Source organism: Fusobacterium perfoetens ATCC 29250 (genome assembly GCF_000622245.1).
Classification (GTDB): Bacteria; Fusobacteriota; Fusobacteriia; order Fusobacteriales; family Fusobacteriaceae; genus Fusobacterium_B; species Fusobacterium_B perfoetens.
Window position 1 is genome coordinate 1 of sequence record NZ_JHXW01000012.1, and the last position, 57,671, is coordinate 57,671.

General features: G+C 25.3%; 58 protein-coding genes, 1 tRNA gene and 1 pseudogene (1 of these 60 running past the window's edge). 37 read left to right on the top strand and 23 right to left on the bottom strand.

Annotated features, from left to right (window positions below; all coding sequences use genetic code 11):
- The 7 genes and pseudogenes from T364_RS11125 to T364_RS0105260 all read left to right on the top strand — a co-directional run.
- Positions 1 to 255, top strand: a pseudogene (locus T364_RS11125) (autotransporter outer membrane beta-barrel domain-containing protein); the annotation flags it as partial.
- Positions 256 to 732: 477 nt separating this feature from the next.
- Complete coding sequence (locus tag T364_RS0105235; protein ID WP_027128637.1) at positions 733 to 1,524, top strand: TIGR00282 family metallophosphoesterase; 792 nt, start codon at positions 733 to 735, stop codon at positions 1,522 to 1,524.
- Positions 1,525 to 1,534: 10 nt separating this feature from the next.
- Positions 1,535 to 2,467 carry a 50S ribosomal protein L11 methyltransferase gene (gene prmA / locus T364_RS0105240; protein ID WP_027128638.1) on the top strand — a complete coding sequence of 311 codons (933 nt, stop codon included), beginning with the start codon at positions 1,535 to 1,537 and terminating at the stop codon, positions 2,465 to 2,467.
- A 15-nt stretch (positions 2,468 to 2,482) separates the two neighbouring features.
- On the top strand, positions 2,483 to 3,178 hold the full coding sequence (gene cmk, locus T364_RS0105245) for a (d)CMP kinase (protein ID WP_027128639.1): 696 nt from the start codon (positions 2,483 to 2,485) through the stop codon (positions 3,176 to 3,178).
- Complete coding sequence (locus tag T364_RS0105250) at positions 3,168 to 4,397, top strand: 3-deoxy-D-manno-octulosonic acid transferase (protein ID WP_027128640.1); 1,230 nt, start codon at positions 3,168 to 3,170, stop codon at positions 4,395 to 4,397. The genes cmk and T364_RS0105250 overlap by 11 nt, the downstream gene beginning before the upstream one ends.
- A gap of 12 nt (positions 4,398 to 4,409) precedes the next feature.
- On the top strand, positions 4,410 to 5,108 hold the full coding sequence (trmB, locus tag T364_RS0105255) for a tRNA (guanosine(46)-N7)-methyltransferase TrmB (RefSeq protein WP_027128641.1): 699 nt from the start codon (positions 4,410 to 4,412) through the stop codon (positions 5,106 to 5,108).
- A 101-nt stretch (positions 5,109 to 5,209) separates the two neighbouring features.
- Positions 5,210 to 5,824 (top strand): superoxide dismutase, encoded by a 615-nt coding sequence (locus T364_RS0105260; protein WP_027128642.1) that lies wholly within the window; start codon positions 5,210 to 5,212, stop codon positions 5,822 to 5,824.
- 34 nt (positions 5,825 to 5,858) lie between these two features.
- Here T364_RS0105260 and ruvC read toward each other — a convergent pair whose 3' ends face one another.
- A complete protein-coding gene (ruvC, locus tag T364_RS0105265; protein ID WP_027128643.1) occupies positions 5,859 to 6,434 on the bottom strand; it encodes a crossover junction endodeoxyribonuclease RuvC in 576 nt (191 codons plus the stop codon).
- A gap of 108 nt (positions 6,435 to 6,542) precedes the next feature.
- On the opposite strand from ruvC, the gene uvrA reads away from it, so the two are divergent.
- Positions 6,543 to 9,371, top strand: a complete 2,829-nt coding sequence (uvrA, locus tag T364_RS0105270) for an excinuclease ABC subunit UvrA (RefSeq protein WP_027128644.1) — start codon at positions 6,543 to 6,545, stop codon at positions 9,369 to 9,371.
- Positions 9,372 to 9,475: 104 nt separating this feature from the next.
- Here uvrA and T364_RS0105275 read toward each other — a convergent pair whose 3' ends face one another.
- Both T364_RS0105275 and T364_RS0105280 read right to left on the bottom strand, forming a co-directional pair.
- Positions 9,476 to 10,240, bottom strand: a complete 765-nt coding sequence (locus T364_RS0105275) for a basic amino acid ABC transporter substrate-binding protein (protein WP_027128645.1) — start codon at positions 10,238 to 10,240, stop codon at positions 9,476 to 9,478.
- 253 nt (positions 10,241 to 10,493) lie between these two features.
- Positions 10,494 to 11,597, bottom strand: coding sequence for a helix-turn-helix domain-containing protein (locus T364_RS0105280; RefSeq protein ID WP_027128646.1), 1,104 nt, complete (start codon positions 11,595 to 11,597; stop codon positions 10,494 to 10,496).
- Positions 11,598 to 11,863: 266 nt separating this feature from the next.
- On the opposite strand from T364_RS0105280, the gene ptsG reads away from it, so the two are divergent.
- The 4 genes from ptsG to T364_RS0105300 all read left to right on the top strand — a co-directional run bounded on the left by ptsG (position 11,864) and on the right by T364_RS0105300 (position 16,240).
- Positions 11,864 to 13,348 (top strand): glucose-specific PTS transporter subunit IIBC, encoded by a 1,485-nt coding sequence (gene ptsG / locus T364_RS0105285; RefSeq protein WP_027128647.1) that lies wholly within the window; start codon positions 11,864 to 11,866, stop codon positions 13,346 to 13,348.
- A 17-nt stretch (positions 13,349 to 13,365) separates the two neighbouring features.
- On the top strand, positions 13,366 to 13,860 hold the full coding sequence (locus T364_RS0105290; protein ID WP_027128648.1) for a PTS sugar transporter subunit IIA: 495 nt from the start codon (positions 13,366 to 13,368) through the stop codon (positions 13,858 to 13,860).
- Positions 13,861 to 14,000: 140 nt separating this feature from the next.
- Positions 14,001 to 14,483, top strand: a complete 483-nt coding sequence (locus T364_RS0105295) for a hypothetical protein (RefSeq protein ID WP_027128649.1) — start codon at positions 14,001 to 14,003, stop codon at positions 14,481 to 14,483.
- 140 nt (positions 14,484 to 14,623) lie between these two features.
- Positions 14,624 to 16,240 carry a CTP synthase gene (locus T364_RS0105300; RefSeq protein ID WP_035945418.1) on the top strand — a complete coding sequence of 539 codons (1,617 nt, stop codon included), beginning with the start codon at positions 14,624 to 14,626 and terminating at the stop codon, positions 16,238 to 16,240.
- Between the two features lie 54 nt (positions 16,241 to 16,294).
- On the opposite strand, the gene T364_RS0105305 is transcribed toward T364_RS0105300, so the two are convergent.
- Entirely contained in the window at positions 16,295 to 17,509 is a 1,215-nt protein-coding gene (locus T364_RS0105305) for a sodium/glutamate symporter (protein WP_027128651.1), read from the bottom strand.
- 211 nt (positions 17,510 to 17,720) lie between these two features.
- Here T364_RS0105305 and T364_RS0105310 point away from each other — a divergent pair, with 211 nt between their 5' ends.
- On the top strand, positions 17,721 to 18,200 hold the full coding sequence (locus T364_RS0105310; RefSeq protein WP_027128652.1) for a D-Ala-D-Ala carboxypeptidase family metallohydrolase: 480 nt from the start codon (positions 17,721 to 17,723) through the stop codon (positions 18,198 to 18,200).
- Between the two features lie 118 nt (positions 18,201 to 18,318).
- On the opposite strand, the gene T364_RS0105315 is transcribed toward T364_RS0105310, so the two are convergent.
- From T364_RS0105315 to T364_RS0105345, 7 genes are all read right to left on the bottom strand, one after another.
- Positions 18,319 to 20,025 (bottom strand): ABC transporter ATP-binding protein, encoded by a 1,707-nt coding sequence (locus T364_RS0105315; RefSeq protein ID WP_027128653.1) that lies wholly within the window; start codon positions 20,023 to 20,025, stop codon positions 18,319 to 18,321.
- Positions 20,012 to 20,899 carry an ABC transporter substrate-binding protein gene (locus tag T364_RS0105320; RefSeq protein WP_027128654.1) on the bottom strand — a complete coding sequence of 296 codons (888 nt, stop codon included), beginning with the start codon at positions 20,897 to 20,899 and terminating at the stop codon, positions 20,012 to 20,014. Before T364_RS0105320 ends, T364_RS0105315 begins: the two co-directional genes overlap by 14 nt.
- Positions 20,900 to 20,907: 8 nt before the next feature.
- Positions 20,908 to 21,693 (bottom strand): ABC transporter ATP-binding protein, encoded by a 786-nt coding sequence (locus T364_RS0105325; protein WP_027128655.1) that lies wholly within the window; start codon positions 21,691 to 21,693, stop codon positions 20,908 to 20,910.
- The gene (locus T364_RS0105330; RefSeq protein ID WP_051532661.1) at positions 21,693 to 22,685 is read right to left on the bottom strand and encodes a FecCD family ABC transporter permease; all 993 of its coding nucleotides are present in this window, start codon (positions 22,683 to 22,685) and stop codon (positions 21,693 to 21,695) included. The genes T364_RS0105325 and T364_RS0105330 overlap by 1 nt, the downstream gene beginning before the upstream one ends.
- A 71-nt stretch (positions 22,686 to 22,756) precedes the next feature.
- A complete protein-coding gene (locus T364_RS0105335) occupies positions 22,757 to 24,910 on the bottom strand; it encodes a TonB-dependent receptor (RefSeq protein ID WP_027128657.1) in 2,154 nt (717 codons plus the stop codon).
- A 35-nt stretch (positions 24,911 to 24,945) separates the two neighbouring features.
- The gene (hutX, locus tag T364_RS0105340; protein ID WP_027128658.1) at positions 24,946 to 25,422 is read right to left on the bottom strand and encodes a heme utilization cystosolic carrier protein HutX; all 477 of its coding nucleotides are present in this window, start codon (positions 25,420 to 25,422) and stop codon (positions 24,946 to 24,948) included.
- 4 nt (positions 25,423 to 25,426) lie between these two features.
- Positions 25,427 to 25,858 carry a Dps family protein gene (locus T364_RS0105345; protein ID WP_027128659.1) on the bottom strand — a complete coding sequence of 144 codons (432 nt, stop codon included), beginning with the start codon at positions 25,856 to 25,858 and terminating at the stop codon, positions 25,427 to 25,429.
- A 131-nt stretch (positions 25,859 to 25,989) separates the two neighbouring features.
- On the opposite strand from T364_RS0105345, the gene T364_RS0105350 reads away from it, so the two are divergent.
- Positions 25,990 to 26,784 (top strand): ZIP family metal transporter, encoded by a 795-nt coding sequence (locus tag T364_RS0105350; protein WP_027128660.1) that lies wholly within the window; start codon positions 25,990 to 25,992, stop codon positions 26,782 to 26,784.
- 52 nt (positions 26,785 to 26,836) lie between these two features.
- Here the strand turns inward: T364_RS0105350 and T364_RS0105355 are convergent, their stop codons facing one another.
- A complete protein-coding gene (locus T364_RS0105355) occupies positions 26,837 to 28,096 on the bottom strand; it encodes a radical SAM protein (protein ID WP_035945420.1) in 1,260 nt (419 codons plus the stop codon).
- A gap of 130 nt (positions 28,097 to 28,226) precedes the next feature.
- Between T364_RS0105355 and T364_RS0105360 the strand changes: the two genes are divergently transcribed.
- Complete coding sequence (locus T364_RS0105360; protein WP_027128662.1) at positions 28,227 to 28,730, top strand: flavodoxin family protein; 504 nt, start codon at positions 28,227 to 28,229, stop codon at positions 28,728 to 28,730.
- Positions 28,731 to 28,934: 204 nt separating this feature from the next.
- On the opposite strand, the gene T364_RS0105365 is transcribed toward T364_RS0105360, so the two are convergent.
- Positions 28,935 to 31,073: a TonB-dependent receptor gene (locus T364_RS0105365; RefSeq protein WP_027128663.1), complete on the bottom strand. Its 2,139-nt coding sequence runs from the start codon at positions 31,071 to 31,073 to the stop codon at positions 28,935 to 28,937.
- Between the two features lie 163 nt (positions 31,074 to 31,236).
- Here T364_RS0105365 and T364_RS0105370 point away from each other — a divergent pair, with 163 nt between their 5' ends.
- From T364_RS0105370 to T364_RS0105390, 5 genes are read left to right on the top strand one after another with little or no spacing between them, the layout of a single operon-like run.
- Entirely contained in the window at positions 31,237 to 31,623 is a 387-nt protein-coding gene (locus tag T364_RS0105370) for a YbaN family protein (RefSeq protein WP_035945422.1), read from the top strand.
- A gap of 8 nt (positions 31,624 to 31,631) precedes the next feature.
- Entirely contained in the window at positions 31,632 to 32,870 is a 1,239-nt protein-coding gene (locus tag T364_RS0105375) for a coproporphyrinogen-III oxidase family protein (RefSeq protein ID WP_027128665.1), read from the top strand.
- A 31-nt stretch (positions 32,871 to 32,901) separates the two neighbouring features.
- Complete coding sequence (locus tag T364_RS0105380) at positions 32,902 to 33,513, top strand: MotA/TolQ/ExbB proton channel family protein (RefSeq protein ID WP_027128666.1); 612 nt, start codon at positions 32,902 to 32,904, stop codon at positions 33,511 to 33,513.
- Between the two features lie 9 nt (positions 33,514 to 33,522).
- The gene (locus T364_RS0105385) at positions 33,523 to 33,912 is read left to right on the top strand and encodes an ExbD/TolR family protein (RefSeq protein ID WP_027128667.1); all 390 of its coding nucleotides are present in this window, start codon (positions 33,523 to 33,525) and stop codon (positions 33,910 to 33,912) included.
- Positions 33,913 to 33,926: 14 nt separating this feature from the next.
- Positions 33,927 to 34,676, top strand: coding sequence for an energy transducer TonB (locus T364_RS0105390; RefSeq protein WP_027128668.1), 750 nt, complete (start codon positions 33,927 to 33,929; stop codon positions 34,674 to 34,676).
- Between the two features lie 50 nt (positions 34,677 to 34,726).
- On the opposite strand, the gene T364_RS0105395 is transcribed toward T364_RS0105390, so the two are convergent.
- From T364_RS0105395 to T364_RS0105415, 5 genes are all read right to left on the bottom strand, one after another.
- Positions 34,727 to 35,497: a sulfite exporter TauE/SafE family protein gene (locus tag T364_RS0105395; protein WP_027128669.1), complete on the bottom strand. Its 771-nt coding sequence runs from the start codon at positions 35,495 to 35,497 to the stop codon at positions 34,727 to 34,729.
- Between the two features lie 13 nt (positions 35,498 to 35,510).
- Positions 35,511 to 36,146, bottom strand: a complete 636-nt coding sequence (locus tag T364_RS10560) for a GntR family transcriptional regulator (RefSeq protein WP_051532662.1) — start codon at positions 36,144 to 36,146, stop codon at positions 35,511 to 35,513.
- 117 nt (positions 36,147 to 36,263) lie between these two features.
- Positions 36,264 to 36,338, bottom strand: a tRNA-Gln gene (locus tag T364_RS0105405).
- Between the two features lie 49 nt (positions 36,339 to 36,387).
- Positions 36,388 to 37,197, bottom strand: coding sequence for an Mrp/NBP35 family ATP-binding protein (locus T364_RS0105410; protein ID WP_027128670.1), 810 nt, complete (start codon positions 37,195 to 37,197; stop codon positions 36,388 to 36,390).
- Positions 37,198 to 37,283: 86 nt separating this feature from the next.
- Positions 37,284 to 38,633: a Na+/H+ antiporter NhaC family protein gene (locus tag T364_RS0105415; RefSeq protein ID WP_027128671.1), complete on the bottom strand. Its 1,350-nt coding sequence runs from the start codon at positions 38,631 to 38,633 to the stop codon at positions 37,284 to 37,286.
- Positions 38,634 to 38,810: 177 nt separating this feature from the next.
- Here T364_RS0105415 and prfA point away from each other — a divergent pair, with 177 nt between their 5' ends.
- Genes prfA through T364_RS0105440 form a run of 5 tightly spaced genes read left to right on the top strand, consistent with a single transcriptional unit; the run spans position 38,811 to position 43,082 of the window.
- On the top strand, positions 38,811 to 39,887 hold the full coding sequence (prfA, locus tag T364_RS0105420) for a peptide chain release factor 1 (RefSeq protein ID WP_027128672.1): 1,077 nt from the start codon (positions 38,811 to 38,813) through the stop codon (positions 39,885 to 39,887).
- 2 nt (positions 39,888 to 39,889) lie between these two features.
- Positions 39,890 to 41,014 (top strand): peptide chain release factor N(5)-glutamine methyltransferase, encoded by a 1,125-nt coding sequence (prmC, locus tag T364_RS0105425; RefSeq protein ID WP_027128673.1) that lies wholly within the window; start codon positions 39,890 to 39,892, stop codon positions 41,012 to 41,014.
- 1 nt (position 41,015) lies between these two features.
- Positions 41,016 to 42,047, top strand: coding sequence for a tRNA preQ1(34) S-adenosylmethionine ribosyltransferase-isomerase QueA (gene queA / locus T364_RS0105430; protein ID WP_027128674.1), 1,032 nt, complete (start codon positions 41,016 to 41,018; stop codon positions 42,045 to 42,047).
- 17 nt (positions 42,048 to 42,064) lie between these two features.
- Positions 42,065 to 42,616, top strand: a complete 552-nt coding sequence (gene rsmD, locus T364_RS0105435) for a 16S rRNA (guanine(966)-N(2))-methyltransferase RsmD (RefSeq protein ID WP_027128675.1) — start codon at positions 42,065 to 42,067, stop codon at positions 42,614 to 42,616.
- A 19-nt stretch (positions 42,617 to 42,635) separates the two neighbouring features.
- On the top strand, positions 42,636 to 43,082 hold the full coding sequence (locus T364_RS0105440; protein WP_147386028.1) for a hypothetical protein: 447 nt from the start codon (positions 42,636 to 42,638) through the stop codon (positions 43,080 to 43,082).
- Between the two features lie 60 nt (positions 43,083 to 43,142).
- On the opposite strand, the gene T364_RS0105445 is transcribed toward T364_RS0105440, so the two are convergent.
- Positions 43,143 to 44,246, bottom strand: coding sequence for a linear amide C-N hydrolase (locus T364_RS0105445; protein WP_035945424.1), 1,104 nt, complete (start codon positions 44,244 to 44,246; stop codon positions 43,143 to 43,145).
- A 158-nt stretch (positions 44,247 to 44,404) separates the two neighbouring features.
- On the opposite strand from T364_RS0105445, the gene T364_RS0105450 reads away from it, so the two are divergent.
- The 12 genes from T364_RS0105450 (at position 44,405) to T364_RS0105505 (ending at position 54,779) form a co-directional block, all read left to right on the top strand.
- Entirely contained in the window at positions 44,405 to 45,010 is a 606-nt protein-coding gene (locus T364_RS0105450; RefSeq protein WP_027128678.1) for a hypothetical protein, read from the top strand.
- Between the two features lie 35 nt (positions 45,011 to 45,045).
- Positions 45,046 to 45,867, top strand: a complete 822-nt coding sequence (locus tag T364_RS0105455) for a transketolase (protein ID WP_027128679.1) — start codon at positions 45,046 to 45,048, stop codon at positions 45,865 to 45,867.
- Positions 45,868 to 45,906: 39 nt separating this feature from the next.
- Positions 45,907 to 46,833, top strand: a complete 927-nt coding sequence (locus T364_RS0105460) for a transketolase family protein (RefSeq protein ID WP_027128680.1) — start codon at positions 45,907 to 45,909, stop codon at positions 46,831 to 46,833.
- Between the two features lie 77 nt (positions 46,834 to 46,910).
- On the top strand, positions 46,911 to 47,729 hold the full coding sequence (locus T364_RS0105465; RefSeq protein WP_027128681.1) for a permease-like cell division protein FtsX: 819 nt from the start codon (positions 46,911 to 46,913) through the stop codon (positions 47,727 to 47,729).
- 3 nt (positions 47,730 to 47,732) lie between these two features.
- Complete coding sequence (locus tag T364_RS0105470) at positions 47,733 to 48,830, top strand: murein hydrolase activator EnvC family protein (protein ID WP_027128682.1); 1,098 nt, start codon at positions 47,733 to 47,735, stop codon at positions 48,828 to 48,830.
- Positions 48,831 to 48,845: 15 nt separating this feature from the next.
- Positions 48,846 to 49,652: an NAD(+)/NADH kinase gene (locus T364_RS0105475; protein ID WP_027128683.1), complete on the top strand. Its 807-nt coding sequence runs from the start codon at positions 48,846 to 48,848 to the stop codon at positions 49,650 to 49,652.
- Positions 49,653 to 50,438 carry a carbon-nitrogen hydrolase family protein gene (locus tag T364_RS0105480; RefSeq protein WP_027128684.1) on the top strand — a complete coding sequence of 262 codons (786 nt, stop codon included), beginning with the start codon at positions 49,653 to 49,655 and terminating at the stop codon, positions 50,436 to 50,438.
- Positions 50,439 to 50,459: 21 nt separating this feature from the next.
- The gene (recN, locus tag T364_RS0105485) at positions 50,460 to 52,121 is read left to right on the top strand and encodes a DNA repair protein RecN (protein ID WP_027128685.1); all 1,662 of its coding nucleotides are present in this window, start codon (positions 50,460 to 50,462) and stop codon (positions 52,119 to 52,121) included.
- A gap of 1 nt (position 52,122) precedes the next feature.
- Positions 52,123 to 52,917, top strand: a complete 795-nt coding sequence (locus T364_RS0105490) for a tyrosine-type recombinase/integrase (protein WP_027128686.1) — start codon at positions 52,123 to 52,125, stop codon at positions 52,915 to 52,917.
- A gap of 5 nt (positions 52,918 to 52,922) precedes the next feature.
- Positions 52,923 to 53,816 carry a GTPase Era gene (gene era, locus T364_RS0105495; protein WP_027128687.1) on the top strand — a complete coding sequence of 298 codons (894 nt, stop codon included), beginning with the start codon at positions 52,923 to 52,925 and terminating at the stop codon, positions 53,814 to 53,816.
- Between the two features lie 40 nt (positions 53,817 to 53,856).
- Positions 53,857 to 54,480 carry a flavodoxin family protein gene (locus tag T364_RS0105500; RefSeq protein ID WP_027128688.1) on the top strand — a complete coding sequence of 208 codons (624 nt, stop codon included), beginning with the start codon at positions 53,857 to 53,859 and terminating at the stop codon, positions 54,478 to 54,480.
- Positions 54,481 to 54,491: 11 nt separating this feature from the next.
- The gene (locus tag T364_RS0105505) at positions 54,492 to 54,779 is read left to right on the top strand and encodes a putative quinol monooxygenase (RefSeq protein ID WP_027128689.1); all 288 of its coding nucleotides are present in this window, start codon (positions 54,492 to 54,494) and stop codon (positions 54,777 to 54,779) included.
- Between the two features lie 39 nt (positions 54,780 to 54,818).
- Here T364_RS0105505 and T364_RS0105510 read toward each other — a convergent pair whose 3' ends face one another.
- The 4 genes from T364_RS0105510 to T364_RS0105525 form a co-directional block, all read right to left on the bottom strand.
- Positions 54,819 to 55,757: an NAD(P)H-dependent flavin oxidoreductase gene (locus tag T364_RS0105510; protein WP_027128690.1), complete on the bottom strand. Its 939-nt coding sequence runs from the start codon at positions 55,755 to 55,757 to the stop codon at positions 54,819 to 54,821.
- Between the two features lie 253 nt (positions 55,758 to 56,010).
- Positions 56,011 to 56,979, bottom strand: a complete 969-nt coding sequence (locus T364_RS0105515; RefSeq protein WP_027128691.1) for a type I phosphomannose isomerase catalytic subunit — start codon at positions 56,977 to 56,979, stop codon at positions 56,011 to 56,013.
- A gap of 114 nt (positions 56,980 to 57,093) precedes the next feature.
- Complete coding sequence (locus T364_RS0105520) at positions 57,094 to 57,582, bottom strand: GNAT family N-acetyltransferase (protein WP_027128692.1); 489 nt, start codon at positions 57,580 to 57,582, stop codon at positions 57,094 to 57,096.
- Between the two features lie 11 nt (positions 57,583 to 57,593).
- On the bottom strand, positions 57,594 to 57,671 hold the end of the coding sequence (locus T364_RS0105525) for a LexA family transcriptional regulator (RefSeq protein WP_027128693.1). The gene runs 615 nt beyond the window's last position; 78 of the gene's 693 nt are visible here — the last part of the coding sequence; its start codon lies off the right edge, out of view — the gene reads right to left on this strand; its stop codon occupies positions 57,594 to 57,596.

The window sequence follows — 57,671 nt, forward strand, 5'->3', positions numbered from 1 at the left end:
GAATTAACATTAGGAGTAAGTTATAATACTTTCTTTAGTGGAGATAAAGAAGAATACTTAACAGGAAGATTTGTAGGTGGAAGTAACTTTGATATGTTAGTAGGAGAAAAAGCAGATACATTCTCATTAAATGGAAAATATGAAGTATCAACAGAAAAAGGACTATCATTTGATGTAAGAGGAAACTATGCGTTTGAACATGAAAACTCAAAAGATGAATGGACAGTAGGAATGGGAATAGGTTATAAATTCTAGTTTTAAATAATACAAGGACTCGAGAGAAATCTCGAGTTTTTGTTATATAAAAACTATCTAATTATATACCAAAAATAGATATTTATAATAACTTAATATCAATAAAAATAAAGAATTATAAAGTAAAATATAAAAAATCACTCGTAAATCAGGGGTTATAATTACACCTTAGATTAAAAAGAGTGATTTTTATTTATAGATTAATAGGTTGTATACTTAATAATTATTTTCAGAAGTTAAAACTTCCATTTTTTTGGCGAAAAAATATTTTTCCCCAGTGGAAAATTTTTTCAATAAAAAAATATCTTCCTAATAAAATTATATCATTTTATTTTTATTTTGTAAAATAAAAATAAATTTTTATTATAGTACTTGTTTATTGATAAAAATAAATTTCCAATATTTAATTTTCATAAAAAAAATGATATAATAAAATACTGAATTATAAAATAAAAAAATAAAAAGAAAGTAGGAAAAATGAGAGTATTAGTAATTGGAGATGTTGTAGGAAGTCCTGGAAGAAAAACATTAGAGGAATATTTAAAAAAAGTTGGAGAAAGATATGATTTTATAGTTGTAAATGGAGAAAATTCAGCTGCTGGTTTTGGAATTACAGCAAAAATAGCAGAGGAATTTTTTGAGAAAAAAGTAGATGTTATAACAAGTGGAAATCATATTTGGGATAAAAAGGAGATTTATACTTATTTAGAAAATTCAGATAGACTATTAAGACCTGTAAACTATCCAGAGGGAGTACCAGGAAAAGGATATACTGTTGTAAAAAGTAGAAAAGGAGTAAATGTAGGTGTTGTATCTATTCAAGGAAGAGTATTTATGCCACCAATAGATTGTCCTTTCCAAGTTTTAGGAAAAGTAGTAGAAGAAATGAAAAAAACTTGTAAAATTATAATAGTAGATTTCCATGCTGAAGCAACTTCTGAAAAAATTGCTTTAGGAAAGCATTTTGATGGAAAAATCTCTCTTTTATATGGAACACATACTCATGTACAAACAGCTGATGAGAAAATATTATTAGAGGGAACAGGATATATTTCTGATGTTGGAATGACAGGTTCTGATAATGGTATAATTGGAATGGATAATGAAAGTGTTATTCCAAAATTTATAAATTGTCTACCACAAAGATTTGAAATAGCAAAAGGTTTAGAGAGATTAAACGGAATAGATGTTGAAATAGATGAAGAAACTGGAGAATGTACAAGAATAGACAGAATAAATCTTTCTTTAAGTCAAATAGAAATAATGTAGGAGAAATTTAATGAAAGTATTAGAGATAAAAGTTGTATTTGAAAGTGATGATTTAGAAAAAGCAAAAAAAGAAATAGGAGATGTATTTTATGACTTTGGTGCTACAGGTTTAAAAATAGAAGAACCATTGACACATAAAAATTCTTTAGATTATTACAAAGATGAAAAACAATTTTTAATGGTTGAAAATGCTGTATCAGCTTATTTTCCAATAAATCCTTATTCAGAAAGAAGAAAAATAGCTATCACAGAAGCTTTTGATAATAAGTTTCAAGATAGAGATGATATTATATATAGTATAGAATTTTTTGAATATGATGAAGAAGATTATCAAAACAGTTGGAAAAAATATTTCTATACTCAAAAAATAAGTGAAAGATTTGTTGTAAAACCTACTTGGAGAGAATATGAACCTCAAGAAAATGAGCTTGTGATTGAGTTAGACCCAGGAAGAGCATTTGGTACAGGAACTCACCCAACAACTTCATTATGTATAAAACTTATGGAAGAAAATATATCTTCTGATGATACTGTAATAGATGTTGGAACAGGTTCAGGAATTTTAATGATAGCTGCTGAAAAATTAGGAGCAAAAGAGATTGTAGGAACTGATATAGATTCAATGGCTGTAGAAGTAGCCAGAGAAAACCTAGCTTTAAATAAAGTTGATGAAGAAAAGGCAAAAGCCTATGTAGGAGATTTAATATCAGTAGTAAAAGATAAGAAATTTGATGTAGTTGTTGCTAACATTTTAGCTGATGTATTATTAATACTTCTTAAAGATATATCAAGAGTGGTAAAAGAAGATGGAATTATAATATTCTCTGGAATAATAGAGGATAAATTAGACGAAATGAAAAAAGCTATAAATGAAATAGGTTTAGAAATTTTAGAAATAAAAGCTGATAAAGAGTGGAGAGCTATTTTAATGAAAAATAGATAATTTTGGAGGGAAATTATGAGAAATTTTATAGTAGCAATAGATGGACCAGCAGGAAGTGGAAAAAGTACAGTAGCTAAAATTTTGGCTAAAAAATATTCAATGACTTATTTAGATACAGGGGCTATGTATAGAATGTGTGCCTTATATTTTTTAGAAAATAATATAAGTCTAAATAAACAAGAAAATATTGATAAACACCTACCTTTAATAAATATTGATATAGATAAAGATAGTTTTTATCTAAATGGAAAAGATGTATCTAAAGAGATAAGAACTCCAGAAGTTACAGCTTTAGTTTCATATGTAGCTAAAATAAAAGAAGTAAGAGAAAAAATGGTAGAGTTACAAAGAAAAATAAGCTTTGGAAAAGATGTTATATTAGATGGTAGAGATATAGGGACAGTAGTATTCCCTAATGCTGATTTAAAAATTTTCTTAGTAGCTTCTCCAGAAGAAAGAGCTAGAAGAAGAATGAAAGACTATGAAGAAAAGGGAATAAAAGAGGAATATAATAAAGTTCTAGCTGGAATACTAGAAAGAGATTTTATAGATTCTACTCGTAAAGAAGGACCATTAAAAAAAGCAGAAGATGCTGTTGAAATAAATACTGATGGAGATACTATAGAAGAAACAGTAGCAAAATTAGGAGTATTTATAGGAGTAGCCAGACAACAAAAAGCTAAAAGAGATGGGGAGAAATATGATATATAATTTTTTAAGAGTGATTATATATATAATATTATTCTTTGTATGTATATTTGATAAGAAAAAAAGAGAATTTATAAGAAAGAGATTTTCTCAAAACTTTGAATTTTTAAAAAGTGAGAATAAATATTATTGGATTCATTGTTCATCTGTTGGAGAGGTAAATTTAACAGATTCTTTAGTAAAAAAAATTCTTGAAAAAAAAGATGAAGATATATTAATAAGTACTTTTACAGATACAGGCTATGAAACAGCTGTAAAAAAATATTCAGCAAACAATAGAGTGAAAGTGATATATTTTCCTTTAGATGATTATTTTTTAATAAGAAAAATCTTAAAAATTATTAATCTTAAGGGATTGATTCTTATTGAAACTGAAATTTGGCCTAATTTAATAAATTTATCCTATAAAAAAGGAAAAGTGTTTTCAGTTAATGGAAGAATCTCTGATAAAAGTTATAAGAAATATTTAAAAATAAAAGGTGTTTTAAAGAGTTTATTAACTAATAAAATAGAAAAATACTATGTTCAAACAGAGATAGATAAAGAGAGATTTGAAAGTTTGGGAGCAACTCCTGAAAAAGTCATAGTTACAGGAAATTTAAAATTTGATATAGAATTACAAAATTATTCTTTTGATGAAAAAGAACAATTAAAAAAAGAAATTCTAGCAAAAGATAAAAAAATATTTGTAGCTGGAAGTACAAGAACAGGGGAAGATGAAATAATAATAGAAGCTCTACAAAAATTAGAAAATTATCTAGTAGTATTAGTTCCTAGACATTTAGATAGAATTCCTAAGTTAGAAAGTACAATAAAAAATATGGGAATTATTTATAAAAAGTTTAGTGAATTAGAGGAAAAAACTAATATAGAAGAACAGGATTATAAAATATTGATTGTTGATAAAATGGGGGTTTTAAGAAAGTTTTACTCTATAGCAGATATATCTTTTGTAGGAGGAACTTTAGTAAATATTGGAGGACATAGTTTGTTAGAGCCATTATTTTATAGAAAAACTCCAATTTTTGGAGAATATTTACAAAATGTTAAGGATATAGCAAAAGAAGTCCTTAGAAGAGAGATAGGTTATAAAGTAAAAAATTCTGATGAAATATATGAAATAATTTTAAAAATAGAAAAAGAAAATTCAAAAGAAAAAGAGATAGAGGAATTTTTCAATGCTAATAAAAATGTGGCAGAGAAAATAGTAAGTGACTTATAATTTGGAGGGAGAATGAAAGAAATAAAAGAAAAAGAATATTGGGAACATTTTTTTGAAAAGCCTAAAAAACATTATAATCCATATATGGAGAGACTAAAAGAGTTTCCAGAATATATAATGTATGATAGTGATTTAATGGACTCATATAAAAATAGATGGAATGAATTTTTTGGAAATGATAATCCAATATATATAGAAATAGGTTCAGGGAGTGGAAACTTTGCTATAGGAATGTGTCAAAAATACCCTGAGAGAAACCATATGGCTATGGAATTAAGATTTAAAAGATTACATTCATCAGCTAGAAAATCTAAAAACTTTAATTTAAAAAATGTAGTTTTCTTAAGAAGATTTGGAGAACAAATTCTTGATTTTATAGGAGAGGGAGAGATACAGGGAATGTATATAAATTTCCCTGACCCATGGGAAGGAAATGAAAAGAATAGAATAATTCAAAAACCTTTATTTGAAACTTTAGATAAAGTTATGAAAGTTGGAGGAAAATTATTCTTTAAAACAGACCATGACCAATATTATTTAGATGTATTAGAATTATCAAAAGAATTAGAAAACTACAAAGTAGTTTACCACACTAATGATTTACATAAAAGTGAGAAAGCTGTTGATAATGTTTTAACAGAGTTTGAACAATTATTCTTAAATAAATTTAATAAAAATATAAATTATATAGAAATTGAAAAAATAAAATAGAAATCTAGGTAAAAACTTGTAAAAAATAAAAAAATATGGTAAAATGTATTATAAGTTGTAATCATTATAAAAATGAAAAGAAAAATTTAGGGAGGTTACAAATGAAATATCCATTTAGTTTAATAGAATTACCATATAGTTATACAGATTTAGAACCTGCAATTAGTCAAAGAACTTTAGAATTTCACAGAGATAAACATCTTAATGCTTATACAAATAACTTAAATGCTGCTTTAGCAAAGTATGAAAGTTTACAAAATCTAGAATTAGAAGAAATATTATCAAATTTAGATAGAGTACCAACTGATGTATTAACAGCAGTAACAAATAATGGTGGAGGAGTTTACAATCATAATTTCTATTTCCAAGCTTTAACAAAACCAAACTCTACAGAGTTAAAAGGTGAATTAAAAACTAAAATAGAAGAAGATTTTGGAAGTGTAGAAAAATTTGTAGAAGAATTTAAAACAGCAGCAGCAACTTTATTTGGTTCTGGTTGGGCTTGGTTAGTTTTAAAAGATGGAAAATTACAAATAATAAAAACTGCAAACCAAGATACTCCATTAAAAGATGGTTACAAACCATTACTTACAATAGATGTATGGGAACATGCTTATTATATAGACTATCAAAATTTAAGACCAACTTATATAGAAAAATATATGACAATAGTAAATTGGGATTTAATTGAAAAGCGTTATATGGAAGCTAAATAAGAAAAAATAAAAAGAACAGGTCTCCTGTTCTTTTTTATTTAGAATTTAATAATAATTCTCTAAACTCTTTAGCTGACATTTTTGTTTTGGAAAGATTTTTTGTAGAAAGAGCTTGGGAAGAAATATTTGAGTATTGTAAATTTTTTAAAGAATTAATATGAGTTATAGCTATAGCTATAGCATCAGCTGCATCATCTGGTTTGGGAATTTCTTTTAATTTTAAAATAGTTTTAACCATAAGTTGAACTTGTTTTTTGTCGGCTTTTCCATAACCAGTAATTCCTATTTTTACTTGTAATGGTGTATATTCATAGATAGAAAGATTATTTTTTATCCCAGCTAATAAGATAACTCCACGGGCTTCCCCTACAGAGATAACAGTTTTATTATTTTTAAAGTAAAATAATTCCTCAATAGCCATATGGTCTGGAGAATATTTGTTGATAATTTTTTCAAGTTCATTGAAAATTATTAGTAATCTATCGTTCATAGAAAGATTTTTATCTGTATAGATACAACCATAGTCTAAAAGTTTTAAAGATGAATTTTCCAATTCTATTATTGAAAATCCCACTATTGCTGTACCAGGGTCTATACCAAGTATTTTCATAATTGTACTCCTAAAATAAAATATGATTAGATTATAACATAAAAGTTAATATATTTATATATAAATTTATAATTTTATATACATATAGATATAAAATTGAGGTGAGAGATGTTAGATAAATTAGTGATAAAAGGTGCTAGAGAACATAATTTAAAAAATATAGATGTAGAAATTCCTAAAAATAAATTTGTAGTAGTAACAGGAGTAAGTGGAAGTGGAAAATCTTCTCTTGCCTTTGATACAATTTATTCAGAGGGGCAAAGAAGATATGTAGAAAGTCTTTCAGCTTATGCAAGACAATTTATAGGTCAAATGAAAAAACCAGAGGTGGATTCTATTGAAGGATTATCTCCAGCAATTTCTATTGAGCAAAAAACTACAAATAAAAATCCAAGGTCTACAGTTGGAACAGTTACAGAGATATATGATTATATGAGACTTTTATTTGCTCATATTGGAAAAGCACATTGTCCAATATGTGGAACAGAAGTTAGTAGAAAAAGCATAGAAGAAATTGTAGAAAATATTTTAGAAAAATTTTCAGAAAAATCTAAAATGATAATATTAGCACCTGTTGTAAAAGATAAAAAAGGAACACATAAAAATTTATTTTTAAATCTAGTGAAAAAAGGCTTTGTAAGAGCTAGAGTAAATGGAGAGATTCTTTATTTAGAAGATGAAATAAATCTTGATAAAAATGAAAGACATAATATAGAAGTTGTAATAGATAGACTTGTATTGAAAAAAGATGATAAAGAATTTGAAACAAGATTAACTCAATCTATTGAAGCTGGAGTTCAATTATCAGAAGGAAAAATAATTATAAATGTAGATGGAGTAGACAATCTATATAGTGAAAATTATGCTTGTCCTTATCATGATGATATAAGTATTCCAGAACTTACTCCAAGATTATTTTCTTTTAATGCTCCTTATGGAGCTTGTCCTCATTGTAATGGGATAGGACAAAATTTAGAAATAGATGAAAATAAACTTTTTATAGATAAAAAATTGTCTATTTTAGAGGGAGGAATATATATTCCAGGTGCTTCTACAAGAAAAGGTTGGACATGGGAGATGTTTTTGGCAATGTGTAAAACTTTTAATATAGATTGCACAATTCCTGTTAAAGATTTACCAAAAGATAAAATAGATATTATTTTTCATGGAACAAATAAAAAATACAGATTTGATTACGAGGGAGGAGATTTTTCTTTCCATGGTTTAAGAGAGTTTCATGGAATTGTAAAAGGTTTAGAAAGAAGATATAAAGAAAGTTTTTCTGAAGCTCAAAAAGAAGAGTTAGAAAATAAATTTATGATAGAAAAAGAGTGTAAATATTGTCATGGAAAAAGATTGAAAGATGAAGTTTTAGCAGTAACTATAAATGATAAAAATATAATAGATATTTGTCAATTAAGTATAAAAGAAGCTTTGGACTTTTTTAATGACTTAACTCTTACAGAAAAACAAGAAAAAATTGCCAAAGAGATTTTAAAAGAGATTAGAGAAAGATTAAAATTTATGATAAATGTTGGTTTAGATTATTTATCACTTTTTAGAGGAACAAAAACTTTATCAGGTGGAGAAAGTCAAAGAATAAGACTTGCTACTCAAATTGGTTCAGGATTAACAGGAGTTTTATATGTATTAGATGAACCAAGTATAGGTTTACATCAAAGAGATAACGACAAGCTTTTAGAATCTTTAAATAGACTTAGAGATATTGGAAATACTTTAGTTGTAGTAGAACATGATGAAGATACTATGAATCAAGCTGATTGGATACTTGACTTAGGTAGAGGGGCTGGAGAATTTGGAGGAGAATTAGTTGCTTTTGGAACTCCAGAAGATATAAAGAAAAGTAAAAAATCTCTTACTGGGGAATACCTAAGAGGTGAGAAAAAGATAGAAGTTCCTAAAACAAGAAGAGAATTTTCTAAAACTATAAAACTTTATGGAGCTAAAGGAAATAATTTAAAAAATATAGATGTTGAAATTCCATTAGGAGTAATGACTGTTGTAACAGGGGTAAGTGGAAGTGGAAAATCAACTCTTATAAATCAAACATTGTTTCCAATACTTTTTAATGAATTAAATAATGGAAAACTTTATCCTTTACCTTATGATAAAGTAGAAGGGTTAGAAAATCTTGATAAAGTTATTGATATAGACCAAAGTCCTATTGGAAGAACACCTCGTTCAAATCCTGCTACTTATACAAAAGTTTTTGATGAGATAAGAGACATATTTGCTCAAACAAAAGATGCTAAAATGAAAGGATATGAAAAAGGTAGATTTTCTTTTAATGTAAAAGGTGGAAGATGTGAAGCTTGTCAAGGAGCTGGAATTCTAAAAATAGAGATGAATTTTTTACCAGATGTATATGTAGAATGTGATGTGTGTCATGGAAAAAGATATAATAAAGAAACTTTAGAAGTTTATTATAAAGGAAAAACAATATCAGACGTTCTGAATATGAGTATTAATGAAGCTTATGAATTTTTCCAAAATATACCATCTCTACAAAGAAAATTAAAAGTTTTAGTTGATGTGGGATTAGGTTATATAAAATTAGGACAACCAGCTACAACTTTATCAGGTGGAGAGGCTCAAAGAATAAAACTAGCTTCTGAATTATCTAAAACTTCATCAGGAAAAACAATATATATTTTAGATGAACCAACTACAGGATTACATTTTGATGATGTAAAAAAATTGTTAGAAGTTTTAAATAGACTTGTAGAAAAAGGAAATACTGTTGTAATAATAGAGCATAACTTAGATGTTATAAAGACAGCAGATTATATAATAGATATTGGACCAGAAGGTGGAAGTGGAGGAGGAACTATTGTAAAAGTTGGAACTCCAGAAGAAGTGGCAAAATCAAGAAAAAGTTATACAGGTAAATATTTGAAAAAATATTTAAAAAAATAATAAATTTTATATAAAAGGGACTACTAGAAACTTTTTGTTATTATTAACAATTTTAGTGAATGTAATAGTCCCTTTTATATTATAGAAAATAAAATTATTTAGGATTATTTTTGATTTGGATAAAGTTGTAAGAATTTATCTACTTTTTCAGGGAAATATTTTTGTAATATTTTTAGATAAGTTCCTTCATCAACTAATTCCATAATGGCTTTATTAGAAGCTTCAGCTAACTCAATATTTCCTTTTTTGAAAGCTATAGAAGCTCCAGGTTTTTCATCTTTTATAGTATCTAATTTTTTTAAATCTTTCATAGTTTTTAAATACTCAGTAGCAGAAGTATCAGAAAGAATAACAGCATCTATTTTATTGTTTTCAACATCCATTAAAGCTCCAGTCCAAGAGTTGTAAAGAATTACTTTATCAATATCAGTCATTTTTTTAGCAAATTCTTCTTGAACACTTCCTAATTGAGTTCCAATTTTTAACCCTTTTAACTCATCTTTAGAAGTTAATTTTGAGTCTTTATTAACTAAGATAAAATGTTCATCAGAAGCAACTAATAAATAAGGCATTGAAAATGTAACAGCTTTTTGTCTTTCTGGAGTTTGTTTCATACCAGCTATAATAGCATCTAATTTATTTGTTTGTAAGGCTGGAATTAATCCATCAAAAGCGATATTATTCCAAACAACTTCATATCCTAATTTTTTACATATAGCTTCCATAAGTTCAGCATCAAAACCAACGATTTTACCATTTTCAATGTATTCATATGGTTTGTATTCAGCATTAGTTCCAACATATAGTTTTTTAGTTGCAAAAGATAAAGTTCCAAATAAAAGCATAAAAAGTAAAATAAGTTTTTTCATAAATACCTCCTAAAAAATAAAATAAATAAAAAAACTGACGAAATAGATATTTCGTCAGTAGTATACAAAATTAAATAAATTAAAATAAAAGTACATACTAAAGGACAGAATAATACCTACAATCAAAAAAACTATTTAGATTTATAACAGTATAAAAGTTCCTTAGTTTTAAAGATTGTAACATTAGTATGACCTCCTTTTTATTTTTATAGGAAAAAATATATCACAGTTTTTTTTATTTGTCAAATAATTTTTATAAATTTATAGTTCCTAAAAATTCATTTTTAAAAAATAAATAAAAAATATTCAGTTTTATAGGATTAAATTTAATTTCGATATCTAGCCCTTCTAATTTTTCAAGTAGTTTAGATTTGAAAATATTATTTTTAAATCTTATGCTAGAACCTGTAACTTTTCTAGTTGTTGATTGTAGAAAAATATCTAATTCTCTAAATAAAACCTTATTTTCTAAAATTTTGTAATCAATAATGTAATTATATTTATTTTCGTCAAGATATATATAAGAATCCAAAAAAGTTTCTAATGAATTGAGAGAAAATATTTTATTTTTATCAGTAAAAATTTTATATAAATCTTCTTTCAAAAGAGAGATAAATTTTTCAAGTTCTTTATCAGTATTTTGATAGTTTGTAATTTTTATATTAGTTTTATCAAAAATTTTTTTCGATATATTTTTAGGAATATTAATATCAGAATCTAATAATATTTCTTTAGGTTTAGAAAATTTTTCTGTTAAAGAAGAAACTTTTAATATACTTTCTCTCATAAATCCCAAGATAGAATAGATATTTGTAGGTTCAGTATTAAGAGAATAATTTATAATATCTAAAGTTGAAGCATCAAACATAAGTACTAGAGTTGGAACTACAACTTTATGAGCTTGGACTATTATATATAAAGGAGTTTCAACAATAACAAAAACTTCATTTGACCTTTTTATTTTTGAAAGATGATATGAAGTTGTTTTTTTGAAAAAACCATCAATATTATTTAAAATTCTATAAAAAGTAGGATAACTTATATTATAATTTTTTTCTTTTAAATATTTTTGACAATTATTATAAAGTTTAGATAAGTTAGACTCCCCCTCTTTATAATAGATTTTTTTTATCAAATCTACTCCATTTTCATCTATTGACTTATAAGAATTTTTATCTTCCCTTTCTTTTTTTTCTAATCCAAGAACACCTTTTTCTTTGTAAGATTTAATCCATCTTTTAAGGGTAGCATAAGATATTCCAGTTTCACTTTCTATCTCTTTAAGTTTTTTTTCTTTTTTTAAAAAAGGCTCAATTATCTTGAATCTTTTTATCTTTGTTTCATCATTAAATTCCATGTAAATCTCTCCATATCAATAATAAAAATAATGAAATATAAATATAATAATATGATACTATATTCTACATAAAAAATCAATAATAAAAAAATCATTTAAAAAAGGCTCATTTTTTTTGAAAAAAATATTGACTTTTTTTGAAAGGATATGATAATATAAAAGTGTTCTAAAAAGAAGAACTGAATAAGAAAATTAGTTAAATACTAAATAAATTATTCAAAATTTTAAAAAATTAAAATAAAAATATAAAAAAGGAGAAGAGATTAATGAAAGCATTTGCAGAGATTCAAAAAGTAGGAAAAGCTTTAATGACACCAATTGCTATATTACCAGCAGCTGGATTATTTTTAGCCTTTGGAAACAAATTAGGTATTCCATTAATGGAACAAGCAGGAAATATAATTTTTGGTAACTTACCTTTATTATTTGCAGTTGGAGCAGCCATTGGATTAGTTGGAGGAGATGGAGTAGCTGGATTATCAGCTGTAGTAGCTATTTTAATTATGAATACTACAATGGGAATAGTATCAGGGGCTGAAGTAGGAATAGCTAATGGAGATAAAGCATTTGCTATGGTAATGGGAATTCCAACATTACAAACTGGAGTTTTTGGTGGATTGATATCAGGAGTTATTGCAGCAATATGTTATAAAAAATTCTATAAAACTGAATTACCTCCATTTTTAGGATTTTTTGCTGGAAAAAGATTAGTTCCAATAATGACAGCAATTTTAGCTTTTTTAATTGGATTAGCAATGCCTGTTATTTGGACTCCATTTCAAATAGGATTAGCAAAATTAAGTTATTTTGCCAATGAAACTAATACTAATGTTTCAACATTTTTATTTGGAGTTACAGAAAGAGCTTTAATTCCTTTAGGATTACATCATATATTCTACTCTCCATTCTGGTATCAATTTGGAGAATATATAAATAAAGCTGGAGAAGTAATTAATGGAGACCAAAGAATATGGTTTGCAATGTTTAAAGATGGAATAACAAATTTTTCAAGTGTAACTTATCAAGGAGCTGGAAAATTTTTAACAGGAAAATTTCCATTTATGATGTTTGGATTACCAGCAGCAGCTTTGGCTATGTATCATGAAGCAAAACCAGCTAATAAAAAAATAGCTGGAGGAATTTTATTCTCAGCAGCTCTAACATCTTTCTTAACAGGAATTACAGAACCATTAGAATTCTCATTTTTATTTGTAGCTCCAGTATTATATGGAATTCATTGTTTATTTGCTGGATTATCATTTATGTTAATGAACCTATTTAATGTTAGAATAGGAATGACTTTCTCTGGTGGATTAATTGACTATATTGTTTTTGGAGTTTTACCAGGAACTAATGGATTTAATAATCATTGGTATATGGTTATAGTAGTAGGATTATGTTTAGCAGTTATTTATTATTTTGGATTTAGATTTGCTATAAGAAAATTTAATTTAATGACTCCAGGAAGAGATGAAACAGCAATTGTAACTGAAAAAGAAGAAATTGGAGAAAAAGAATTAGCTGTTGGAGTTTTAAATGCTCTAGGAGGAACAGAAAATTTAAAATCATTAGATGCTTGTATAACTAGATTAAGAGTTGAAGTAGCTGATACAGCTTTAGTAAAGGATGCTGAATTAAAAAAATTGGGAGCTTCAGGAGTCTTAAAAGTTGGAAAAAATGGAGTTCAAGCTATATTTGGAGCCAAAGCACAATTTATTTGTAATGATTTAAAGAAAATGACTGGAAAATAATAAATAGGAGTATAACGATGGGATTGTTTGATATATTTAAAAATAAAAAGAAAGAGGAAAAAATAATAGAAATTTATTCTCCACTAAATGGAAAAGTAATTTCATTAGAAGAAGTTCCAGATGAAGCTTTTTCACAAAAGATGGTAGGAGATGGATGTGCTATTGAACCAATAGAAGGAGCTATTTATTCACCTTTAGATTGTGAAATAGATATATTTGAGACAAATCATGCAGTAAGTATTGAAACTCTAGAAGGGTTAGAAATGATAATACATTTTGGAGTAGATACAGTTAAATTAAAAGGTGAAGGATTAAAAAGAGTAGTTAATCCTGGTGATGTTAAAAAGGGCGAAAAATTAGTAGAATATGATTTAGAATTTATAAAAACTAATGCTAAATCAGTAAAAACTCCAATAATAATAAGTTCTATGGATATGGTAGAAAAGATAGAAGTAGAAGCTAGTGGTGAAGTAAAAGTTGGAGATTTATTGATGAAAGTGTATTTAAAATAGCCTCTATAATAATTTATTAAATAAAGTAAAGAAAAAGAACTAGTTTTTACTAGTTCTTTTTCTTATTTTGGAAAAAAAGAAAAAATATGATATAATGATAACATAGAATATCAAATATTATTTAATTGAAAGGAGAAATTATGAAAAAAATAATTTTTGGAATATTTTTATTATTTTCTATAAATGTTTTAGCTTTAGATACAAGCTTTAGAATAGGAGCTATAACAAATTCATCTTCTTATAATAAAGAAACAAATAAATTTAGTAAATACGCTCCTAGCTTAGGAGTAGAAGTAACTCAATCTTTTGCAATTGCTGATTTAGGATTGGGGATTGCTTACAATAAAAATATAGATGATGTTGAAGTAGAGACAGTACCAGTTTATGGAATAGTAAAATATAATTTTTTTCCAATATTTTTACAACCATATTTAGTTGGGAAAATTGGAACTGTATTATATAGTGATGATAATTATAAAGGAAAAGATGCTTCTACATATTATGGGGCTGGAATTGGATTAAATTTTCTTAATATGCAAACTGAGCTTTTATATTCCCAAACAAAAATGGAAGATGATAAATTAGACCAAGTTTCTTTAGTTTTTGGAATAAATCTTTTTTAAAAAAATTGACAAAAGAAAAAAAATATTGTATACTAACTTAGATAACTAAATAAAAAATAAATATTTTAAAATAAATAACCAAGTGTGTTTTTTTTTTCACTTGGTTATTTTTATTTTTTGTAAAATTTAGGAGGAAGATAATGAGTAGAGAAACTAAAACAAAATATATTTTTATAACAGGAGGAGTGGTATCTTCTTTAGGAAAAGGAATAACAGCAGCTTCTTTAGGAAGATTGTTAAAAGAAAGAGGATATAAAATTACAATTCAAAAATTTGACCCATATATTAATGTTGATCCAGGTACAATGAATCCATATGAACATGGAGAAGTTTTTGTAACAGAGGATGGGGCTGAAACAGACTTAGATTTAGGTCATTACGAAAGATTTATAGATGAAAATCTTATGAAAAATTCAAATATAACAACTGGAAAAATATATCAAACTGTTATAAGTAATGAAAGAGAAGGAAAATATTTAGGAAAAACAGTACAGGTAATACCACATATAACAAATGAAATAAAAAATAAATTAAAATCTATATCAATTGAAAGTGGTGCAGACATAGTAATTACAGAAATTGGAGGTACAGTAGGAGATATAGAATCTACTCCATTTTTAGAAGCTATAAGACAGTTTAAGTATGATATAGGAGAAGAAAATGTAATTTATATTCATGTAACACTTTTACCATATTTAAAGTCAGCTAAAGAAATAAAAACAAAACCAGCTCAACATTCAGTAAAAGAATTGATGAGTTTAGGAATAAAACCAGATATATTAGTGTGTAGGACAGAATTTAAACTTACAAAAGAAATAAAAGAAAAAATTTCTATGTTTTGTAATATAGATATAAATTGTGTTATAGAAAATTTAGATGTAGAAACAATATATGAATTACCTCTAAAATTAGAAGAACAAAATTTCAGTGAAGTAGTTTGTAAAAAGTTAAATCTAAATCCTAGAATTATAAATTTAGACTTATGGAAAGAAATTGTTTATAAAATAAAATATCCAAAAGAAAAGATTAAAATAGCAGTAGTTGGAAAATATGTAGAATTGAAAGATGCCTACATAAGTATAACAGAATCTTTAAAAAATGCTGGATATTTTAAAGGATATGAAGTTAATATAGATTATATTCAAGCAGAAGGACTAGATACGAATATTTTAAAAGGATATAATGGGATATTAATTCCAGGTGGATTTGGAAATAGAGGAATAGAGGGAAAAATATCTGCTATAAAGTATGCTAGAGAAAATAAGATACCATTTTTAGGAATATGTTTAGGAATGCAGTTGGCTGTTATTGAATTTGCAAGAAATATTTTAAAATTAAAAGCAAATTCTACAGAATTTGATGAAAAAACACCAGCTCCTGTAATAGATATATTACTAGAACAAAAAAATATATCTAATAAAGGTGGGACAATGAGATTAGGAGGATATCCTTGTATTCTAAAAGATAATAGTTTAGCTAAAGAACTTTATAATAAAGATAATATAATAGAAAGACATAGACACAGATATGAATTTAATAATGATTTTAAAGAAATTATAGAAGAAAAAGGATTAAAAATATCAGGAACTTCACCAAATGGAATATTAACAGAAATAGTAGAATTATCAAAAGAAATACATCCATTTTATATAGCTGTTCAATTTCATCCAGAATTTAAAACAAGACCCAATAATCCACATCCTTTATTTTTAGGATTTGTAGAAGCAAGTTATAAATATTCTTTAAATAACAAATAAAAAAAACTGCTAGAAATTTTTCTAGCAGTTTCAAAATTTTAATAAAGATAACTATTATAAATTTTTACAGAAATTTAAGAAGAAGGTAATAATAGCAGCATTTGTAAAGTTACTAATTAATCCCCCTATAACAGGAACAACAAAGAAAGCTATTTTAGAATATCCATATTTGTCACAAACAGTTTTCATAGTTGCCATAGATACAGGAACAGCTCCTAATCCAAATCCAGTATGTCCAACAGCCATTATAGCAGCATCGTAATCTTTTCCAAGTAATCTGAAAGAAATTAAAGTAGCAAATAGAGCCATTAAAGCAACTTGTGCGAAAAGAAGAATAATCATTGGAATAGCTAAATCAGCTAATTGCCATAATTTCATAGTCATGATAGACATAGTAACGAACATGGCTAGTGATATTTCTCCAACAATATCAATTGATTCATATAATGCTTCGTCTTCACCTATTACAGAATCATAGAATATTCTTATAATTAATCCACCTAACATACATAAAACATGGATTGGTAAACTTACACCAGGTAATACTTTTTTTAATATTCCAAATAAAATTGAACCAAAACCACAAGCTATAAACATTAAACAAACTGCTTTTAAAGATCTTTCTTTATTAACAATAAATTGTTTTTGACTAGCTTTTTCCATTTCTGCTATTTCTTCAGCAGTAGCATTTCCTTTTAAACCATATTTTTGAACAATTGCATTTCCTAAAGGTCCACCAATAATACATCCAGAAATTAATCCGAAAGTAGCTGCAGCAATAGCAACCTCCATAGCTCCAACAGCTCCCATTTCCTCAGCTATTGGGGCAAAAGAAGCAGCATTTCCATGTCCTCCTGTCATTGGAATAGAACCAGTCATTAAAGCTATTAAAGGTTTAACATTTAATACTCTACCAAGTCCAACAGCAAGAACGTTTTGTAAAAATGCTGTAACAGCAGCTAAAATAGTAAAGATAAAAATTAATTTTCCACCTTTTCTTAAAAGGCTCATTCCAGCTGCAGCTCCACTAGCAGCAAAGAACACACAATAAAATAAATTATTAGTAACTTTACTATCAAAACTTATACTAGCAATATTATTAACATATAATACACATGCTATAATAGCAAATAAAAGACCTCCAACTACAGAAGATGGAATACAATATTTTTTTAAAATAGGAAACTTATTTCTTAAATAATTTCCTAGCCAAATAAGTAAAACAGTAAAAGCTAATGTTTGAAAGATATCCAATTTTAATTGTAACATTACAAAGACCTCCCTAAAAATTTTTATATAAATTTATAAAGCAAATTATATGCCAAAAAAAACTGAATAATAAAAAGGTTAATAATAAAGATGAATAAATAAAAAAGGTAATTTTTTCCTGTTTTATGAAAAAAATGCCGATATATATTTTTGAAAAAAATAATAATATATGTTATAATCAAATATAATTTTAAAATAGAAAGGAAAATAAATGAAAAAATTAATATATTTTTTAATACTTTTATTTTTATTTACAGGATGTTGGAATGTAAAAAAAAGGCCTAATGAAAAAATATCAGAACATTTTACTTATTATGAAGCTGTTCATAGTGGATATGGTTCTAAAAAACATATAAAAAATTATCCTCATAGAGATGATTTTAAAAGAATAAAAAAGACAGCAAAACGAATGGAAAAAATAAGAAAGATTGTAGGAGAACCAATACATATAAACAGTTGGTATAGAAGTGGAAAAATAAATAAAAAAATAGGTGGAAGTAGGACTTCTGCTCATACAAAAGGATTGGCTGTAGATTTTACTGTAGATGGAAATTTATGGGAAGCTTTTAATAGAATAATAAGGTCTGGTTATAGTTATGACCAAATAATTTATTATAGACAAAAAAAATATATTCATATCAGTTTTAAAGAAAAAGTTAGAGAGGAAAGAAGGCAAAGATTTTATAGATAAATAAAAAAATTTAATTTTTGTTTTAAAAGTTATAATCTTTAGAAAAAATTATAAATAAAAAGAGTTATTGTATTTTAAGAATAATCTATAATAACTCTTTTTTATATTATAAAACTTTTTATGAATTTATTATTTTATAGAATTTCTTTTTCTTTTTAATAAGAGAGGAGAAATCTCCCTCTTCTATAATTTCTCCTTTTTCGATTAAGATAATTTTATCATAATCTTTTAAAAGTGAAAATTTATGAGTAATAGTTATTACTGTTTCATCATTAAAAATATCTTTAATATTTTTCATAATCTCATTTTCTGTTATATTATCTAATCCAGAAGTAGCTTCATCTAACATAATTAATTTAGCTTTCTTTAAAAATATTCTAGCTAAAGAAATTCTTTGTTCTTCTCCTGTACTCATACTTATTCCATTAATGCCTAATAATGTTTTATAATTTTCTGGAAAACTCATAATTTTATTATGGATACAAGCTTTTTTAGAAGCTTCAATGATTTTTTCATAGGAATTTTCTAAAGGTGTTATAATATTTATATTTTCTAATATAGTTGTATTAAATAAACTATTATCTTTAGTAATTATTCCGAGTAATTTTAATAGGGATTCTGTTTGAATATCTTTTATATTTATATTATTAATATAAATATCTCCACTTGTTGGAAAATAACTTCTTTTTATTAAATTAAAAATTGTTGTTTTTCCCACTCCACTTTGTCCTACTATAGCTACTTTTTCACCTTTATTAATTTTAAAATTTATATTTTTTATTATAAGTTTTTCTTTATTATAACCAAAACTGACATTTTTAAATTCTAAACTTTTAAATTCTTCTCCTAAATCAATAGAACCTTCAGGTAAGCTAGTATCTATAGACATAATTTCATTAAATCTCAATATTCCAACAATTCCTTTTTGATATAAATCAATAAGACCTATAAATCTCATTAAAGATACTTTGAATCTATCAACTAAAAGTAAAAAAGAAAAAATAATTCCAAGACTCAAATCAGATTTAATATATAAAATTCCTCCAATAAAAATTAAAAGTAGTTGAATAAATTGTGTATAAAAAACAATTCCAGATACTAAGTAAGAAGAGTTTAAAAAATTTTTTCTTTCGATTTCTAAAACATTCTCATTAGCTTTTATAAATTTATTTTTATTTACATTTTCAAGATTATTATCTTTTATAAAAAAAATTACTTTAAAAATATCATTTATTAAACTTATAAAATTACCTGTTGTTTCTCTTATTTCTAAATATCCCTTTTTTAATTTTTGATTTAGGATATAGATAAATATAATAGCAAGAGGTAGAGGAATAAATACAAATGAAGCTAATATAGGATTAAAACTAAACATCAATATAAAAGAACCAATTAAGGATAAAGAAGTTGAAAGAGAATCTTCTAAACCTTTATATAATAAAATAGAAAGATTTTCTAAATCTCCAGTTATTCTTGAAATTAACTCACCAGAATTTTTTTCTTTAAAAAATTTATTAGATTGTTTAAGAAAATGAGTTATCAAGTCATTTCTCATATGAAATTTTAATTTATTTCCCATAAGTTGTCCACAACTTGCTGAAATTATAAAAGAAAAAGCTCTTAATATATAAAAACTTAAAACAAGTCCAGAAAAAAGAGATAATTTTTTTAGATTTTTTTCAGGTAGTATAACATCTATTATTTCTTTTACAATAATGGGAGTTATTAAATCTAATGCTGTGACTAAAACTCCAAAAAATAAAAATATTATTAATAATTTTTTCTCAAGAAGATAATATTTAAAAAGTATTTTATATTTTTGCATTTTCTATTTCCTTTTTTAATTCTTCCATAGTATCAAATATTCTAGGAGAACCTCTAAGTATTTTAGAAGAATCCACAATAAAAATATTATTATTTTTTCCAGCTATAGTATTTTTTATAAAAGGATTAGCCTCTTCTATATTTTTAATAGAAGATATAGACATTGCTCCCATAATTATTTGAGGATTTTCAGATAATAAATATTCTGGAGAAATTATTGGTCTTTCTCCAATTAATCCATCTGTTATATTTTTAACACCTATTAATTCTAAAACTTGTCCTGGTAAAGATTCTTTAGAAAATCCCATCATTGGATTTGTCGAATAAAGAATTACTCCTTTTATTTCTTTAAGTTTTTTTCTTTCTTCTAAAATTTTTAATTTTTCTTTACTTTCTTTATATAAATTTTCACTTTCTTTTTCTCTATCAAAAAGTTTTCCGAAAATTTTTATACTTTCTAAAATATTTTTAAAATCTTTTGTTCCATCATTTATAAGAACAGGGATATTTTTAGATTTTAAAGAATCAGCTAATCCTATGGACATTCCATTAACTATTACTAAATCAGGTTGTAAAGCAATTATTTTTTCTAAACTAGGTTTAGCAGTATTTCCAACAGTTAATAATTTTTTTGTTTCTTCATAAGGCCAAATTTTACTATTTTTTGTTCCAGCTATTCCAACTATTTTATCTTGAGCATTTAACATATACATAGTTTCTATAACAGCTGGGTCTGTCACTACAACTCTATTATATTTTTTTAATGGAATATTATTGTTTTGATATCCATAAACAGTATTTTCTTTTATTTCAAGAGAAAAACTAAATATCTTTATTAATAAAAATCCCAATACTACTCCTAATTTTTTTTTCATTTTTCCTCCTAAAATTTTTCTAATGGAATTATATAAGGTTTCTTATTTTCATCATAAATTATTTTTGATTTTAATTGATAAATATCTTCTAATATTTTTTCAGTTAAAACTTCTTTTGGTGTACCTTGATAAGCTACTTTCCCCTCTTTTATTAAAAATAATTTATCACAAAACATAGAAGCTAAATTTAAATCATGCAATACAGCTACTGCTGTTATATCATGATTTTTTACAAGTTTTTTTACTCTTCCCATAAGGTCAACAGCATGATTTAAATCTAAAGCTGATGTTGGCTCATCTAAAAGTAAAATTTTTGGTTCTTGAGTTAGAGCTCTAGCTAATAACACTCTTTGAAATTCTCCTCCAGATAAACTTAGGGCGATTCTATTAGAAAATTTTTCAAGTCCTAATATTTTTAAAGTTTCAAAAGCAATATCAAAATCTTTTTTAGAATATCCTTCCCAAGAATTTTTTAAATGTGGAAGTCTTCCCATAGTTACAAAATCTATTACAGACATAGGACTTGATAAACTAGATTTTTGAGGAACTAAAGCCATTATTTTAGCTTTTTCTTTTTGAGTATACTCCTTTTCTTTTTTCTGAAAAATTTCAATGTTTTCATTATTTTTATTTAGATATCCCAAAATATTTTTTAAAAGTGTAGATTTTCCACAACCATTAGGACCAAGAATTCCTATTACTTTATTTCTTTCAATTTTTAAGGTTATATTTTTTAAAATATTTTTATCACCATAGGAAAAATTTAAGTTAGTTATTTTAATTACCTCTTCCATTATATCCTCCTTTTATTTTTCAAAGCTAAATATAAGAAGAATGGAGCTCCAAAAAATGAAGTAACAACTCCAATAGGAATTTCAGTAGGAGATAAAAACATTCTTCCAAAAGTATCACAGATTAAGAGAAAAAATCCACCAGCCAAAGAAGCATTAGGAATTAATTTAGAATTAGAAGGACCTGTTATCATTCTTATAATATGAGGAATTATTAGACCAACAAAACCTATCATTCCTGAAAAGGCCACAGAAAAGGCTACAATTAAAGCTGATACAGTAAGAATTCTTGTTTTTAATTTTGTAACATCTACTCCTAAAGAATGAGCTTCTTCGTCTCCAGATAATAAAGCATCTAAATTATTTCTATTTATATAAAAATAATATAAAGAAAATATAAGAGGGGGAATTAAAAAGAAAACTTTTTTCCAAGTGGCATTTCCTAAATATCCCATCATCCACATTGTGATTTTAAATGAATCTTCACCTATTAAATAAATAGCAAAGGAAGTAAAAGCACTTAAAAAAGATGAAACAGCTATTCCTATTATAAGTAGAGTTGAAACATTTATCATATTTCCTTTTTTAGCCATTTTAAAAATTAAAAAAGTACTTAAAAGAGACATTATAAAAGCTAAAACTCCATACATAAAATCTGGAAGATTAAAAATATAAGCTATTACAGAACCAAAAGTAGCACTGGCAGCTATTCCAATTATATAGGGGTCAGCTAAGGGATTTTGAAAAACAGTTTGAATTACCACTCCACTAGATGCCAACATCATTCCAACTAAAACTCCCATTAAAATTCTAGGAATTCTTAAATCAAGTAATATTATTTTTATATATTCCTCTTGATTTTTTAAATCAAAAATTTGTTTTAAAGTTATTGTTTGGTCTCCCATTTTTACTGAAATTAATCCACCAATTATTATTCCAATGATTAATATAAAAGGAAGTATATTTTTAAAAGATTTATTTTCTTTTATTTTCATAAATTTTCTCCTTACATATTTAATAGGAGCTGTTTCCAGCTCCTATTAAATTTTATTTTTATAAAATTAGATTATAATATATAACTAAATCCTATGTAGTAATTTCTTTCTGGTGCAGGGTCATATAAATATTCTCCCTTAGTAAATGAAACTGATTCATAATAATCTTCATTAAATATATTATTAATTCCAGCAAATAAAGATAAACCATTATCAGTGTTATAATTAAATCTAATATTTGTCACTATATAAGAATCTTTTTTTCCTGTTTCATTGTTATTATCTAGATAAGATTCTCCATTGTAAACAACCTCTCCGTTGATATTGAATTTTGGAGTGAAGTCATATTTAGCTCCTAAAGTAAATCTATGTTCAGGTACTCCTGCTATTTTATTTCCAGAAATATCTCCTCCATCAACAATAGTACTAGGTTTTCCTTGACTTCCTATATTTACTTTTTGAGCTCTTCCCTCTTTGATTCTAGCATTGATATATTGATAAGATTCAGATAAAGTTAATTTTCCAAAATATTGTTCAAGTTTTAATTCTGCTCCCATTCTTTCGGTTTTATCAATATTATAATTTAATATAGGACCAGATGTCATACCATCCATATAGGTATAGATTTCATCATTCATTAATGAGTAGAATAATGCAAAGTTAATAGAAGTATTTCTAATATAGTCAGATACTCCCCATTCTATATTATGATAAGTTTCTGATTCTAAATTATTTAAAGTATAAATATTATCAATTTTATTTGTTAATAGAGCTGGAGCAGGAGTTGTAAATCCTCTTTCATATCTTAAATATGTTCTACCAATATCTGAATAACGATAACTTCCACCTAATTCATAAGCATAGTTATTTTCATCTTTACTTTGTGAACTATTACTTGATGTTGGTTTTCCCATAGGTGGAGTTATTTTACTATATCTAGAAATATCATATTTTGAATTTTCATATCTAAATCCTTGATTAAATTCAAAATCTCCAATTTTATAATTGTTCATAATAAATCCAGCTAAAGTTTCTTTATTTAAATCCATATCAGTTTGAACATTCATAGATTTTTGTCCTAAAGGCCCCATATTTAAAAGATTATTTATTTTTCCATATCTTCCACCATCATTTTTAATATAATCTAATCCAAAAATTAAAGAGCTATCATCTCCATAAGAATATTTTAATTTAGGTTTAATTCCTGTTTTTTTATCTTTAAAAGTCCATTTAACTTCTGAAGTATATGGGATAGGATTAGGTAATGGTTTACCATTCATTTCTGTCATTTTACCTTCACCAGGCATATTTATTAACATATCTGTTTCACTTCTAAAAGCTATTACATTGGCTGATAAATTTTCACTTAGTTTTCCATTATAAGTTAATTGAAAATCTTCTTTATCAATATCCATTGTATCCATATATTTATCAGGATTTCCTTGTTTTCTGTCTTCATTGATTTGTGCTTTTGTTAATGAGTCTAATAAATTTTTATTTTCATTATAGTTATTATATTTAATTTCTATGTTATGTTCCTCATTAATATTGTATCTTAATTTTCCTTGAAAATAATCAGAATCTAATTTAGAATCTTTTCTATATCCATCTCCTTCATTTTTATTATAAGATAAATCTATATCAAACTTTCCAATAGTTTGTCCAAAGGAAACATCAGTTTTATGAGAACCTAAGGTAGAAAAATTATATCCACCACTTCCTCTTAATCCTTCACCTCTTTTAGTAATAATATTAATAACTCCTCCAGCTGTTCCTGAACCGTAAAGAACTGAACCCCCTCCTGGAATTATTTCAATTCTTTCAATATTGTTAACAGCTATAGTATTTATTGGACTACTTACCATAGAAGTTTCTAAAGCATTTACTGCTACTCCATCAATCATTACTTGAACATTAGCTTTTGCTCCAGAAGAAGTACTATCAAGTCCTCCTTGACCTCTTAAATCCACTATAGAACCAAAAGTATTTCCTATAACATTTACAGTTGGAATATCTTTTAATATCTCAGAAACTGTCCTATATCCTTTTTCTTTAATTTCTTTAGAAGTTACAATAGTTGGATTAGCCATAACTTTTCTAACATTAGTTTCAAATCCTGTTACAGATGTTACAATAGTATCATCTAATTTAATTTCTGTTGTTTTTTCACCACCATATGCTAAGGATGAAATTAAACAACCTAATAATAAAATTTTTTTGTTCATCTTCTTTTTCCTTTCACAATTTTAATTAAGGTTATTTATAATGAATTAAATATTTCTAAATATTTTTCTCTAAGTTGTCCTTTTTCATCTCTTGGTACATATATAGAAAATATTTCCTTTTCATCAGAATCAAAAAATTTTATAGAACAACTTTTCTTATTAAATATAGTGTCAGTTACTATAAAAATTTCTTTAATATTATTAACAGATAAGTGTCCTCCAATAGAAGTTTCTTTATCATGAAAATTTAAAAATCCATGTCCATATTTTCCCTGTGGGAATTTATCTTTTATTTCTAAAACGAAATTTGGAGTAATTACAAGTAAAAGTACTTCTTCCCATTTATTTAAAATTTCAAATAGTTTATCTATTTTTTCAATAGGATAAGTTCGTACACGTGGACTAGATATATTTCTTAAAACTTCTAAAAAACTTATATTTAATTCTTTTGAAATTTCGGAAAAAGAAATTTTATTATCATTATTTATTAGTTTTTCTATTTTAGATTTCATATATTTAATTATCCATACTTTGATTTAACATCCATAAGATTTTAGAGAAATATTTTATATAATCATCCATTGAAGCAGAAATTATATATTCAGATAATTCATCAGCTTCTTTTTTTATTTTTTTAACTTTATCTAATAAATAATTAAAATCAGTTATTACTTCTTTTAAAATATATTCTTCAGAGAGATATTTTTCTTCTTCCTCTTTTATTTCAGATAATGCTAAGAAATTTTTTAAAGAACCTACTGGTTTTCCACCTATTATTAAAATATTTTCTGCATTCTCATCAATCATTTTATTTATTCCGTTATATAACTCTTCTAATTTAGCATGTAGAGGGAAGAAATTTTTTCCTTTTACATACCAATGAAAGTTTTGTAGTTTATGATATTCCACCACTAAATCAGCTAAAAATAAATTTAAATTTTTTTCCATAAATATTACCTCCTTAAAATTTTATAATTAAAATATATCACTTATAAAATATTTTGTCAATAAAAATATTTTAAAATTTAATCAAATGTGATATAATTAAAATATAAATTAATAATTTTTGGAGGTGATTTATGAAATTAAATGTATTATGGCCTATTTTAGGAACTTCATTTATATTTTTAATGACAACTTTAGGGTCTGCAATGGTTTTCTTTTTTAGAAAAGAAATAAAAGAAAACATACAAAGAATTTTTTTAGGATTTGCTGCAGGAGTTATGATAGCAGCTTCTGTTTTTGGATTACTTGTACCAGCAATTGAAGAGTTAGAAACTAGAGGAATAATAAGTTGGATACCAGTTTCTATTGGATTTTTAGGAGGAGTATTCACTATATTGATTTTAGATAAAATAATTCCTCATTTACATCCTGTAGAAAATAAAACTGAGGGGATTTCTAGTAATTTAAAAAGAACTTCTCTTTTAATAACAGCTGTGACAATTCATAATATTCCAGAAGGTATAGCAGTAGGACTTTCTTTTGCTTTAGCTAGTCAAAATTCCAATGACCCTTCTTTTTTAGCTTCAGCAATAGGATTAGCTTTAGGAATTGGAATTCAAAATTTTCCAGAAGGGGCAGCTGTATCTCTTCCTTTAAGAAGAGAGGGATTTGGAACTTTTAAAGCTTTTGTTTATGGAAGTTTATCCGGAATAGTAGAACCTATATTTGGAATTTTGACAGTTTTTATTACATCTAGTTTAGGTTCTTTAATGCCATGGCTTTTATCTTTTTCAGCAGGAGCTATGATGTATGTTGTGGTAGAAGAACTTATTCCTGAGGCGAATTTTTCAAAACATTCAGATAGTGGAACTTTAAGTGTTATGTTTGGATTTGTTTTAATGATGATTTTAGATATTGCACTAGGATAAATAAAAAAGCTACATAAGAATGTAGCTTTTTTATTTTATGAAATTTAAGGAATTATTTTTCAAAAACTTTTTCAACAATATATTTTACTATTTCATACCCAATATTATTTCCCAAAAAAATTCCATCTTTAGTAAATATAAAAGATTTTTCATTTTCAATAAATAATTTTTTTTCTTTAAATTCATTTATTTTATCTAAAAAATAATTATATTCTTTTTTATCTAATATTTTTTTTATTTCATTTTTTTGAATAATTGGGAATTGTAAAAGGCCTGAAAGTAAACTAAACTTTTTATGTAGATTAGATATATTAGAGAAAAAAGATAAATTTTTATTCATTCTAAAAATACTAATATTTCCAACATTACCTCCAGCTCCAACTCCTATTGGAAATGTATCACCACCATTATTTCTAACTTTTATATATTGGTAGTTATCTCCATTTTTTTTAGCAATTTTTGTAAGTTCAAGTATATAATATTTTTCATCTTTACAAAGTTCCTCTATAAAAATATCATGAAGTTTTTTTTCTTTTTCTAAATTTTCTATTATTTTTACTTTTTCATTTTTTATATCTTTTGAAAGATTAGAACCCTCATGAATCATTAAAGAATAGAAACTAACACTACTAATTTCTAATTCTTTAATTATTTTAATATCTTCTTTTATATCCTCTTCTTTTTGATTAGGATAGTTATAAATAATATCTATACAAACATCTCCTTTAAAATATTCTTTTAATTTTTTTAATTTATCAATAGTTTCTTCTTTTGTAAAAGTTCTATTATAAAATTTTCGCCCTTCTTCTGAAAAAGATTGGATACCAACACTAAGTCTATTAACTCCATATTTCATCATAATATTTAATTTTTCTTTAGAAAGATTATGAAGTGTTGTTTCAAAAGTAAATTCATATTTTGGTGCTAAAGAAACATTTTCTTGTATGCTTTTAAGTATGATTTCTAATTGATTAGGTTTATATACAGTAGGAGTTCCACCACCAAAAAATATAACTTCAAAATCTCTTTCTTGAAAATATTTTGTTTTTCCATATTTTTTAAATTCAGAGGCAATAAAATTAGAATATTCATCTAAGCTACCTTGTAATTGTTTTCTATTAAGATTACAAAAAGAACAAATTTTATCACAATATGGAGTATGAACATATATTGCTCTTGGAATATTTTCTGGACTTTTATTTAAAAATTCCATTAAATCTGATTCTGTAACTATTTTTTTTTCGAGATACTTATTTAAAATTCCTCCAACATCATGATGAGATTTCATTCTTTTTTCAAATATAATTTCCATATTTTCTCCTTGGTTAGTTATAATTAAATATTATACTTTGTTTTTTGTTTTTGTCAACAAATATTTGACAAGCAAAATTTTATATGATAAAATTTTTTAGATTTAATTTTAGTGATAAAGGAGAAAGAGTATGAAAACTTTAATTGCTTATTCAACAAAAACAGGAAACACTAAAAAAGTAGCAGAAGCTATAAATGATATTATTCCATTTTCAGATTTAAAAGATATTTCCCAAGTGGAAAGTTTAGATTATGATTTAATAATTATTGGAACTTGGATAGATAAAGGAACAGCTGATGAAAAAGCTTTAAAATTTATGAAAAGTGTAGAAAATAAAAAAGTAGCTTTCTTTTTTACATTGGGAGCTTATCCAAATTCTGACCATGCTAAAGATTGTATAAAAAATATATCAAAAGTTTTAGAAGAAAATAAAAATGAAATTATAGGAAGTTATCATTGTCAAGGAGCTATAGACCCACAATTAATAGAATTTATGAAAAAAACTTTTGGACCAGACCATCCACATGGACCTAATTCTGAAAGAATAAAAAGATGGAAAGATGCAAGTACTCATCCAGACGAAAAAGATTTAGAAGAAGCAAAAAATACTTTTAAAAAACTATTAAACTTATAGTTTATAAAAAATATATAAAATTGTGTTCATTGATTTATTTAGTTTCAATCTCTTAAAACAGTCAATTTTTATTGGCTGTTTTTCTCTTAATTGAAACTTTTTTATTATAAAAAATAAAAAAGAGATTTTATTGTATATTTAAAATAAAATCTCTCTTTAAAAAATTTAATTTGAAAAATCTTATTTATACTAAAAAATTATTAATTAAAAAGTATAACTTGCTCCTAAATAATAAGTTCTACCAAATTCAGGAATAACAGTAGAAAAATTATCTCCAACATATCCATAATATTTCTCATTAAATAAATTATTTATACCACTATAAATACTATATCCTTTAGGATTGTTATATCTTAGAGAAAAATCAACAACGACATGAGATTTTACTAAGCTATCTTCATCACGTTCTATATCTTTTAAATAGTTATTATATCCTCCTGTATATTTCCAAATTAAACCAGTAGTAAGATTATCTATTATATTATAATCAGCTTTTATGGAAATCATATGCTTTGGTACTTTCTTTAATCCACTATTAGACCAATCTACTTTTCCTATATTAGCTTTTCCTTGGCTGTTATAATTACTTTTTCCTTTTAAATAAGTGTATCCCTCTTCAAAAGATAATTTTCCAAAAACTTGATTGGCAGTGAATTCTACTCCATATCTTTCTGTTTCTAAATAATTTACAGTTATAGATTCTTTTGGACTATTATTCAAATAAACTCTATTCATTTGATTATCTGTTTTTGTATAAAATCCAGTAAGATTTATGGCAGAACCTAAAATATAATCTCTAAGACCTATTTCATACATATCAAAAATTTCATCTTCTGCTTCTGTTTTTACATAAATACTATTTCCATTTTCATCAAGTCTTTTATCAGAAATTTGTATTCCATCTGGACCTGTAAAACCTCTTTCATATCTTGCATATATTTTTCCAGTATCTCTATAATTATAGGCTGCTGAAACTTCATAGTTTTGATTTACTCTATGACTTTTATCTTTACCTTTACCATCATTTGCATTTTTATCAAAAGACCAATCAGTAATATCATATCTTGCCCCTTGAGTAAATTCAAAATCTCCAAATTTATTTGAATTTAAAAAATAAATAGCTTTTACAAATCTTTCATAATTAAAATTATAAGGAACTTTTTTATAAGTATTTTTTCCATCATATTTTATATAATCTCCATCTATATATTGATTTCCAATAGGGGTATCTCCTTCTGAGACTTTTTTTAGTTTATAATCAAAGTAATTCATATTAGCTGTTTGTTTAAAATAATCAGTACCAATTAATAAACTATTTTCATTTCCATAACTTATATTTAATTTTGTTTTTGTCCCTAATGTTTCTTGTTCCATTTTTTTATTATCAGCATCTTCATTATTTGTGAAATATCCCTTACTTGAGAAACCATCTATTGTAAATAAAAAGTCATCTGTTATTTGATACACATAAGATAATTTGAAAGTGTCATCTTCTCTATCACTAGAGAGATATCTTCTTTTTTTCTCTTGAATTTTTAACCCATTTTCATCAATTCCAACTGTAACATTTGAATATTTAGGTCTATAATTTTCTCCAAATTCCTCTAAATTAGATTTACTTATATTTTTTATAAATTGTCCATCTTCTTCAAAATGACTATATTTAAAAGTAAGGGCTTGATTGTTGGAAATTTTAAAATTAAATCCCCCAGAAAAATATTCTGTATTACTATAAGTATCTATAAAATACCAATCTTTATCACTTTTAGAATAATTTAATTGAATGGCCAAATTATCATTTATTTTTGTTCCAAAATTTGTATAATATTTTTTCTCTTTATCTTTAGTAAATTCATATCCTATTTTATTAATAGGTTTATTTATAGTTTTTAAATTAGTTGTTATATTTATTACTCCTCCAGAAGTTCCATTACCATAAAGAACTGAACCTCCGCCAGGGATAATTTCAATTTTTTCAATTTGTTCTATGGGAATCACATCATAATTTGTTTGATAAGGATGAGTTGTTAAAGTTGTTATAGGCGCCCCATCTACCATTACTTGAATATTTTTAGCTGCTTGGTCGGCCCCTTGTCCTCTAATATCAATTTCTCCCCAAGCACTAGTTCCTACAGTTATTCCTGGAACATCATTTAGGACTTGAGAAACAGAAGTATAACCTTTTTCATCGATATCCTGTTTATTAATAACTATTACATTTTTTGTAGGCTTTAATTTTTCTACTTCAATGTAATCTGGACTTATTATACTTTGTCCTAATTGAATATCTTGAGCCATAATCAAGCTATTAAGTATACAATAAAATAAAACTACTCTTTTCATAAATCTCCTTTCAGTATTTTAAATTATATTTATGTTCCATAAGCTTTTATACCATATTTAATTTTGTATGTCAAAATTTTTTTAATAAAATATTTTTATTTTATTTTTTTTGATTGACTTTAATTTTGAAAAGTGCTATTATAATTTGAGATTCAAAATAAAGTTGTTGATTTTATTGAAAAAAAGTATTTTTTTTATTTTGGGATTAATTTCTATAATCCTTGGAACAGTTGGTATATTTTTACCTTTATTACCTACAACTCCCTTTTTATTATTCAGTTTATTTTGTTTTGGGAAATCTTCTAAAAGATTTCATAATTTTATATTAGAAAATAAAATTTTTGGAAAATATATAAGGGATTATCATGAGAAAAAAGGAATCACTTTAAAAAATAAAATAAATGTTCTTTTAATACTTAGTATTAGTATCTCTTTTTCTATATATAAAGTTAACCAAATTCATTTAAGAATATTTTTGATAGTTGTATTTTTAGGAGTTACTTATCATATCTTAAGTTTAAAAACTTTAAAAGAAAACAAAGAAAATTAGGAGTTATTATGTTTAATATAAGATATAAATCTCATCATGATGTTTTAAATATTATTAATAGTTCATTAGGAAGAGGTCTTTCTACAAACTTTACTTTTGAAAAAGTTTTAAATGATAAAAATAACTTTAGGGAGTTGGGAATTTATGTACACACTCCTTATTGTGATAAAATTTGTTCTTTTTGTAATATGAACAGAAAACAGGTAGATAGTAGTTTAGATAGTTATGCTGATTACCTTTGTAGAGAATTTGAAAAATATGGAAAAAAACTTTATCCAAAAGAAAAACATATATCTACTATTTTTTTTGGTGGAGGAACTCCTACAATTTATAAAGAAAAAGAATTGGAAAAGATTCTAAAAGCCTTAAGAGAAAATTTTATTTTGACTAAAGATTATGAATTTACTTTTGAGACTACCCTCCACAATTTAACACCTAAAAAAATAGAAATTTTACAAAATTATGGTGTTAATAGATTGAGTATAGGAATTCAAACTTTTTCTAATAGAGGAAGAAAAATTTTGAATAGAACTTATGAAAAAGATGAAATTATAAAAAGATTAAAATTTCTAAGAGAAAATTTTAGTGGACTTATTTGTATAGATATTATTTATAATTATCCTAATGAAACTTTAGAAGAAATTGAAGAAGATGCAAAAATATTATGTGAATTAAATTTAGATAGTTGTAGTTTTTATTCATTGATGGTGCAAGAAGGGTCTAAAATTTCTAAACTAAGAAAAGATAATAGTAATTTTTATACATATAATTTAGAAAAAGACAAAATATTGCATGATAAATTTTTAGAAATAACTTTAAAGAATGGATATTATCTTTTAGAACATACTAAAATTACCAATGGGAAAGATAAATATAAATATATAAAAAATGTTAATAACTTAGATAATTTAATTCCTATTGGTGTAGGAGCAGGTGGAAGAATGGAAAATGTAGAGTGTTTTCATTTGAATAAGTTGATTACTTTTTATGGAAAAGATAATATATTCAAATATTCTTTAAAGAAAATAGCAGGTATTATGCAATATCCTCAAGTATCTTTAAAAGAGATAGAAGAATATTCTAAAGAAAATTTTAATATTATTTTTGAAAGATTAAAAGAATTTCAAAATAAAAATTTAATAATTTTAGAAAAAGAATATTTCACTTATACTTTAGATGGAATATTTTGGGGAAATAGTATTATTGCTGATATTATAAATATTTTGATAAAAATAAAAAACAAATAATTTAAAATTTATATATTGGAGGTTTTCAGTTATGTATCATTATCTTAAAGTTGGAGGACCATTAATGTGGATTCTTCTAATTTTATCAATTATTTCTCTTGCTATAATTATAGAAAGGGTATTATTTTTCTTTTTACATGAGAGATGTTTGAGTAAGAATTTTAAATCAAATATTATTTTAGCTGTATCTAATAATAATTTAGAAAAAGCTTGTTTATTGTGTGATGATGAAAAAAATACTGTTGGGGCAACTATAAAAGAATTTTTAGTTCGTCATAATGCCAATGGAGATTTTCATCATTTTGACCAATTAATAAAAGAAATAGCTTTAGAGAGGATAAGTCCACTTGAAAAAAGATTATATTTACTTGGAATAATAGCTCACACAGCTCCAATGATTGGACTTTTAGGTACAGTTACAGGAATGATTCATGCTTTTACAAATCTTGCTTTATTAGGAGCTGGAGACCCTAAAGTAGTAGCTGATGGAATATCAGAGGCTTTACTTACTACAGCTGCCGGGCTTACAATAGCTATTCCAGCCATTGTTATTTATAATCTTTTAAATAAAAGAGTAGAAGAGGTTGAAAGTGATATTGATAAAATAACAACAAATATAATAAATATAATAAGAAAAAATTAGGAGGAGTTTATGGGGAAGTATAGAAAAAATAAAAATATTCTTGCTGTTGACTTAACTCCATTAATAGATGTAGTTTTTTTACTTTTAATATTTTTTATGGTTACAACAACTTTTGATAAATATGGACAAATAGATATAGATGTCCCGACAGCTAATATAGAAAGTCCTGATAAAAAATTACCTTTAGAGATTGTTATTGATAAAAATGGAAGTTATTTTGCAATAAAAAATGGAAAAACACTTCCTATAGATATTGATAATTTAGGAGATTTATTAAATGGGGTTGATTCAGTTTCTGTAACAGCAGATAAAGAACTAAAATATCAAGTTGTTATGGATACTATTACAAAAATAAAAAAGCAGGGAATAGAAAATTTAGGAATAAATTTTTATGAATAATTAAGGAGTAGAAAATGAAATACATATTACTTTCAATAATCTTTCATATTTTATTGATTATTCCCTATTACAAACATGTAAATACTTTAGGAAATCCCGATATTTCAAGAAAAATATCTATTCCAATATCATATAATTCTAGAAATCTACCTGAACGAATAGATAATATAAAAAAAGTGAAAGGAAGCGAGATAAAACAGCCTAAAGTAGTAGAAGAAACCAATAAAAAAATAGAAGAAAAAGAAATAAAAAAGCCTCAAGATGAATTTAAAAGTAAAATGAAAAAAAATACTGAAAAAAAAGTTGAAAAAAAAATAACTGAAAATAAGGAAATAAAAAAATCTCAAAATAATCAGAATAAAAAACAACCACATAAAAATTTAGTTAAAGAGGAAAATAAAAAAGAAAGTATAGATGAAGTTTTAACTAAGAATGGAAACTTTGTAGCTAATTCTGATGGAAGCTACACAGCTTTATCAGCTAAAGGAATTAATTTTGAAATTTTAAATCAAATAGACCCTAATTATCCACGTCAAGCAGAAGTTATCAGATATAATAAAACAGTTATTGTTGAAACTAGATTTCTTGTTGGATTAGATGGAAGAGTTGAGAAAATTGAAATTTTAAAATCTCATGAGAAATTTGGATTTGATAAAGAGGTAATGCAAGCTTTAAAAAAATGGAAATTTAAACCAATAACTTATGGAGGAAAAAAATTAAAAGTTTATTTTGTAAAAGAATTTATATTTAAACCAAAATCATAAAAATAAAAAAACACTCTTTAATTTGAAAGAGTGTTTTTTATGAAATATTCTTAAAAAAATTTCTCAATGATTATTTTTAAAAGTGTAATAGTAGTGACCACAATGAAAAAAGGTTTTATAAGTTTACTTCCTTTTTTTATAGCAAATTTAGTTCCTAATTGTCCACCTAGAAACATAAAAAATCCAACTGTAAATCCATAAATATAATTAACTTTTCCATAATAAATAAACATAATTAAACTAGAAAGATTACTAACTAAATTTAAAATTTTTGCATTTCCACTAGAAAGTATAAAATCCATTCCATAAATTTTAATAAAAGCAAATAATAGAAAGGAACCACCACCAGGTCCAAAAAATCCTATATAAAATCCTAATATAAAAGATGCCATAGAACCTAATATTGTAGATTTTAAAGTTGTTTTAGTAAAATTATTTTTTAATCCTATTTCTTTGTTAACAATAGTATAAATTAGTATTAAAATTAAAAGAAAAATAATAATAGGTTCTAAGAAATTTTCATCTATCTTATTAAGAATATAAACTCCTAAACATGCACCTATTAAATGAAAAGGAACTAAATATTTTAAGATATTAAAATTTAATTTTCCATGTCTAAAGAAACCAACACTACTACCTAAAGTAGATAATGTAGCAGAAAATTTATGTGTTCCCATAACTAAATGGATAGGGAATCCAGCAGAAATATAAGCAGGAAGACTTATAAGTCCACCACCACCAGCAATTGCATCAACAAAAGAAGCTAAAAAACATAAAATAATTAAAATAATTAGACTTTCTATTGAGATATCAGAAAACATAAATTCACCTTAATTAAAATAAAATTTCTAAATAATATTTATAAGATTTTTCTAAATGATTTCTAAATGCTTTAACAGATTCTTCTTTTTTCCCAGCTAAGATTAAATCAATGATTCCAATATGTTCTTTATTTGACTCAGCAATTCTTTCTTTACTTTTTTTATCAAAAGACAATCTTCTAACTCTAACTAAATGCTCAAAAGTTGTATTTAACATATTTTTAACAAAAATATTATCAACAGAATTAAAAATATATAAATGAAAATCATTATCTAATTTATCTCTTTCACTTTGGTCACAATTTTCATAAGCTTCAAATCTACTTTTAAATAATTGTAATTTAACAGAAGAAAGGTTGGAAAAAGCTATTTCTAAAACAGCAGGTTCAAAGTGTATTCTTACTTCAAAAATATCATTTAAAAGATGTTCATCTACTTCTGTAACAAAAATACCTTTGCGAGGCATATTTTTTACCCACAATTCATTTTCTAATCTAGATAATGCTTCTCTGATTGGAGTTCTACTTATTTCTAAAAGTTCACCTAATTTTTTTTCTTCTAAATATTCTCCAGGTTGAAAATCAAGATTAATAATTTTATTTTTTATAATATCATAAGCTTTTTCTTTTAAATTAACATAATTACCCATAAAAAACTCCTTAGTAAAATAAAATATATTTTTTATAGTATACTCCTTTTATAAAGAAGTATCAAGCTATAAAAAAACCTTTTAATCATTAATGATTAAAAGGTTTATATTTAAAATTGGCTGGGATGGCTGGATTCGAACCAACGCATAACGGAGTCAAAGTCCGTTGCCTTACCGCTTGGCGACATCCCAATTATTAAGCTATTTCAAATTATAGCAAAATAAAAATATATTGTCAATATTATTTTTGAGTTTTTTCTATTAATTTATTAACAATAGATTCTAAAGCATCATGGGAAGCATTTTTTTCTTGAGAACCTATATATGGAACTCCAGAATCTCCAGCTACAACAATAGATGGATTCATAGGAACTTTTCCTAAAAATTCTACATTAAGTTCTTTAGCAGTTTTTTCTCCTCCACCAGTTTTAAATATATCTATTCTTTCTCCACAATGAGGACAAACAAATCCACTCATATTTTCAACTATTCCTAAAATAGGAAGATTTATAAGTTTTGAGAATTTTATAGATTTTCTTGAATCTAAAATAGATACATCTTGAGGAGTAGTAACAATAACACTACCATCAGCTTTACCAATAGATTGAGCTATTGTTAAAGGTTCATCACCTGTTCCTGGTGGTAAATCAACTACAAGATAGTCTAATTCTCCCCATTGGACATCTCCTAAAAATTGATGTATAGCTCCTATTTTAGCTGGACCTCTCCAAATAATAGGGTCATCAGAAGAACCTATAAAGAAACTTAAAGAAATAACTTTTAAATTTCCATCAAGTAAAGAGATTGGAGCAAATGATGTAGCTTTAACTCCCTCTTTTCCTAACATAAGGGCTACGTTAGGTCCATGAATATCAGCGTCTAAAATACCAACTTTATATCCTTTTAAAGCTAAACCATAGGCTATATTAGTAGAAATAGTAGATTTTCCAACTCCACCTTTTCCACTCATAACAACTATTTTATGTTTTATTTTTTCCATATTATTTTTAACTTTTATATCAAGTTCACTCATTTGTTTATTATTGGCCATTAATTTTTCATCCCCTTATTTAATTTTTATATCTAAGAAATTTTACTACTGAAAATATATATTGTCAAATATATTTTATTGTAGTTTTATAGAGATTTTTCATTTTCAAAATCCCAAGGATATTTATTTACATAAAAATCAGCAAAAGGAAAGAAAATAGAAATAATTGTTAAAATAAATAAAAGCCCTTGATACCATAAAAATGGAAAAATATCAAAAAAACTTATTGCTCCCTCAGTAAAACCAATTAATATTAACATTTGAGCTCCATAAGGAATAACTCCTTGAGCTACACAAGAAAAAATATCTAAAATAGTAGCTGTTTTTCTAGGGTCAACTTTATATTTATAACTAATTTTTTTAGCAATAGGTCCATTGATAATAATAGCAATAGTATTGTTAGCTACAGCCATATCAACAATTCCAACTAAAACACCTATTCCTAAAAGGGCAGATTTTTTTCCTTTGATAAAAGATTGAATTTTTTCTATTAACCAATTTATTCCACCAGCATTTCTAACAAGTTGAGCTAATCCACCTGTAAGAAGAGAAAGTAAGAAAATTTCATTCATACTTATAAAACCACCATAAATTTCATTAGCTAATTTTAAAATAGTAAATTCTCCATATATTAAACCAATGACTCCAGAACTAATAATTCCAAAAGTAAGAACTAAAAATACATTTATTCCTATTAATGAAAGAACTAAAACTAAAATATATGGTATTATTTTTATAAAATTATAAGTATAATTTTGAGCTTCAACTATAACTTCAGGTCTACCATAAATTATTAATAAGATAATAGTAATTATAGCACTAGGAGCAGCTATCATAATATTTACTCTAAATTTATCTCTCATATCAACTCCTTGAGTTCTAGTGGCTGCAATAGTTGTATCAGAAATAACAGATAAATTATCTCCAAATATTGCTCCACCAATTAAAGAAGCCATTACAAGAGCCATAGAAACTCCAGATTTTTCAGCTAATCCTACTCCAATAGGACCAAGTGAAACAATAGCTCCTACAGAAGTTCCAGTAGCTGTAGATATAAAGGCAGCAATAATAAAAATACCAGCAGCTATATATTGAGGAGGTATAAAAGTGAGTCCAAAATTAACAGCAGAATCTACTCCACCCATAGCTTTTGAAACACTGGCAAAAGCTCCAGCTAAAAGATATACAATACACATAATTAAAATATCTTCATTTCCACAACCTTTTAAGAAATTATCAAATTTATCATTAAAATTTTCTTTCAATATAATAAAAGCTGATATTATTCCAATAAAAATTGCTACAGGAGAAGGAAGCTGATAAAAAGCCATATCTACTCCTTTAAAGTGAAGAAAAATACCTGTTCCAAGGTATATTAAAATAAATATTAGAAAAGGTACTAAACCTAAAAAATCACTTTTTTCTTGTCCTTTCATAAATATCTCCTTATTAAAATAAAAATAATAATCATTATATTATAAAACAAAATATAAATAAAAGTCAATTTTTCATTTGTTAAAATAAAAAAGTTATATATAAAAAATATATAGAAATTAAATAATTTTTATGATATAATTTATAAGTTAAATATAAGAGAAGGTAAGGAGAAAAAAATGTTTGGAAAATTAGACGAAGTTGTAAAAAGACATGAAGAGTTAACAGCATTATTAGGAACTGTTGAAGTAGCTAGTGACACAAAAAAAATGATAGAGTACAATAAAGCTTTAAACGAAATAACTCCTATAGTAGAAAAATATAATGAGTATAAAACTTATAAAGAAGATTTAGATTTTATAAAAGAAAATATAAAATCAGAAAAAGACCCAGAAATGAAAGCTATGATGAATGAAGAAATGGCTGAATTAGAAAATAAGTTACCAGAATTAGAAAATGAATTAAGAATTTTACTTCTTCCAAAAGACCCTAATGATGAAAGAAACGTTATCATAGAAATCAGAGGTGGAGCTGGAGGAGATGAAGCGGCTCTATTTGCTGGGGATTTATATAGAATGTATACAAGATATGCTGAAAGAAAAAGATGGAAAATAGATGTAATAGAATTCCAAGAGATTGGAGTAGGTGGAGTAAAAGAGGTTGTATTTTCAATCAGTGGACAAGGAGCTTACTCTAAATTAAAATATGAATCTGGAGTTCATAGAGTACAAAGAGTTCCTGAAACAGAAGCAGCTGGAAGAGTTCACACTTCAACAGCAACAGTTGCTGTATTACCAGAAGTAGATGAGGTAGAACAAATTCAAAGTATTAACCCTTCAGAATTAAAAATAGATACTTATAGATCTGGTGGAGCTGGAGGACAACATGTTAACATGACAGACTCAGCTGTTAGAATTACTCATTTACCTACAGGAATAGTAGTACAATGTCAAGATGAAAGATCTCAATTAAAAAATAGAGAAAAAGCAATGAAACACTTACTTTCAAAATTATATGAGATGGAATGTGAAAAACAAAGGTCTCAAGTTGAAAATGAAAGAAAATTACAAGTAGGTAGTGGAGCTAGATCTGAAAAAATAAGAACATATAATTTCCCTCAAGGAAGAATAACAGACCATAGAATAAAATATACTGTTTATCAATTAGAAGCTTTCTTAGATGGAGATTTAGAAGAAATGATAGATGCCCTAACAACATTTGACCAAGCTGAAAAGTTAAAAAATATTGCGGGGTAATTATGAAATTATTAGAAATAATAAACTTTTCGAAGGAGTATTTGGAAAAATACTCCTTTTCAAAATCTAGGGTAGAAAGTGAAAAATTAATTTCATATGTTCTTCAAATGGAAAGAGTAAATCTTTATTCAAATTTTGAAATGGAACTTACAGAAGATGAAAAGACAAAAATAAAATCTTTTTTAAAAGAAATGGCTAGAAAAAGAAAAACTTTTGATGAAATATTAAAAGATAGAAAAGAAATAGAAAAAAATGAAATAGAGATTTCTAAAAATTATAAAAATGAAAATATTGAGATTTTAAGTAAGTCTATTCAATATTTAAAAAAATTTGGTGTAGAAAATGCCAGAATAGATACTGAATATATTTTTGCATATGTTTTAAATGTAAAAAGAAATTCTCTCATGTTAAATTTTAATAGAGAGATAACAAAAGAAGAAAAGGAAAAAATAAGGGAATTTTTAATAAGAAGAGGGAAAAGAAGAGAACCACTTCAATATATATTAAAAGAATGGGAATTTTATGGATTACCTTTTATAGTAGATGAAAGAGTACTTATCCCAAGACCAGATACCGAAATATTAGTAGAAGAGTGCAAATTTTTATTAGAAGAGATAGAAAATCCAAAAATTTTAGACATAGGAACAGGAAGTGGAGCAATAGCTATCAGTTTAGCTAAATTATATCCTAATGCTAAAGTAATAGGTGTAGATATAAGTTCAGAAGCTTTAGAAATTGCTAATAAAAATAAAGAATTAAATAATACTATTAATGTAGAATTTATTTTATCAGATGTTTTTGAAAAAATATCTGAAAAAGATTTTGATTTAATAGTTTCTAATCCACCTTATATTTCAATAGATGAATATAAAGAATTAATGCCAGAAGTAAAAAATTATGAGCCTAGATTAGCTTTAACTGATAATGGAGATGGATATTATTTTTATAAAAAAATATCAAAAGAAGCTTTTGAATATTTAAAGAAAGGTGGATATCTAGCTTTTGAAATTGGGTATAATCAAGGTGAAGAAGTAAGCGAAATAATGAAAAAAGATGGTTATGATGTAAAAGGTGTAATTAGAGATTATGGAGATAACCAAAGAGTAGTGGTAGGTAGAAAGGAGTAAAATGTCTACATTATTAAAAGATTATGATTATAATTTACCTGAATATTTAATAGGACAACATCCAACAGAGCCAAGAGACCATTCGAGATTAATGGCTGTTAATAAGAAAACAATGACTACAGAGGATAAACATTTTTATGATATAATAGATTATCTTAATGAGGGAGATATTTTAGTAAGAAATTCTACAAAAGTTATTCCAGCTAGATTAATTGGAAGAAAAGAAACAGGAGCAGTTTTAGAGATATTTTTACTAAAAAGACAAGATTTAGATACTTGGGAATGTTTAATAGGTCATGCTAAAAAATTAAAATTAGGTCAAAAAGTGTATATAGGTGAAAATAATGAACTTATAGGTGAATTATTAGAAATAAAAGATGATGGAAATAGAATAATAAAATTTTATTATGAAGGGGTATTCGAAGAAGTTTTAGATAAATTAGGAGAAATGCCTTTACCACCATATATAGTTGAAAAATTAGAAGACCAAAGTAGATATCAAACTGTATATGCTAAAAGAGGAGAATCTGTAGCTGCTCCTACAGCTGGACTTCATTTTACAAAGGAATTGTTAGAAAAAATAAAAAATAAGGGAATTACAATAGTAGATATTTATTTGGAAGTTGGATTGGGAACTTTTAGACCTGTCCAAGTAGAAGATGTACTACAACATAAGATGCATACAGAAAAATTTGAAATTCCTAAAGAAGCTTGTGAGATTATAAATAAAGCAAAACAAGAAGGACGAAGAATAGTAGCTGTTGGAACTACAACAGTTAGGGCTTTAGAATCTGCAGTTAATGAAAATGGAGAATTATTAGAAGAAGTAGCTGATACAGATATATTTATTTATCCTGGATATAAATTTAAAATGATAGATGCTCTTATTACTAATTTTCATCTTCCAAAATCAACTTTATTAATGTTAGTTTCAGCTTTTAGTTCTAGAGAGTTTATGTTAAAAGTATATAAAGAAGCAGTTGAAAAAGAATATCATTTCTTTAGTTTTGGAGATGCAATGTTTATATATTAATTATAGGAGGTAGATTTTTGAAAATAATAGCAGGAGAGGCAAAGGGAAGAAAATTAAAAAGTAGAAAAGGAACAGACACAAGACCAACACTAGCAAATGTGAAAGAATCTTTATTTTCTATAATTCAAAATTATATAGAGGGATGTAGATTTTTAGATTTATTTAGTGGAACAGGAAATATTGCTTTAGAAGCTTTGAGTAGAGGAGCTGAAAAAGCTATAATGATAGAAAAAGACCCAGAAGCTTTAAAAATTATAATAGAAAATATAAATGATTTAGGTTTTGAAAATAGATGTAGAGCCTATAAAAATGATGTGATAAGAGCTATAGAAATATTAGGTAAGAAAAACGAAAAATTTGATATAATATTTATGGACCCTCCATATAAAGAGGAACTTTGTAGAAAAGTTTTAAAAGCTATAAGAAAGGCTGATATAATAGAAAAGAATGGACTTATTATTTGTGAACATCATGTATTTGAAGATTTAGTAGCAGATGAAGAGGGATTTAAGTTTACTGATAGAAGACTTTATAATAAAAAAGCTATATCTTTTTTTGTAAATGAATAAAAAAGAGAAAGGGGAAGTTATGAAAAAAATAATACTTTTAGTATTTTTTATTTTAGGAATTTTTTCTTATGCAAATAAAAAAATTACAACTGTTGATGAAGGATTTCTTATTAATAATTATGAAAAAACCAAAAAATACAACTTCCTTTTAGAAGAGAAAAAAAGATATTTAGAGGAAAACTATTTTTTAAATTTTAATGATAATATAGAAGAACTTCGTAAAAATCAAAAATACTTAGAATATGAAAAACTAAGAGAGGAATATGTAAGAGAAATAAAGTCAGATGTAGAATGGATAATGTTTTTAACTTGCGAAGAAGAAATTTTACTCGATAAAAGATTAGTTTTATTTGGAAAAACTAATGATATAACAAAGAAAACTTTAAAAAATTTAAATAGAATTTATAAATTTGAAAATCAATTTAAAAATTTTGATAAAAATAAAAAAATAGAAATATTGGTATAATAAAAAAGACTATTACAATTTTGTAATAGTCTTTTTGTATAAAAAATATTTTAATAAAAATTATTTAACATTTATTTCTAAAATATTTTCTTCTTTATTTGTATCCATATCTAAAACTTGGTATTTTACTTTTTCAAAATCAATTTTCTTTAAATCAATTTTTCTTATTTGGCTATTGTACATAGTTTTATAATAAAACTCTTTATTATTTAAATCACTTACAGCAGTCCATTGAGTAGCACTTATTACATCTTTAGGAATATGATTTTTATATTCTTTAGGAAATTCTACTTCAATAGGAATATCAAAGTTATTTAAAATATGAAAAGCCTTATTTACTGCAAGTTGAGAATTTTCAGGATTACCAATAGAATTTAGATAGAAAAATGCTCTTATAAATCTTGATGGTGGAGTAATATCTCCAGGTAAACCTAAAGCTCCTGTTCCTGCTCCAAAAGAAAATATTTTTTCTTCATCAACTTCAAAAGATGGAGCATTTCCAGTATAAAGATTAACATAATTATTTAAATTTTTTACGTGCCAAGGATAGTCAGGAGAATTTGTTAAAACTCCTACTTTATTTTCGTAAATTTTAACCTCTCCATTATTTATAATTTCAATAACAATATTTTTTCCAGATGAGTCAGCAACTCTCCAATGAGCAGTAGGAAGAGGATTTCCTTTTTCATCAAATCCAATATTCACAACTTTTACATTCTTTAATCCTTCAATAACTTCATCAACAGAAGAAAAACTTGAAAGTATCCAACCTACTAATTCCATATCAGCAATAGATTCATTAGAAAATTTTTGATTATATCTTTCTAAACTTCCATAATGAGGAAAGTAAAATAATCCAGCATTTAATCCCTTTTCATTAATTCCCTCTCCAATAAATTTATCTAAAACTACAGTAGCTCCAACAAAACCATATTTAGAATTCCATTTAAGTCCATTTTCTTGTCCATCTGGAGTAAGGGATGTATATTGTTTTCCTTTTGGAGAAATAACTATTTTACTATTAAGATTAGATTCTCCATATTCTATAGTTCTTCCTTGAATAAGATTTTTATCTTGAGTTTTTATACTTATTCCTGTACAACTAAAAGAAACTAGTGATATACAAAAAAATACTCCAATAATGGATAATAAAAAATTTGACATATTTCCTCCTTAAAAAATTATTATATTAATTTTTAGACTTATATAGTTGAAATAAGGTTTATTTTTTATATATTTTATAATTTATAAAAATAAATTGATGATTTTTTTTAAAAAATATAGTAAAATATAAACAAAGACATTATTATATAGGTGATACTGTGGAAAAATTATTGCATTCAATTGATATGATTGCATTATATAAAATAATAATTCTATTTATAGCTTTCAATGTAGGAATAAAATTTCCTGATTGGGATTTTCAATTAAATCTAAAACATAGAAGTATAATAACACATAGTCCAATTATTTTATTGATATTTTTGCAATTTTATCAAATAGATAAAAGTGAATTTCTTAGAGTTTTTATAAGTGGATTTTCAATGGCTATGGCAATACATTTTATTTTTGATATTTTTCCAAAAGGTTGGTCAAGAGGAGCTTTGTTACACATTCCAATTTTAAAAATAGAACTTAGTCCCAATATATCAAAACTTAGTTTTTTTATTTTTATAATAATATCTATGTTTATATGTTTAAATACCACTAAGGAATTTGAAGAATATATACTTCTTGGTATTTTTTCAGGAATAAAAATAATAAGAGATATAAAAAGAGAAGGAAAAATAGTTAGACCATTATTATTGTTTTTAATATTTTTTTGTTTGTTAGGAAGTGTAAAATATAAAGAATTCGAGAAAAAAATGATTAAAAGTAGCTCAAATTTGGTTAAAGAAATTGACAAAATAAGTAAAAAAATAATATAATAATATTATTAATATTTGAAAGGGGTAAATTTTAAATGAAGGATATTAATCTTTTATCAACAAAAGCTAATGAAATCAGAAAAAATATTGTTAATATGATTACAGAAGCTAAATCTGGACATCCAGGAGGGTCTTTATCAGCTACAGATATTTTAACAACATTATATTTTTATGAAATGAATATTGACCCAAAAAATATAAAAATGGAAAATAGAGACAGATTTGTTTTATCAAAAGGACATGCAGCACCTGCTTTATATGCTGTACTAGCAGAGAGAGGATATTTTGATAAAGAAGTTTTAAAAACACTTAGAAGATATGGTTCTATTTTACAAGGACATCCTGATATGAAAAAAGTTCCAGGAGTAGAAATTTCTACAGGTTCATTAGGACAAGGATTATCTGTTGCTAATGGAATGGCACTAAATTCTAAAATTTATAATATAGATTATAGAGTTTATGTGTTAATGGGAGATGGAGAAACTCAAGAAGGACAAGTTTGGGAAGCAGCTATGACAGCCTCTCATTATAAATTAGATAACTTATGTGCTTTCATCGATTGTAATAATCTTCAAATAGATGGAAATGTTGATAAAGTGATGAACATAGAGCCAATTTCTGATAAATGGAGAGCATTTGGTTGGCATGTAATTGAAATAGATGGACATAATTTTGAACAAATTATAAATGCTCTTGAAGAAGCAAAAACTGTAAAAGGAAAACCAACTTTAGTTGTAGCAAGAACAGTAAAAGGAAAAGGAGTTTCATTTATGGAAAATGTTTGTGGATTTCATGGAGTAGCTCCAACAAAAGAAGAGTGTGAAAAAGCTCTAGCAGAATTATCTTGTAACAATTAATAAAAATAAATTGAGTTTATATTATTTGGAGGAAAAAGAATGATAAAAAAAGCAACGAGAGAAGCTTATGGAGAAGCTTTAGTTGAACTTGGTAAAATAAATAAAAATGTAGTAGTTTTAGATGCTGACCTTTCTGGGTCAACAAAAACTAATATGTTTAAAAAAGCATTTCCAGAAAGACACATTAATGTAGGAATAGCTGAAGCTGATTTAATAGGTACAGCTGCTGGTTTAGCTACATGTGGAAAAGTGGTTTTTGCTTCAACATTTGCTATGTTTGAGGCTGGACGTGCTTTTGAACAAATTAGAAATACAGTAGCATATCCAAAATTAAATGTAAAAATAGCTCCAACTCATGCTGGAATTTCTGTAGGAGAAGATGGAGGGTCACATCAATCAATAGAGGATATTGCTTTAATGAGAAGTATACCAGGAATGATAGTATTATCTCCAGCTGATGCTGTAGAAACTAAAAAAATGATTTTTGCAGCAGCTGAGTATGATGGACCTGTATATATCAGAATGGGAAGATTAGGAGTTCCTGTAATATTTGATGAAAATTATGATTTCCAAATAGGAGTAGCTAATACTTTAAAAGATGGAAAAGATGTAACAATAGTAGCTACAGGATTATTAACTTATGAAGCTTTAAAAGCAGCTGAAGAATTAGAAAAAGAGGGAGTTTCTGTAAGAGTAATCAATGTAGGAACAATAAAACCACTTGATGGAGAAACTATTTTAAAAGCAGCTCAAGAAACTAAATTTATCGTTACAGCAGAAGAACATTCTGTAATAGGTGGATTAGGTTCAGCAGTATCAGAATTTTTATCAGAGGTACATCCAACAAAAGTTAAAAAAGTTGGAATCTATGATAAATTTGGACAAAGTGGAACTGGAAATGAACTTTTAGAGAAATATGAGTTAACTTCTGAAAAACTTATTTCTGTAATAAAAGAGAATTTATAATTTTTATTATAGAGGCAAGATATTTATATTTTGCCTCTATATTATTATTTTATAGAATTTTATGAGGATGGTAATATATGCAAAAAGAATCTAGACAACTATATATCTCACTTGAAATGATTAAAGTATTTTTAAGTATTATTTTTGCTACTATAATTTATAATTTTTTTATTTCTGGAATATTAAATGCAAATAGTCAAATAAATAATTTAAGAAATATTGATTTTATATCAGCAGAATTACAAAATAATTTATCTAAAGAACAAAAGAAAGAATTAGAAATAAAATTACTTAATGTTCCTGAAATAAAAAAAGTAACCTATGTTAATAGTTATATAGCCTTTCAAAATTTACAAAAAGATTTAGGAATAGTACTGCCAAAAGGGGATAATCCACTTTCCGATTCTTTAAGAATATATGTAAAAAGTATCAATAATATTCAAAAAATTCAAGAGATATTAGATTCAACTCAAGAAATTAAAGAATATTTTTTAGATACAACATATTCAGATAATGTAAATAAAAAAATAAAATTTTTTGAGCTTTTATTGACTAGTTTTACTTTAGGAGCAGTTTCATTAATATTTGTAGTAGTAACTATTGCTTCTTTACAATTTAAAATTGATTATGTAGGTTCTCTTATTAATAATGGATATCATAAGAATCTTTTATTAGCTACAAAACAAATAAATTTATTACCATGTACTTTAGCAATATTAATAGGCTTGATGTTTTTTTCTAATGTATATATATTATGTAGGAATTGGTTTATAGTAAATGATATATCTTCTTCATTATTAACTTTACTTCAAATAGCTCCAATACAAATAATATCAAATATTATTTTAATTGTACTTATTTGGTTAATTCCTGTGAAAGAAAGATGGGAGAATTAATAAATGAAAAAAATATTTTTATTAATATATATATTAATTTTTTCTATGGGATATTCTAATACTAGAGTTAGCATGGCAGATAAATTAAAAAAGATTGATATAGAAATAAATAATAAAAAACAAGAAATAAAAAAAATTGATACTAAAAAGAAATCTTTAGAAGAGCAAATAGAAGATTTAAGAGTAGATATTTTGAAATTAAATGGAGAGAAAAATAAATTAGAAGAAGAAATAATAGCAACAGAAAAAAAAATTGATTATAGTAATATAAATTTTAATTATAGTCAAAAAGAATTAGAGAGAAAAAAAGCTGAATTTAGTGCTAAAATTATAGCTTGGAGTAGAAGAAAAAATAATAACCTTTCTTTTGAAGAAGAGGTAATGTTAAGAAAACAATTTGGAAAAATTCTTTATGAAGATGTAAAGAAAATCAATCATATTTCAAAAGTAAAAAAAGATATTGCTTTAGTTAGTTATGATATAGAAGAAGAAAAGAAAAAATTAAGTGGACTAAAAAATAGTCTAAATAAAAAAATTAGAGATATAGGTAGTAAAGAAAAAGAAAAAAATATTCTTATAGCTAAATTAAATTCTGAAAGAAATAAACATGTATCAACTCTTACAAGTTTAGAAAAAGAAAAAGAACGTATACAAAAGGAAATAGAAAAAATATTACAAGCACAAGTATCTACAGATAAAAAAGTAGATTATAGTATAGCTATCAAAGGTATTGGGAAAGGAGTGAATCCTTTACCTGGTGGAAAAGTAATTGTTAAATTTAAAGAAAATAAAACAAAAAATATAGTAAGTAATGGAGTTGAAATTTTAGATAAGTTAGGTTCTCCAGTAAAAGCTACACATGGTGGAAAGGTTATATATACTGGAAAAATACAAGGACTTGGAAAAGTTATAATGATAAACTATGGATATAATACAATAGGAGTTTATGGAAACTTAATTTCTACTAAGGTAAAATTAAATGAAACAGTAAAACAAGGAGAAAATATAGGAGTTTTAGGTTTTGCAATGGATGGAAAACCTGTACTTTATTATGAAGTTAGATTAAATCTTAAACCTATAAATCCAATAAACGTATTATAATTTTAGGAGAAATTTATGGGAGAAAAATGTGTTATTTTTTATAATTCAAATAAAGCTAAAGCAGTAGAAATTTATACCGAATTAAAAAAATTTTTAAAAGAAAAAGGTGTAACTTTATTATTGCCTAATGAAATACAGGAAGCAACTTTTTCTATTGTTATAGGTGGAGATGGAACTTTGCTTAGAGCCTCTAAAGAAATTATAAAAAAAGATAATATTCCTGTTATTGCAATAAATGCTGGAAGCTTAGGATTTTTAACTGAAATAAAAGAAATTGAAGCAAGAAAAATATGTGAAAACTATTTAAACAAAGACTATGAAATATGTAAAAGAGGTTTATTGGAGTTAAAAATAAATAATGATATTTACAATGTTTTAAATGAAATAGTTATTTCAACAGGAAGATTGGATAAAAAATTAATGTCTGTAGATATTTTTACAGATAAAGGAAAAGTAAATACATATATAGGAGATGGAGTTATAATAGCTTCTCCAACAGGTTCTACAGCTTATTCTTTATCAGCTGGTGGTCCAATAGTATCATATAGATTAGATGCTTTTATAATAACTCCAATTTCTCCACACAATTTATCAACTAGAACAATAATTTTAGCTTCTGATGAAATAATTAAAGCTAAAGTTAATTATAGTGATATAAATAATTTTTTAATGATAGATGGAGATTTTATTAAAAAATTAACTATGGAAGATGAAATTGAAATAAAATATTCAAATAAAAAATTAAATTTAGTTTTACCAAAAGATAGAAATTATTATTCTGTATTGAAAGAAAAATTAAAATGGGGAGATAATCTATTTTAAATGAAAGTAGGGTTTATACAATTTGATGTTAAAAAGAATTTTGAAATAAATTTTAATATCATAGAGAAGCATTTAGAAAATTTAAAGTGTGATTTAATTGTGTTGCCAGAATTAACTTTAAGTGGTTATCTCTTTAAAAATAAAGAGGAATTAAAAAGTAAGGGAATAATTATTGAAAAAAGCCAAGAAATAGAAAAAATAAAAAAATTATCTGAAAAATTTCAATGTATTATGATTTTAGGGATAGTAGAGAGATTAGAAGATAAATTTTATAATACAGCGATAATTATTTCAAAAGGAAAATATATAGGAAAATATCAAAAAATACATCTTTCTGATTTTGAAAAAAATTTTTTTGAAAGTGGAAAAGAAAATAAAGTTTTTGATGTTGATGGAGTAAAAATTGGAGTTCAAATCTGTTTTGATTTATGGTTTCCTGAAATTTCAAGGGAACAAATAAGAGAAGGAGCAGATATATTAGTTGCACTTGGAAATTTTGGTGGTGAAACGACTGCTAATATTTTACCAATTCGAGCTATAGAAAATTTGACTCCGATTATTCTATGTAATAGAGTAGGAGAAGAAAATATAATTTTTAATTCAGAATCTATAAATGCTTTTTTTATAGGAAAAAGTATGGTTGTAGATAGAGATGGAAAGGTTTTAATAGAACCGAAAGAAAAAATAGAAATAAGTGAAGTAGTAGATATAAAATTAAAAAAAGAAAAATCTAATATAATTTGTAAAAATTTTTTTGAAGAGATTGATTTTCATTATAATAAATAGAGAGTAGGGGGACAATAATTTATGTTAAGAGAATTATTAATTGAAAATTTAGCAATAATAGAAAAACTAAATCTTGAATTTGGAGATGGATTAATAACTCTTACAGGAGAAACAGGGGCAGGAAAATCAATTATTTTAAATGGAATAAATTTACTTTTAGGAGAAAAAGCTTCAATAGATATGCTTCGTAGTGGAGAAAAACAACTTGTAGCTCAGGGAGTTTTTGAAGTAAATAATGAACAAAAAAATGAATTGGAAAAATTAGATATAGAAGTAGAAAATGATGAGGTTATAATCAGAAGAACTTTAGATGCTCAAGGAAAAGAAAAATCTTATGTAAATGGAGCTAGAGTCCCTAGAACTAGATTAAAAGAGGTAATGAAATCTTTAGTTGATATAGTTGGACAACATTCTCATCAAATGCTTTTAAATAAAGAAAATCATATAAAACTTTTAGATAAATTTATTGAAGAAGAAACAGTGGATATAAGAAAAAAAATAGAGTTTTCTTTAGAGAAATATAGTGAAGTTTGTGAAAAAATAAAAGAAATAGAAAAAGAAAAAAATGAAACTGCAGAGAAAAAAGAATTCTATGAGTTTCAATTAGATGAGATTGAAAAAGCAAATTTAAAAGTAGGAGAAGATATTGATTTAGAAAATGAATATAAATTACTTTTTAATGCTGGAAAAATAAAAGAAAAACTTTCTATTTCTGAATTTCAATTAAAAAATGATGAGATAAATGCTTTGGATATAATATACTCTTGTAAAAAACAAATAGAAGCAATAGTGGATTATGGAAAAGATTTTGAAGAAATTTATGAGCAAATAGAAAGAGTTTATTATGATTTAGAAGATTGTGTGTCTACTATAGAGCAATTAGAAAGTGATATAGAAATAGATGAGCATAGATTAGAAGAGGTAGTATCAAGATTAAATCTTATAGAGAAATTAAAAAATAAATATGGTTCTACTATAGAAGAAATATTAGAATTTGCAGAAAATATAAGTAGTAAATTGAGAACGTTAGATGATAATAATTATCAAACATCTTTATTAGAAAAAGAGAGAGAAAAATATAAAAAAGATTATTGGGATGCTGCTTTTCAGTTGAGAGAAGTGAGAAAAAAATTTATTAAGAAAATAGAAGAAAATTTAGGAAAAGAATTAGATTTTCTTAATATGAAAAATGCTAAATTAGATATAAAATTAGAAGAAAAAGAGATTATGTCAAAAAATGGTTCTGACACAATAGAGTTTTTTATAACTACTAATATTGGACAGCCACCAAAACCACTACAAAAAATTGCTTCTGGTGGAGAGGTAAGTAGAATAATGTTAGCTTTAAAAGTTATATTCTCTCATGTAGACAATATTCCAATTCTTATTTTTGATGAGATTGATACAGGTGTTGGTGGGGAAACAGTAAGAAAAATTGCTGAAAAACTTAAAGAGATTGGAAAAAATGCTCAAGTTATATGTATAACTCATTCTCCAGCAATAGCTTCTAAAGCTCATGAACAATATTATATTGAAAAAAATATAAAAAATGGAACTACTTTTACATCAGTAAAAAAATTATCAGATAAAGAAAGAATATATGAAATAGCTCGTATGTTAGCTGGAGAAAGTATATCAGATTCTGTGTTAAAACATGCAGAAGAGTTATTGAATGAGGAATAATATGGATTTAGTAAAATATTTTTTAGAAGAATTAAGAAAAGAAAATATTATTTCTGAAAATACTATAAATTTTTATAAAAGTGATTTAGATTATTTTCAAAAATTTATAAAAAATAATAATTTGTTGGAAATTTCACAAGATGAGTTAGAAGAATATTTGCAACATATAAAGGAAAAATATTCAGAAAATTCAGTTATAAGAAAGATAACTTCTCTTAAAAGTTTTTATAAATTTTTATTAAAGAGAGAATTATTGAAAGTCTCTCCAATAGAAAATATATCAACAAGTAGAAAAGATATAAAAGTTAAAAAATTTATAGAGGAAAGAGAGTTAAAAGCTATTATAGATGTTTGTGAAGATACAAAAATTGGTAATAGAGATAAAATTATTATTAAATTATTGAGTGAAACAGGCTTAAAGATAGTAGATATTTTAGGAATAGAATTAAATCAAATAAAAGAAAATAATTATAGATTTTTTTTAGTAAAACAGAGAAATATATATGTTTTAATAAATTTATCTGAAGATTTATCAAAAGAATTAAAAGAGTACATAGAAAGATATAATATTGATTCTAAATTTATATTTGGAGAACTAGATAATCAAAAATTTAAAACTAATTTTTTAAAATATGTAAAAAAAGCTAATTTAGATAGAAATATAGTTCCAAGTATGATAAAAAATAGATGTAATTATGAAAGAGAAAAAATAAATAATTATCATAATTTAGATGAGATAGAAATTTTTGATGAAATTAAAAAAGAATATTTTGCAATAGGAATAGGAGATGAGTAAATTTTATGAGAGCAGGATTTATAGCTGTTGTAGGAAGACCAAATGTTGGAAAATCTACTTTAATAAATAAATTAGTAAGTGAGAAAGTGGCAATAGTTTCAAATAAAGCAGGAACAACAAGAGAAAATATAAAAGGGATATTAAATATGGCTGGAAATCAATATATTTTTATTGATACTCCAGGAATACATAAACCAAAACATCTTTTAGGTGAATATATGACATATTCAGCTATAAAAATTTTAAAAGATGCAGATATAATTCTTATGGTACTAGATGGAAGTCAAGAGATTAGTACAGGAGACCAATTTGTTATGGAGAAAGTTTTAGAAGCTAAAAGAACTCCAAGAATATTAGTTATAAATAAGATAGATAAATTGTCTGATGAAAAATTAGCTGAAAAAAGAAAAGAAGTTGTAGAAAAATTAGGTGAATTTGATGGAATAGTAGAAATTGCTGGAGAGTATGGAATAGGACTTGGAAAGCTTTTAAATACTATAGACCCATTCTTAGAAGAGGGAATACAATATTATCCTGAAGATATGTATACTGATATGCCTGTATATAGAATAATATCTGAAATAGTAAGAGAAAAAATATTATTAAAAACAAGAGATGAAGTTCCACATTCAATAGCTATAGAAATAATCAATGTAGAAAAAAGAGAAACAGGAAAAGATTTATTTAATATAAATATATATGTTGAAAGAGATTCTCAAAAAGGAATAATAATTGGTAAAGGTGGAAAACTTTTAAAAGAAATAGGAATAGAAGCTAGAAGAGAAATTGAAATATTATTAGGAAGAGAAATTTTCTTAGATTTACATGTAAAAGTAAAAGAGGATTGGAGAAAGAAAAAACCATTCTTAAAAGAATTAGGATATTTTGATGAAAATTAATAAAATTTAAGAAAAATAAAAAGTTTAGGTAGGTGATAGGGTGAAAGTATTATTAGTTAATGGAAGTTCTCATAGAGGTTGTACATTTACAGCACTTACAGAAATCACTAAAATTTTTGATGAAGAAAAAATAGAGTGGGAAATATTTGATATAGGAGCTGAACCTTTAAGAGATTGTATAGGATGTAAAAGTTGTACAAAATTAGAAAATAGATGTGTATTCAATGATGATGTTGTAAATAATTTTTTAGAGAAAGCTGAAAAATGTGATGGATTTATATTTGGTTCTCCTGTTTATTATGCTCATCCAAGTGGAAGAATACTATCTTTACTTGATAGAGCTTTTTATGCTGGAAAAAAAGTTTTTATGTATAAACCAGGAGCAAGTATTTTATCAGCTAGAAGAGGTGGGACAACAGCTTCTTTTGATGTATTAAACAAATATTTTACAATTTGTCAAATGCCGATAGTTTCATCTACATATTGGAATATGGTTCATGGAAATACTTCTGAGGAAGTTTTAAAAGATGAAGAGGGATTACAAACAATGCGTAATTTAGGTAGAAATATGGCTTGGATATTAAAATGTATTGAGGCTGGAAAAAATAATGGAATAGTACCAGCTAAAAGTGAAACAGAATATAGAACAAGTTTTATTAGATAGTGGGGTGGAATATGATACTTATAGTGGCGAAAAGTATAATAAAAAAAGAGTGTATCGAAGAATATAAAAATTTGGTAAAAGAGTTAATTGAAAAAAGTAGAAAGGAAGAGGGAAATATCTCTTATGATTTACATCAAGATATAAACAATCCTCAAGCTTTTGTTTTTGTAGAATATTGGAAAGATATTGAATCAATAGAAGCTCATAATAATTCAGAACATTTTAAAAGAATTATTCCTGAAATTAATAAAATTAGAGAATCAGCAGAAGCTGTTCGTTATGAAAAATTAGATTATTAAAAATAAAGAGTTGAGTATCTAGGCTCAACTCTTTTATTTTTATTTGTTAAAAACAGGTTTAAATCTTTCAAAAATTTCATGGACAGAAACTATATCATTTACTTTCCAAACATCTCTTCCAGCAAAGAATAATCCATTTTCTAAATCCCCTTTATGTCCATCTATAAGTCTTTGACTTACACAGAATTTTCTACTACAATGTTTTAAACAACTAGAACAAGTACTAGGTGGTGTAGTTGTTTCATTTAAAACTTTTTCAGAATAATTACTTCTAATAGCATTAGCAGGTAATCCTACAGAACTCATTATTTTTATAACATCACCTTTTTTTGTATTAACATACATTTGTTTAAAAGCTTCGTCAACATCACATTCATGAGTAGCAACAAAACGAGTTCCCATTTGAACTCCTGTAGTACCAAGAGATAACATTCTAGCAGCATCTTCTGGAGTAATTACTCCACCAGCTCCAAAAACAGGAAGAGAAACATTTTTTGTAATTTCTTCCATAATATCCCAAGAATCTAATTCTGTTCCAAGGTGTCCACCAGCATTTCCACCTTCAACAACAATGGCATCAGCACCTAATTTTTCAGATATTTTTGCAAGTTTTAAAGATGAAACTATTGGAAATAATTTTATTCCTGTACCTTTAACCATAGAAAAAATATCTCTAGAGAATCCTGCACCACAAATTATAACATCAACTTTTTCTTCTATACAAACTTTTACGCTTTCAACAAAAGAAGATACAGCAAACATAATATTTACACCAAGAGCTCCTTTTTTATTAGTTATTAAAGCTCTAGCTTTTCTTATTTCTTCTCTTAATTCTTCAAGAGGAAGAGCTGAACCAGCTATAACTCCTATTCCACCTTCATTTGCCACTGCTGAAGCAAGTTTTGACATAGAACATCTAATAGCCATTCCTCCTTGAATAATAGGAACTTCAATTTCTAAACCATTTATATTTATCATAATACAACCTCCACTAAAAATTACATATGTATTATAACATATTGTATGTTATTTTCAAAGAGAAAACATAAAATAAAAAATAAAATAACAGTATAATTTTATTTTTTACTTATATATAGAAGAGATTATTATAAAAAAAATACTAAAAAAATATATGAAAATAACTATATAAAAATAAAAATAGAAAAGAATAATGTTATTAAAATAAAAAAGATGATATTGTTCCTTTACAACATCATCTTTTAATAAATTATTATAAATATGATTTTAAAATTTCTACTTTTCCTTTTATAACAGTTTTTAAAGTAGCTGGAATAAAGTATGTATCTCCTTTTGAAATTTTGTAAGAGATATTATTACAAATTATTTCTCCTTCACCATCTAAAATAGAAAGAATTTTAAAGTTTTTATTAGTTTCATCTTCAAAAGTACCATCTATTAGATATTTATCAACATTAAAATATTGTCCTCTTACTAATTCTTCTTTTATAGCTCCAACTAATTGTAATTTTTGTCTAGATTCATTAGTAGACACTTGAACATCTCCTTCAAAATCTATTACATCAAGAGCTTTATCAATATGAAGTTCTCTTAATTTTCCATCTACTAATCTATCAAAATCATAAATTCTATAAGTTGTATCTGAATTTTGTTGAACCTCGCAAATTAAAATAGAACCTTCTAAAGTAGCATGAACAACTCCAGGAAGAAGATTTATAAAATCTCCTTTTTTTACTTTTATAGTTTTAAAAAGTCCATTAAATTCTTTTTTATCAACTTTTTCTTTAAATATTTCTTTTGTAATTCCTTCTTTAATTCCTAAAATAAGAGTTGCATCAGAACTAGCTTCCATAACATACCAACATTCACTTTTTCCAAATTCTCCTTCAACTCTTAGAGCATATTCATCACTAGGATGAACTTGAACAGAAAGTCTATCATTTATATCTAGATATTTAATAAGTAATGGAAATTTTCCTTTAAATCTTTCAACAATTTCTTTTCCAAGTATAGTTTCTTTATCACTTTCAATAACTTCAACAAGATATTTTCCAGCAAATTCACCATTTTCAATATAAGAAAGTCCACCTTTATGAGAACTTACTTCCCAAGATTCTCCATAAAGATTTTCATCAGGTAATTCCATATTTAAAACATCTTTAAATTTTCTTCCACCCCAGATTTTTTTTACTAAAGTTTTTTTAAATTTTAATGGATACATAATTTCCTCCTAAAAAAATTTTGTGTTCTTATAAAAGTATATTACAAAAAAATAAATATGTCAAAGTAAATTAAGTTCAAAAAATAAAAGAAAGAGAATTTCTTCTCTTTCAATTTATAAATCAGTAATCATGTCATACCAAACTACTCCACCATGAGTAGATTCAGAAACTCCCATATTTTTATAACCAAATTGCTCATAAAATCCAATTAAATTTTCTTTACAAGTTAAAACCATTTTTTTACGATTAGATTTTTTAGCTTCTTCCATTAAGTATCTCATTAATTTACAAGCTATGCCTTTATGTTGATATTCAGGTAATATATCTAAACCAAAAACAGTTTGATTTTTTCCAAATGGATTATGTCCACCATCAGGTTCATATAATTCATCTATAATTACATTACTATCAGTGACACAACCGTTTATAAAACCAATAACTTTTTTATCAATAGTAGCTACATAAAAACTATCTGGAAAAGTTTTTATTCTATATAAAAAAGAATCGTAAGTAGCTGCTTCAGCTTTAGGAAAACAAATACTTTCTATTTTTGTAACAGAATCTAAATCTTCAATTTGTACTTTTCTAATTATAACTTCCATTTTTCCCTCTTTTAAATATCTGATAAAACTTTTATTACTTTTCCAACTACATTAAAGTTTTCTCCAGGACCAATATATATTGGAGAATA

Bases quoted from the DNA above. Each gene is read 5' to 3' on its own strand.
- T364_RS0105235 (WP_027128637.1), top strand. From the start codon at position 733: ATGAGAGTATTAGTAATTGGAGATGTTGTAGGAAGTCCTGGAAGAAAA.
- prmA (WP_027128638.1), top strand. From the start codon at position 1,535: ATGAAAGTATTAGAGATAAAAGTTGTATTTGAAAGTGATGATTTAGAA.
- cmk (WP_027128639.1), top strand. From the start codon at position 2,483: ATGAGAAATTTTATAGTAGCAATAGATGGACCAGCAGGAAGTGGAAAA.
- T364_RS0105250 (WP_027128640.1), top strand. From the start codon at position 3,168: ATGATATATAATTTTTTAAGAGTGATTATATATATAATATTATTCTTT.
- trmB (WP_027128641.1), top strand. From the start codon at position 4,410: ATGAAAGAAATAAAAGAAAAAGAATATTGGGAACATTTTTTTGAAAAG.
- T364_RS0105260 (WP_027128642.1), top strand. From the start codon at position 5,210: ATGAAATATCCATTTAGTTTAATAGAATTACCATATAGTTATACAGAT.
- ruvC (WP_027128643.1), bottom strand. From the start codon at position 6,434: ATGAAAATACTTGGTATAGACCCTGGTACAGCAATAGTGGGATTTTCA.
- uvrA (WP_027128644.1), top strand. From the start codon at position 6,543: ATGTTAGATAAATTAGTGATAAAAGGTGCTAGAGAACATAATTTAAAA.
- T364_RS0105275 (WP_027128645.1), bottom strand. From the start codon at position 10,240: ATGAAAAAACTTATTTTACTTTTTATGCTTTTATTTGGAACTTTATCT.
- T364_RS0105280 (WP_027128646.1), bottom strand. From the start codon at position 11,597: ATGGAATTTAATGATGAAACAAAGATAAAAAGATTCAAGATAATTGAG.
- ptsG (WP_027128647.1), top strand. From the start codon at position 11,864: ATGAAAGCATTTGCAGAGATTCAAAAAGTAGGAAAAGCTTTAATGACA.
- T364_RS0105290 (WP_027128648.1), top strand. From the start codon at position 13,366: ATGGGATTGTTTGATATATTTAAAAATAAAAAGAAAGAGGAAAAAATA.
- T364_RS0105295 (WP_027128649.1), top strand. From the start codon at position 14,001: ATGAAAAAAATAATTTTTGGAATATTTTTATTATTTTCTATAAATGTT.
- T364_RS0105300 (WP_035945418.1), top strand. From the start codon at position 14,624: ATGAGTAGAGAAACTAAAACAAAATATATTTTTATAACAGGAGGAGTG.
- T364_RS0105305 (WP_027128651.1), bottom strand. From the start codon at position 17,509: ATGTTACAATTAAAATTGGATATCTTTCAAACATTAGCTTTTACTGTT.
- T364_RS0105310 (WP_027128652.1), top strand. From the start codon at position 17,721: ATGAAAAAATTAATATATTTTTTAATACTTTTATTTTTATTTACAGGA.
- T364_RS0105315 (WP_027128653.1), bottom strand. From the start codon at position 20,025: ATGCAAAAATATAAAATACTTTTTAAATATTATCTTCTTGAGAAAAAA.
- T364_RS0105320 (WP_027128654.1), bottom strand. From the start codon at position 20,899: ATGAAAAAAAAATTAGGAGTAGTATTGGGATTTTTATTAATAAAGATA.
- T364_RS0105325 (WP_027128655.1), bottom strand. From the start codon at position 21,693: ATGGAAGAGGTAATTAAAATAACTAACTTAAATTTTTCCTATGGTGAT.
- T364_RS0105330 (WP_051532661.1), bottom strand. From the start codon at position 22,685: ATGAAAATAAAAGAAAATAAATCTTTTAAAAATATACTTCCTTTTATA.
- T364_RS0105335 (WP_027128657.1), bottom strand. From the start codon at position 24,910: ATGAACAAAAAAATTTTATTATTAGGTTGTTTAATTTCATCCTTAGCA.
- hutX (WP_027128658.1), bottom strand. From the start codon at position 25,422: ATGAAATCTAAAATAGAAAAACTAATAAATAATGATAATAAAATTTCT.
- T364_RS0105345 (WP_027128659.1), bottom strand. From the start codon at position 25,858: ATGGAAAAAAATTTAAATTTATTTTTAGCTGATTTAGTGGTGGAATAT.
- T364_RS0105350 (WP_027128660.1), top strand. From the start codon at position 25,990: ATGAAATTAAATGTATTATGGCCTATTTTAGGAACTTCATTTATATTT.
- T364_RS0105355 (WP_035945420.1), bottom strand. From the start codon at position 28,096: ATGGAAATTATATTTGAAAAAAGAATGAAATCTCATCATGATGTTGGA.
- T364_RS0105360 (WP_027128662.1), top strand. From the start codon at position 28,227: ATGAAAACTTTAATTGCTTATTCAACAAAAACAGGAAACACTAAAAAA.
- T364_RS0105365 (WP_027128663.1), bottom strand. From the start codon at position 31,073: ATGAAAAGAGTAGTTTTATTTTATTGTATACTTAATAGCTTGATTATG.
- T364_RS0105375 (WP_027128665.1), top strand. From the start codon at position 31,632: ATGTTTAATATAAGATATAAATCTCATCATGATGTTTTAAATATTATT.
- T364_RS0105380 (WP_027128666.1), top strand. From the start codon at position 32,902: ATGTATCATTATCTTAAAGTTGGAGGACCATTAATGTGGATTCTTCTA.
- T364_RS0105385 (WP_027128667.1), top strand. From the start codon at position 33,523: ATGGGGAAGTATAGAAAAAATAAAAATATTCTTGCTGTTGACTTAACT.
- T364_RS0105390 (WP_027128668.1), top strand. From the start codon at position 33,927: ATGAAATACATATTACTTTCAATAATCTTTCATATTTTATTGATTATT.
- T364_RS0105395 (WP_027128669.1), bottom strand. From the start codon at position 35,497: ATGTTTTCTGATATCTCAATAGAAAGTCTAATTATTTTAATTATTTTA.
- T364_RS10560 (WP_051532662.1), bottom strand. From the start codon at position 36,146: ATGGGTAATTATGTTAATTTAAAAGAAAAAGCTTATGATATTATAAAA.
- T364_RS0105410 (WP_027128670.1), bottom strand. From the start codon at position 37,197: ATGGCCAATAATAAACAAATGAGTGAACTTGATATAAAAGTTAAAAAT.
- T364_RS0105415 (WP_027128671.1), bottom strand. From the start codon at position 38,633: ATGAAAGGACAAGAAAAAAGTGATTTTTTAGGTTTAGTACCTTTTCTA.
- prfA (WP_027128672.1), top strand. From the start codon at position 38,811: ATGTTTGGAAAATTAGACGAAGTTGTAAAAAGACATGAAGAGTTAACA.
- prmC (WP_027128673.1), top strand. From the start codon at position 39,890: ATGAAATTATTAGAAATAATAAACTTTTCGAAGGAGTATTTGGAAAAA.
- queA (WP_027128674.1), top strand. From the start codon at position 41,016: ATGTCTACATTATTAAAAGATTATGATTATAATTTACCTGAATATTTA.
- T364_RS0105440 (WP_147386028.1), top strand. From the start codon at position 42,636: ATGAAAAAAATAATACTTTTAGTATTTTTTATTTTAGGAATTTTTTCT.
- T364_RS0105445 (WP_035945424.1), bottom strand. From the start codon at position 44,246: ATGTCAAATTTTTTATTATCCATTATTGGAGTATTTTTTTGTATATCA.
- T364_RS0105455 (WP_027128679.1), top strand. From the start codon at position 45,046: ATGAAGGATATTAATCTTTTATCAACAAAAGCTAATGAAATCAGAAAA.
- T364_RS0105460 (WP_027128680.1), top strand. From the start codon at position 45,907: ATGATAAAAAAAGCAACGAGAGAAGCTTATGGAGAAGCTTTAGTTGAA.
- T364_RS0105465 (WP_027128681.1), top strand. From the start codon at position 46,911: ATGCAAAAAGAATCTAGACAACTATATATCTCACTTGAAATGATTAAA.
- T364_RS0105470 (WP_027128682.1), top strand. From the start codon at position 47,733: ATGAAAAAAATATTTTTATTAATATATATATTAATTTTTTCTATGGGA.
- T364_RS0105475 (WP_027128683.1), top strand. From the start codon at position 48,846: ATGGGAGAAAAATGTGTTATTTTTTATAATTCAAATAAAGCTAAAGCA.
- T364_RS0105480 (WP_027128684.1), top strand. From the start codon at position 49,653: ATGAAAGTAGGGTTTATACAATTTGATGTTAAAAAGAATTTTGAAATA.
- recN (WP_027128685.1), top strand. From the start codon at position 50,460: ATGTTAAGAGAATTATTAATTGAAAATTTAGCAATAATAGAAAAACTA.
- T364_RS0105490 (WP_027128686.1), top strand. From the start codon at position 52,123: ATGGATTTAGTAAAATATTTTTTAGAAGAATTAAGAAAAGAAAATATT.
- era (WP_027128687.1), top strand. From the start codon at position 52,923: ATGAGAGCAGGATTTATAGCTGTTGTAGGAAGACCAAATGTTGGAAAA.
- T364_RS0105505 (WP_027128689.1), top strand. From the start codon at position 54,492: ATGATACTTATAGTGGCGAAAAGTATAATAAAAAAAGAGTGTATCGAA.
- T364_RS0105510 (WP_027128690.1), bottom strand. From the start codon at position 55,757: ATGATAAATATAAATGGTTTAGAAATTGAAGTTCCTATTATTCAAGGA.
- T364_RS0105515 (WP_027128691.1), bottom strand. From the start codon at position 56,979: ATGTATCCATTAAAATTTAAAAAAACTTTAGTAAAAAAAATCTGGGGT.
- T364_RS0105520 (WP_027128692.1), bottom strand. From the start codon at position 57,582: ATGGAAGTTATAATTAGAAAAGTACAAATTGAAGATTTAGATTCTGTT.